The sequence below is a fragment of the Neoaquamicrobium sediminum genome, from assembly GCF_013240295.1.
Taxonomy (GTDB): Bacteria; Pseudomonadota; Alphaproteobacteria; order Rhizobiales; family Rhizobiaceae; genus Aerobium; species Aerobium sediminum.
In genome coordinates this window covers 56004-113500 of record NZ_JABETK010000005.1, presented here as the reverse complement: position 1 = coordinate 113500, position 57497 = coordinate 56004, and the positions used below count along the sequence as shown (strand labels likewise).

Annotated in this window: 50 protein-coding genes and 10 pseudogenes (2 of these 60 cut by a window edge); 40 read left to right on the top strand and 20 right to left on the bottom strand. The window is 63.5% G+C overall.

The window, feature by feature from the left end:
* Positions 1-663, bottom strand: partial view of a CaiB/BaiF CoA transferase family protein gene (locus HK436_RS28215; RefSeq protein WP_173194935.1) — the 5' portion only. The gene continues 501 nt to the left of window position 1, outside the view; 663 of the gene's 1164 nt are visible here — the first part of the coding sequence; it begins with the start codon at positions 661-663; its stop codon lies beyond the left edge, outside the window.
* A 107-nt stretch (positions 664-770) separates the two neighbouring features.
* Between HK436_RS28215 and HK436_RS28210 the strand changes: the two genes are divergently transcribed.
* From HK436_RS28210 to HK436_RS28150, 15 genes and pseudogenes are all read left to right on the top strand, one after another.
* Positions 771-1142, top strand: coding sequence for a Zn-ribbon domain-containing OB-fold protein (locus HK436_RS28210; RefSeq protein WP_173194934.1), 372 nt, complete (start codon positions 771-773; stop codon positions 1140-1142).
* Positions 1087-2297: pseudogene (locus tag HK436_RS28205) on the top strand (thiolase family protein). Before HK436_RS28210 ends, HK436_RS28205 begins: the two are co-directional and overlap by 56 nt.
* A 21-nt stretch (positions 2298-2318) precedes the next feature.
* The gene (locus HK436_RS28200; protein ID WP_173194933.1) at positions 2319-3176 is read left to right on the top strand and encodes a MaoC/PaaZ C-terminal domain-containing protein; all 858 of its coding nucleotides are present in this window, start codon (positions 2319-2321) and stop codon (positions 3174-3176) included.
* An 11-nt stretch (positions 3177-3187) separates the two neighbouring features.
* Positions 3188-4342, top strand: a complete 1155-nt coding sequence (locus tag HK436_RS28195; protein ID WP_206680619.1) for a CaiB/BaiF CoA transferase family protein — start codon at positions 3188-3190, stop codon at positions 4340-4342.
* 61 nt (positions 4343-4403) lie between these two features.
* Complete coding sequence (locus HK436_RS28190; RefSeq protein WP_244649502.1) at positions 4404-5129, top strand: transglutaminase-like domain-containing protein; 726 nt, start codon at positions 4404-4406, stop codon at positions 5127-5129.
* Entirely contained in the window at positions 5126-5380 is a 255-nt protein-coding gene (locus tag HK436_RS30760; RefSeq protein WP_206680618.1) for a hotdog family protein, read from the top strand. The genes HK436_RS28190 and HK436_RS30760 overlap by 4 nt, the downstream gene beginning before the upstream one ends.
* 190 nt (positions 5381-5570) lie before the next feature.
* Positions 5571-6689: an acyl-CoA dehydrogenase family protein gene (locus HK436_RS28180; protein WP_173194932.1), complete on the top strand. Its 1119-nt coding sequence runs from the start codon at positions 5571-5573 to the stop codon at positions 6687-6689.
* Entirely contained in the window at positions 6686-7030 is a 345-nt protein-coding gene (locus tag HK436_RS30755) for an acyl-CoA dehydrogenase family protein (RefSeq protein WP_206680617.1), read from the top strand. Before HK436_RS28180 ends, HK436_RS30755 begins: the two co-directional genes overlap by 4 nt.
* A complete protein-coding gene (locus tag HK436_RS28175; RefSeq protein ID WP_312860797.1) occupies positions 6934-7836 on the top strand; it encodes an acyl-CoA dehydrogenase family protein in 903 nt (300 codons plus the stop codon). Before HK436_RS30755 ends, HK436_RS28175 begins: the two co-directional genes overlap by 97 nt.
* 16 nt (positions 7837-7852) lie before the next feature.
* The gene (locus HK436_RS28170; RefSeq protein ID WP_244649501.1) at positions 7853-8665 is read left to right on the top strand and encodes an enoyl-CoA hydratase/isomerase family protein; all 813 of its coding nucleotides are present in this window, start codon (positions 7853-7855) and stop codon (positions 8663-8665) included.
* A gap of 30 nt (positions 8666-8695) precedes the next feature.
* Positions 8696-8911, top strand: a complete 216-nt coding sequence (locus HK436_RS30750; protein ID WP_206680615.1) for a hypothetical protein — start codon at positions 8696-8698, stop codon at positions 8909-8911.
* Positions 8912-9250: 339 nt separating this feature from the next.
* The gene (locus tag HK436_RS30745; RefSeq protein ID WP_206680614.1) at positions 9251-9889 is read left to right on the top strand and encodes a phenylacetate--CoA ligase family protein; all 639 of its coding nucleotides are present in this window, start codon (positions 9251-9253) and stop codon (positions 9887-9889) included.
* 202 nt (positions 9890-10091) lie between these two features.
* Positions 10092-11111, top strand: a complete 1020-nt coding sequence (locus HK436_RS28160; RefSeq protein WP_173194931.1) for an MBL fold metallo-hydrolase — start codon at positions 10092-10094, stop codon at positions 11109-11111.
* 75 nt (positions 11112-11186) lie between these two features.
* Positions 11187-11288 (top strand): annotated as a pseudogene (locus HK436_RS28155) (IS66 family transposase); the annotation flags it as partial.
* A 22-nt stretch (positions 11289-11310) separates the two neighbouring features.
* On the top strand, positions 11311-11604 hold the full coding sequence (locus HK436_RS28150) for a nitronate monooxygenase family protein (RefSeq protein WP_173194855.1): 294 nt from the start codon (positions 11311-11313) through the stop codon (positions 11602-11604).
* A 289-nt stretch (positions 11605-11893) separates the two neighbouring features.
* Here HK436_RS28150 and HK436_RS28145 read toward each other — a convergent pair.
* The 3 genes and pseudogenes from HK436_RS28145 to HK436_RS28135 all read right to left on the bottom strand — a co-directional run bounded on the left by HK436_RS28145 (position 11894) and on the right by HK436_RS28135 (position 15065).
* Positions 11894-13410: pseudogene (locus tag HK436_RS28145) on the bottom strand (DHA2 family efflux MFS transporter permease subunit).
* A 52-nt stretch (positions 13411-13462) separates the two neighbouring features.
* On the bottom strand, positions 13463-14662 hold the full coding sequence (locus HK436_RS28140) for an HlyD family secretion protein (protein WP_206680611.1): 1200 nt from the start codon (positions 14660-14662) through the stop codon (positions 13463-13465).
* 1 nt (position 14663) lies between these two features.
* The gene (locus tag HK436_RS28135) at positions 14664-15065 is read right to left on the bottom strand and encodes a MarR family transcriptional regulator (RefSeq protein ID WP_206680610.1); all 402 of its coding nucleotides are present in this window, start codon (positions 15063-15065) and stop codon (positions 14664-14666) included.
* Positions 15066-15159: 94 nt separating this feature from the next.
* Between HK436_RS28135 and HK436_RS33880 the strand changes: the two are divergent.
* The 4 genes and pseudogenes from HK436_RS33880 to HK436_RS28120 form a co-directional block, all read left to right on the top strand.
* A pseudogene (locus HK436_RS33880) lies at positions 15160-15273 on the top strand (universal stress protein); the annotation flags it as partial.
* A complete protein-coding gene (locus tag HK436_RS28130) occupies positions 15243-15635 on the top strand; it encodes a universal stress protein (protein WP_376769227.1) in 393 nt (130 codons plus the stop codon). The pseudogene HK436_RS33880 and the gene HK436_RS28130, both read left to right, overlap by 31 nt.
* A gap of 6 nt (positions 15636-15641) precedes the next feature.
* On the top strand, positions 15642-16451 hold the full coding sequence (locus tag HK436_RS28125; RefSeq protein WP_206680608.1) for a MarR family transcriptional regulator: 810 nt from the start codon (positions 15642-15644) through the stop codon (positions 16449-16451).
* Positions 16452-16886: 435 nt separating this feature from the next.
* A complete protein-coding gene (locus tag HK436_RS28120; protein ID WP_173194928.1) occupies positions 16887-17066 on the top strand; it encodes a hypothetical protein in 180 nt (59 codons plus the stop codon).
* Positions 17067-17112: 46 nt separating this feature from the next.
* Here HK436_RS28120 and HK436_RS32010 read toward each other — a convergent pair.
* Positions 17113-17321, bottom strand: a pseudogene (locus HK436_RS32010) (IS110 family transposase); the annotation flags it as partial.
* Positions 17322-17464: 143 nt separating this feature from the next.
* Between HK436_RS32010 and HK436_RS28115 the strand changes: the two are divergent.
* The 11 genes and pseudogenes from HK436_RS28115 to HK436_RS28060 all read left to right on the top strand — a co-directional run bounded on the left by HK436_RS28115 (position 17465) and on the right by HK436_RS28060 (position 31151).
* Complete coding sequence (locus tag HK436_RS28115; protein WP_173194927.1) at positions 17465-17617, top strand: hypothetical protein; 153 nt, start codon at positions 17465-17467, stop codon at positions 17615-17617.
* 204 nt (positions 17618-17821) lie between these two features.
* Positions 17822-18796 carry a DUF3991 and toprim domain-containing protein gene (locus tag HK436_RS28110; RefSeq protein WP_173194926.1) on the top strand — a complete coding sequence of 325 codons (975 nt, stop codon included), beginning with the start codon at positions 17822-17824 and terminating at the stop codon, positions 18794-18796.
* 125 nt (positions 18797-18921) lie between these two features.
* On the top strand, positions 18922-19521 hold the full coding sequence (locus HK436_RS28105) for a DUF1419 domain-containing protein (RefSeq protein WP_173194925.1): 600 nt from the start codon (positions 18922-18924) through the stop codon (positions 19519-19521).
* A gap of 7 nt (positions 19522-19528) precedes the next feature.
* On the top strand, positions 19529-19927 hold the full coding sequence (locus HK436_RS28100) for a DUF3085 domain-containing protein (protein WP_173194924.1): 399 nt from the start codon (positions 19529-19531) through the stop codon (positions 19925-19927).
* A gap of 113 nt (positions 19928-20040) precedes the next feature.
* A complete protein-coding gene (locus HK436_RS28095; RefSeq protein WP_173194923.1) occupies positions 20041-25086 on the top strand; it encodes a helicase-like domain-containing protein in 5046 nt (1681 codons plus the stop codon).
* A 266-nt stretch (positions 25087-25352) separates the two neighbouring features.
* Positions 25353-26168 carry a competence protein CoiA gene (locus tag HK436_RS28090; protein WP_173194922.1) on the top strand — a complete coding sequence of 272 codons (816 nt, stop codon included), beginning with the start codon at positions 25353-25355 and terminating at the stop codon, positions 26166-26168.
* Between the two features lie 281 nt (positions 26169-26449).
* Complete coding sequence (locus HK436_RS28085; RefSeq protein WP_173194921.1) at positions 26450-28117, top strand: ParB N-terminal domain-containing protein; 1668 nt, start codon at positions 26450-26452, stop codon at positions 28115-28117.
* A gap of 84 nt (positions 28118-28201) precedes the next feature.
* Positions 28202-28673 (top strand): annotated as a pseudogene (locus tag HK436_RS28080) (UCP036055 family protein).
* A pseudogene (locus HK436_RS28075) lies at positions 28670-29544 on the top strand (DUF7007 domain-containing protein); the annotation flags it as partial. The pseudogenes HK436_RS28080 and HK436_RS28075, both read left to right, overlap by 4 nt.
* A 198-nt stretch (positions 29545-29742) precedes the next feature.
* Entirely contained in the window at positions 29743-30060 is a 318-nt protein-coding gene (locus tag HK436_RS28065) for a hypothetical protein (RefSeq protein ID WP_173194854.1), read from the top strand.
* Positions 30061-30563: 503 nt separating this feature from the next.
* Positions 30564-31151, top strand: coding sequence for a hypothetical protein (locus HK436_RS28060; RefSeq protein ID WP_173194920.1), 588 nt, complete (start codon positions 30564-30566; stop codon positions 31149-31151).
* A 250-nt stretch (positions 31152-31401) separates the two neighbouring features.
* Here the strand turns inward: HK436_RS28060 and HK436_RS28055 are convergent, their stop codons facing one another.
* Both HK436_RS28055 and HK436_RS28050 read right to left on the bottom strand, forming a co-directional pair.
* Positions 31402-33888, bottom strand: a complete 2487-nt coding sequence (locus tag HK436_RS28055) for a S8 family peptidase (protein WP_173194919.1) — start codon at positions 33886-33888, stop codon at positions 31402-31404.
* 8 nt (positions 33889-33896) lie between these two features.
* Positions 33897-34874 (bottom strand): AAA family ATPase, encoded by a 978-nt coding sequence (locus HK436_RS28050; RefSeq protein ID WP_173194918.1) that lies wholly within the window; start codon positions 34872-34874, stop codon positions 33897-33899.
* A gap of 835 nt (positions 34875-35709) precedes the next feature.
* Between HK436_RS28050 and HK436_RS28045 the strand changes: the two genes are divergently transcribed.
* The 4 genes from HK436_RS28045 to HK436_RS28030 all read left to right on the top strand — a co-directional run bounded on the left by HK436_RS28045 (position 35710) and on the right by HK436_RS28030 (position 38916).
* Positions 35710-35895 (top strand): hypothetical protein, encoded by a 186-nt coding sequence (locus HK436_RS28045; protein ID WP_173194917.1) that lies wholly within the window; start codon positions 35710-35712, stop codon positions 35893-35895.
* Between the two features lie 238 nt (positions 35896-36133).
* Positions 36134-37066, top strand: a complete 933-nt coding sequence (locus HK436_RS28040) for an ArdC family protein (RefSeq protein ID WP_173194916.1) — start codon at positions 36134-36136, stop codon at positions 37064-37066.
* A complete protein-coding gene (locus HK436_RS28035; protein WP_173194915.1) occupies positions 37066-38007 on the top strand; it encodes an adenine nucleotide alpha hydrolase family protein in 942 nt (313 codons plus the stop codon). The genes HK436_RS28040 and HK436_RS28035 overlap by 1 nt, the downstream gene beginning before the upstream one ends.
* A 591-nt stretch (positions 38008-38598) precedes the next feature.
* Positions 38599-38916 (top strand): DUF736 domain-containing protein, encoded by a 318-nt coding sequence (locus tag HK436_RS28030; RefSeq protein ID WP_173194914.1) that lies wholly within the window; start codon positions 38599-38601, stop codon positions 38914-38916.
* 88 nt (positions 38917-39004) lie between these two features.
* Here HK436_RS28030 and HK436_RS28025 read toward each other — a convergent pair whose 3' ends face one another.
* From HK436_RS28025 to traC, 4 genes and pseudogenes are all read right to left on the bottom strand, one after another.
* Positions 39005-39271 carry a WGR domain-containing protein gene (locus tag HK436_RS28025; RefSeq protein ID WP_173194913.1) on the bottom strand — a complete coding sequence of 89 codons (267 nt, stop codon included), beginning with the start codon at positions 39269-39271 and terminating at the stop codon, positions 39005-39007.
* Between the two features lie 111 nt (positions 39272-39382).
* Positions 39383-41293, bottom strand: a pseudogene (traG, locus tag HK436_RS28020) (Ti-type conjugative transfer system protein TraG).
* A complete protein-coding gene (traD, locus tag HK436_RS28015) occupies positions 41280-41495 on the bottom strand; it encodes a type IV conjugative transfer system coupling protein TraD (RefSeq protein ID WP_173194912.1) in 216 nt (71 codons plus the stop codon). Before traD ends, traG begins: the two are co-directional and overlap by 14 nt.
* Positions 41496-41499: 4 nt before the next feature.
* Positions 41500-41763 (bottom strand): conjugal transfer protein TraC, encoded by a 264-nt coding sequence (gene traC / locus HK436_RS28010; protein ID WP_173194911.1) that lies wholly within the window; start codon positions 41761-41763, stop codon positions 41500-41502.
* 252 nt (positions 41764-42015) lie between these two features.
* Here traC and traA point away from each other — a divergent pair, with 252 nt between their 5' ends.
* From traA to HK436_RS27980, 6 genes are all read left to right on the top strand, one after another.
* Positions 42016-45321, top strand: a complete 3306-nt coding sequence (gene traA, locus HK436_RS28005; protein WP_173194910.1) for a Ti-type conjugative transfer relaxase TraA — start codon at positions 42016-42018, stop codon at positions 45319-45321.
* Entirely contained in the window at positions 45318-45851 is a 534-nt protein-coding gene (gene traF / locus HK436_RS28000) for a conjugative transfer signal peptidase TraF (protein ID WP_173194909.1), read from the top strand. The genes traA and traF overlap by 4 nt, the downstream gene beginning before the upstream one ends.
* Entirely contained in the window at positions 45772-47007 is a 1236-nt protein-coding gene (locus tag HK436_RS27995; RefSeq protein ID WP_173194908.1) for a conjugal transfer protein TraB, read from the top strand. The genes traF and HK436_RS27995 overlap by 80 nt, the downstream gene beginning before the upstream one ends.
* A gap of 530 nt (positions 47008-47537) precedes the next feature.
* Positions 47538-48287 carry a LuxR family transcriptional regulator gene (locus HK436_RS27990; RefSeq protein ID WP_173194907.1) on the top strand — a complete coding sequence of 250 codons (750 nt, stop codon included), beginning with the start codon at positions 47538-47540 and terminating at the stop codon, positions 48285-48287.
* Between the two features lie 83 nt (positions 48288-48370).
* Positions 48371-49033, top strand: coding sequence for an acyl-homoserine-lactone synthase (locus HK436_RS27985; RefSeq protein WP_173194906.1), 663 nt, complete (start codon positions 48371-48373; stop codon positions 49031-49033).
* 285 nt (positions 49034-49318) lie between these two features.
* Positions 49319-49657, top strand: coding sequence for a transcriptional repressor TraM (locus tag HK436_RS27980; protein WP_173194905.1), 339 nt, complete (start codon positions 49319-49321; stop codon positions 49655-49657).
* A gap of 15 nt (positions 49658-49672) precedes the next feature.
* On the opposite strand, the gene HK436_RS27975 is transcribed toward HK436_RS27980, so the two are convergent.
* From HK436_RS27975 to HK436_RS27935, 9 genes and pseudogenes are all read right to left on the bottom strand, one after another.
* Positions 49673-50377, bottom strand: a complete 705-nt coding sequence (locus HK436_RS27975) for an autoinducer binding domain-containing protein (RefSeq protein ID WP_173194904.1) — start codon at positions 50375-50377, stop codon at positions 49673-49675.
* Between the two features lie 80 nt (positions 50378-50457).
* Positions 50458-51759 (bottom strand): IncP-type conjugal transfer protein TrbI, encoded by a 1302-nt coding sequence (trbI, locus tag HK436_RS27970; RefSeq protein WP_173194903.1) that lies wholly within the window; start codon positions 51757-51759, stop codon positions 50458-50460.
* Entirely contained in the window at positions 51756-52223 is a 468-nt protein-coding gene (trbH, locus tag HK436_RS27965; RefSeq protein ID WP_173194902.1) for a conjugal transfer protein TrbH, read from the bottom strand. The genes trbI and trbH overlap by 4 nt, the downstream gene beginning before the upstream one ends.
* A gap of 3 nt (positions 52224-52226) precedes the next feature.
* A pseudogene (gene trbG / locus HK436_RS27960) lies at positions 52227-53050 on the bottom strand (P-type conjugative transfer protein TrbG).
* A 20-nt stretch (positions 53051-53070) separates the two neighbouring features.
* Positions 53071-53733 carry a conjugal transfer protein TrbF gene (locus HK436_RS27955; RefSeq protein WP_173194901.1) on the bottom strand — a complete coding sequence of 221 codons (663 nt, stop codon included), beginning with the start codon at positions 53731-53733 and terminating at the stop codon, positions 53071-53073.
* An 8-nt stretch (positions 53734-53741) separates the two neighbouring features.
* A pseudogene (gene trbL / locus HK436_RS27950) lies at positions 53742-54844 on the bottom strand (P-type conjugative transfer protein TrbL); the annotation flags it as partial.
* Between the two features lie 42 nt (positions 54845-54886).
* Positions 54887-55096: a DUF2749 domain-containing protein gene (locus HK436_RS27945; RefSeq protein ID WP_173194900.1), complete on the bottom strand. Its 210-nt coding sequence runs from the start codon at positions 55094-55096 to the stop codon at positions 54887-54889.
* Positions 55093-55893 (bottom strand): P-type conjugative transfer protein TrbJ, encoded by an 801-nt coding sequence (gene trbJ, locus HK436_RS27940; protein ID WP_173194899.1) that lies wholly within the window; start codon positions 55891-55893, stop codon positions 55093-55095. The genes HK436_RS27945 and trbJ overlap by 4 nt, the downstream gene beginning before the upstream one ends.
* Positions 55865-57497, bottom strand: the 3' portion of a protein-coding gene (locus HK436_RS27935; RefSeq protein ID WP_173194898.1) for a conjugal transfer protein TrbE. 815 nt of this gene lie beyond the right edge of the window; the window shows 1633 of its 2448 coding nt (coding positions 816-2448); its start codon lies off the right edge, out of view; the stop codon is at positions 55865-55867. The genes trbJ and HK436_RS27935 overlap by 29 nt, the downstream gene beginning before the upstream one ends.

The following is a 57497-nucleotide window of genomic DNA, read 5'->3' as shown; positions in this document are numbered from 1 at the left end:
TCCGGCACAATCGTGAAAGATAAGCGGCACCGCCATCCAATCGGCCATGGTGTCGAACATCGCCACGCTGACGCCGCGGGCGCGCCCGGTGCGCTGGCATTCGATCAGCGCTTCGCAAATCCCCGCATGGGCGGTCATGCCCGTGGCGATGTCGCACACCGAAATGCCGACCCGTCCGGGTCCGTCCGGCGTGCCGGTGATCGATGCCAGTCCGCTCTCGCATTGCACAAGCAGGTCATAGGCCTTGGCATTACGCATCGGCCCATCATCGCCGTAGCCCGTGATATCGCAGGTGACGAGCTGCGGGAAACGCGCGCGCAGCGATGCCGAATCCAGTTCCAGCTTTTCGAGCGAACCGGGGGCGAGGTTCTGCAGGAACACATCGGCGCGGGCGAGAATCCGTTCCAGCAGCGCACGATCGTCTGGGTCCTTGATATCAAGCTCCAGAGATTCCTTGCCCCGGTTAAGCCAGACGAAATAGGCGCTTTCCCCGTTCGCCGCTCTATCGTATCCGCGAGCAAAATCGCCCGATCCCTTGCGCTCCACCTTGATGACCCGGGCACCCGCATCTGCAAGGCGCGACGAGCAGAATGGCGCGGCAACCGCCTGTTCTAGCGCAACCACAAGCAGCCCATGCAGCGGGCCCTTTTCGTCGATGTTCATATTCTTCTCGAACGCGTGAATTTTGAGCTTGCCAGAAATCTAACATCTGTTAGAAATATCGTCAACTCAGATGACCTGGAAGCGCAGTTAGGGAAGGGTGGTTGAGAATGCACGAAGGCCCGGATGTAGCCTTTCGAAGGGGGCTGGCAGAAGGCAAGGTGGTTCTTCCCAAGTGCAACGCGTGCGGACGTTTCCACTTTTTCCCGCGCGTGGTCTGTCCGCATTGTTACGCAACATCGTTCACGTCACACGAGATTTCGGGCAGGGGCGAGATCCATACCACAACGGTCGTCAGGCGCGCGCCCGATAGGGGCGGCGATTACAATGTCTGCATCGTCGAACTGGAGGAACGGGTTCGGATGATGAGCCGCGTTGAGGGCGTTGCGCCTCCTGACGTGGAGATCGGCATGGCGGTGATCGCCTATGCGGGAGAGATCGACGGCACCCCCGCCGTGCTGTGCAGGCCGGAAGGGGGCTGAAGAGGTGGAGAACAAGCTGCGCGGCAAATCTGCGATCGTGGGCACCGGACACGCCGGCTTCGGCGAGGCGCCCGGACTGACGGCCTACGACATCATGGCGCAGGCGGGCTTGGCGGCACTGGCGGATGCGCAGCTGAAACTGTCCGATGTGGACGGACTCTTTTGCACGATGATGGAAGACAGCATGCCAGCGTTGATGGCGGCGGAATATCTTGGCATCCGCCCGCGTTTCGTCGAGGGGACGATGACCGGCGGCTCTTCGTTCGTCAACTACATCACCGCGGCCACCATGGCGCTCACAGCGGGGTTGTGCGATGTGGCGCTGATCGTCTACGGCTCGAACCAGCGCAGTGGGTCGGGCAAGCTCGTTACGGCCTCGCGGCCGCCGCCTTACGAACAGATCTATCGCCCGCGCTATCCGATCTCCGCCTATGCTCTTGCGGCGGCGCGGCACATGCACGAATTTGGCACCACGCGCGAACAGCTGGCCGATGTGGCGGTTGCCGCGCGGGCCTGGGCGCAGCACAATCCCGAGGCCTTCGCGCGCGGCGACCTGACACGCGAGGATGTGCTCGCCGCCCGCATGGTGAGCGATCCGCTGACGGTGCGCGACTGCTGCCTCGTCACTGATGGCGGCGGGGCGATCGTGATGGTTCGATCCGAGCGGGCGAGGGATTTCCCCAAGCCGCCGGTTTACGTTCTTGGCTCCGCCGCCGAGAGCACGCATCGACAGATTTCTCAGATGCCGGATTTCACCGTCACGGCGGCCAGGGAGTCGGGTGCGCGCGCCTTTGCCGCAGCAGGGGTGACTCCGTCCGACATCGACGTGGTCGAACTTTACGACGCCTTCACCATCAACACGATCCTCTTTCTGGAGGATTTGGGCTTTTGCGAGAAGGGCGAGGGCGGGGCCTTCGTCGAGGGCGGGCGGATCGCGCCGGGGGTGAGTTGCCGGTCAACACCAACGGCGGCGGGCTCTCCTGCGTGCATCCGGGCATGTACGGCATCTTCACGGTGATCGAGGCGACCCGCCAGATCCGGGGCGATGCGCCGGGACTTCAGATCGCAAATATTGATCTGGCGCTCGCCCACGGCAACGGCGGCACGTTGTCGAGCCAGGTCACTGCAATTCTGGGCTCGGAGAACACGTTGTGAGACGACTGGGGAGGCGAAGCGATGCCGCTCAATTATGAGGCTCTCTCCAACTGGGAGTTTGAAGATGTAGCGCAAACCCTCACCGAGCGCGACACCATGCTCTATGCGCTTGGCTTGGGCTTTGGCGAGAATCCGACCGACGAAAAAGAACTAGCCTATGTCTATGAGGACGGGCTGATGGTCGTGCCGTCAATGGCCGTCACGCTTGGCTACCCCGGTTTCTGGCTGCGCGATCCGCGCACCGGGATCGATTGGAAGAAGGTCTTGCACGGCGAGCAGTGGCTGGATGTCTACAAGCCATTGCCGGTCAAAGGTGAACTGATCGGCCGTACCAGGATCGATCAGATCTCCGATAAGGGCGAAGAGCGCGGCGCGGTCATCTATCTGAGCCGTGACATCATCAATGCGGCCAGTGGCGAGACGCTGGCCAAGGTCTCGATGTCGACCTTCTGCCGCGGCGACGGCGGGTTTGGCGGCGAAAACAAACCGGGACCGACGCCTGCGTCCATCCCCGAGCGTGAGCCCGACCATGTTTGCGATCTTGCGACGCTGCCACGCCAGGCGCTGATCTATCGCCTGTCGGGCGATTACAACCCGCTGCACGCTGATCCCAAGGTCGCCCGTGCGGCAGGGTTCGAGCGCCCGATCCTGCATGGCCTGGCCACCTACGGGCTGGCGGCCCGCGCCATTCTCAAGACGCTCTGCGACTATAACGCGAGCCGGCTGACCGGACTGGATGTGCGCTTTTCCGCCCCGGTCTATCCGGGCGAGACGGTGCGGTTTCATATCTGGCGGGAAGGCAACGAAGCCCGATTCAAAGCCTCGATCCCCGAGCGTCAGGTCGTGGTGCTGAACAACGGCGCAGCCCGCTTCGCCTGAGGACAGCGAACATGGCTCAGCCGCTCAGCGATATTCTCGTGCTGGATTTCAGCACGCTTCTGCCTGGCCCCTTGGCGACCCTGATGCTAGCCGAGGCCGGGGCGGAAGTTGTCAAGCTGGAGCGCCCCGGCACGGGCGAGGACGCGCGTCATTCGGCGCCGAAAATCGACGGCGTCAGCATCGGTTACGCGATCCTGAACCGCGGCAAGAAATCGATTGCGCTGGATTTGAAGGCTGAAGGTGCGGTGGAGAGCCTCCGTCCGCTGATCGAGAAGGCCGATGTCCTGGTCGAGCAGTTCCGCCCCGGCGTGATGGATCGGCTGGGCTTGGGATATGAGGCGGTGCGTGCCATCAATCCGGGCATCGTCTATTGCTCGATCACCGGCTACGGACAGACCGGGCCGAAACGGGATTTTGCCGGCCACGACCTGAACTATGTCGGCGACGCCGGAATCCTGTCGCTCAGTCGAGGTCCGGACGAGCAGCCGACAATGCCGTTCGCGCTGGTGGCCGACATTGGGGGCGGCAGCTACCCGGCGGTGCTCAATATCCTGCTCGCCCTGCGCGAGCGCGATCGTACGGGGCAGGGCGCCCATCTCGATATCGCCATGGCCGAAGGTGCCTTCGTTTTCGCCTATTGGGCTCATGCCAAGGGCGTTGTCGCCGGAGAGCCGATTGGCAATGGCGCCGACCGGTTGACGGGCGGACTGGCGCGTTACCGGCTCTATTCCGCAGCCGACGGGCGGCAGATCGCCGTGGCGGCACTGGAAGAGAAGTTCTGGCAGGCCTTCTGCCAGGTGATCGGACTCAGGACGGAGCTGCGCGACGACCTCGCCGATCCGCAAGCAAGCTCTGCCGAAGTTGCCCGCCTCTTGGCGGCACATCCGGCCTCGCACTGGGAACCGCTTCTGGCCGAGGCCGATTGCTGCTGCACGGTGGTCAAGACCCCGGCCGAGGCGGCATCCGACGACCATTTTGCCAAGCGTGGCATATACGGCCGGCAAGTGCGATCGGGGAACGGCGCGTACCCGCTCTGCCGCTTCCGATCGCGCCGGCTTTTCGCGCGCCGCCCTCCCGCGACGAGGCCGCGCCCGATCTCGCACGTGACAACCGCTATTTCGGGCTGCCCGACCCATGAGACACCGCCAAGAACGCCGAACCATTGACGGTGGCAGCGTGGTCCATTAATCTAACAGGTGTTAGAATTGCTTCTCCCAGAAGGTGGATATGATGACGACCTCCCAAGAAGAGCTCCCGGAAGAGGCCGCGAGATACGTCGTGCCCACGTATTTCGTGAACAGCGACAGCCCCGAGGTCCAGCAGTTCGTCGCCCGGGCTCTGCGCGATCTACCCAACGATGCATCGAAGAGCGATAAGGCGATCCGCCTATTCGAGGCGGTGCGGGACGGTATCCGTTATGATCCCTACACCTTCGCCTTGACGGCCGATGCTTACCGGGCGAGCGCCATCGCCGGAGCGGAGGCCGCCTTCTGTGTGCCCAAAGCGATCCTCTTGGCGGCCTGCCTGCGCGCGGTCGACATTCCTGCAGCGCTGGGATTCGCCGATGTGCGCAACCATCTGAACACGCCCAAGCTGCGGGAGCTGATGGGCACCGATCTCTTCGTCTATCACGGCTACGTGCAGCTCTGGCTCGACGGCAATACCTATAAGATCACGCCTGCGTTCAACATGGAGCTGTGCGAGCGGTTCGGGGTCAGGCCGCTAATCTTCGATGGCAACAGCGACGCCCTGTTTCACGAATTCGACGTCAAGGACCAGCGGCACATGGAATATGTGAACGATCGGGGGCTCTACGTCGACGCACCGATGGAGGAATTCCTGCGCCTTTTCAAAAGGACCTATCCCAAGCTCGAGCAGTTCAATCGCGAGCGCATCTCGCACAGCGCCGAAGGGGTGGACGCCGGGTTTGCGGCAGCGGGCAAGGTCTCATGAAATATCTGGAAGATTTCCAGCCAGGTCAGATCTACAGGTTCCGCGCAGAGCCGCTGAGCAAGGAGGAGATCATTGCGTTCGCGCATGAATGGGATCCGCAGCGGCTGCACACCGATGAGAACTATGCCGTGTCCGTCCACGGCAGCCTGATCGCCTCGGGCTTTCAGACGATGCTGCAGGTGTTCAAGCCAGTCATGCATGGAATGATGCCGGAGATCGCCAATATCGGGGGTTGGGTTTCGATTCGCTGAGATGGCCTCGGCCAATTCGGCCCGGCGAGGCGCTGGACATCGAACTGGAAGTCTCTTCGGTCACACCTTCGAAGAGCAAACCGGATAGGGGCGTGCTGGCCTACACGCTCAGAGCCATGAATCCCGCAGGACAGGTCGTGTTCACTGCCGATACTCCGGTGATGATCAAGCGCCGGCCCTCGGAGGAAAAATGAGCAACGCTGCACATCACGACCAGGACGATTTCCGCCTATTGCGTCAAAGCGTCCGCACGCTGTTGGAGCGCGCGGGCGGCGTGGCGCGAGCGCGCAAGATCAGGGACGAAGGCGGCGGCTGGGATGCGCCCGTGATGACGGAACTGGCCGAGGCTGGCGTGTTCGGCGCAGTGGTTCCCGAAGAGGCCGGCGGCCTCGGCATGGGGCTGGCCGCCGCCGGTATCATCGCCGAAGAAGTAGGCCGGGCGATCGCGCCCGAGCCTGTGGTCGCCTCGGTTGGGCTCGCAATTGGCCTTTTACGCCGACTCTGCCCCGAGCATGCGCTTCTGACCGAGGCGCTGGCCGGCACGACGGTCCTGGCAACAGCATGGCAGGAGCGTGACGCCAAAGGTCTCTCCAACACCCTGTCATCTCGGTTCGAGAACGGCGCTCTGACCGGGATGAAATCATGGGTCGCGGGGGTGGCTGCTGCAAGTGGCATCCTCGTCGTGGCGGAGACCGGCGGCGGACCGGCTCTCGTTTTGCTTGAACCCGGCGGCAAGGGCATAGCCTTCGACAAACGGCGTCAGTCCGATGGCAGTATACTGGCCGAGCTACACCTGTCGGGCGCGCCAGCCGAATTGCTCGCAAAGGGCCCGGCCGTCGCAAAGGCTCTGGAAGCTGCGGTCAGCGACACGACGGCGCTGACGGCGGCCGAGCTTGTCGGGGTCAGCGCAAAGGCGCTGGAGATCACGCTCGACTACATCAAGACGCGCGAGCAGTTCGACAAGCCGATCGGTTCGTTCCAGGTCATTCAGCATCGCGCGGTGGACATGCATGTCATGCAGGAAGTGGCCGAAGCGGGCGTGCGCGACGCGCTAGGCCTGATGGACGCGACAGAAGCCCCGCGCCTGCGTGCCCGCCAGGCCAGCCGCGCCAAGGCCCGGGCTTGCACCACGGCCAGGAAGATCACGCGCGAGGCCATCCAGCTGCATGGCGCGGTCGGCTACACCGACGAGTTCGACATCGGGCTTTACCTGAACAGGGCGCTGGTGCTCTCGGCCTGGCTGGGCGACGACGTCCATCACCGGCGGCTCTGGCTGAACGCCCGCAACGCAGAGGAGGCCGCCGAGTGATCGACTACAACGCCATGAGCGACGCGGACTTCCGCAGTGAGATACGGCAGTTCTTCGAAACCGAGTATCCCGAAGAGCTGCGCAATCTTTCGCATCGCCCGAAGTTCGCCGAAATCGAGCACTGGCACCGCAAGCTTCATGCCAAGGGCTGGGTCGCACCGGCCTGGCCTGCGGAGTACGGCGGCATGGGGCTGAACGCGGCCAAGCTTCTCATCTTCTATGAGGAACAGCAGCGTTGGGGGTCGTGCGCGGCCGCGACATGGGCGTGCAGATGGTCGGTCCGCTCATCATCAAGTTCGGCACCGATGCTCAGAAGGCATACTGGCTGCCCCGCATTCTGAGCTGTGAGGACATTTGGTGCCAGGGCTATTCCGAGCCGGGCGCAGGGTCCGATCTGGCGAACCTGCGCACGAACGCCGTGATCGACGGGGACGAGTTCGTGATCAACGGACAGAAGATCTGGACGACGATGGCGCATGACTCGACGCACATTTTCATGCTGGTGCGCACCGATCCGAAGGCCCCAAAGAAGCAGCAGGGCATCAGCTTCATTCTTGTGCCGATGGATCAGCCGGGGGTCGAGGTCCGAACGATCACCACGCTGGCGGGCGAAACCGAGTTCTGCGAGGTCTTCTTCGACGATGCCCGCACCCCGTGCGAAAATCTGGTCGGCGAACTGAACAAGGGCTGGACCATGGCCAAGTCCCTGCTCAGCTTCGAGCGGGTGTTTATCGGCGCACCGAGTCTGGCCCAGAACGCGCTTGGTCAGCTTGAAACCTACGCCCGCGGTGCCGGCCGCTTCGACGACCCGGTCTTTTGCGATCGGTTCGCCGAGGTCGCGCTCGATGTCGAGGATCACGCGGCGCTTTACGCGCGCTTCGCCGATCAACTCAAGCGGGGCGAACCGCTGGGTGCGGATGTCTCGATGCTCAAGATCTGGGTGACCGAGACGTTTCAGAAGATCACCGAACTCATGATCGAGGTGGCAGGACCCGACGGCGGCACCCTCGGCCCATTGCAGGTCGGCAATGTTGGCGTCGATGTTCTGGCGGCCTTCTACAAGGCCCGGCCGACCACGATCTACGGCGGGTCGAACGAAATCCAACGCAACATTCTATCGAAAGCTGTCCTGGGCCTGCCGGGCTGATCACGAGGGAGGATTTATGATGTCCGATCGTTACGCGAAATACGACAAGCTGAAATTCGATTATCCGGCCGAGCGCGTGCTGCGCATCACTTTCGACCGGCCCGAGACCTTCAACTCGGTGGACGCCGAGACCCACACGCAGATGACCGATATGTGGATCGACATCGATCGCGATCCCGACATCAATGCGGTGATCGTCACCGGTGCAGGCAAAGCGTTTTCGGCGGGCGGCGATTTCAGTCTGATCGAGAGCATGATCGGCAATTCGCACGAGATCATGAAGACGTGGAAAGAGGCCAGGAACCTCGTCTACAACATCATCAACTGCAACAAGCCGATCATCTCGGCGATTAACGGTCCTGCGGCCGGCGCCGGCCTGGTCGTCGGAATCCTGGCCGACGTGTCGATCGCGGGCAAGAAGGCCAAGATCGTTGACGGCCATCCCCGTCTCGGCGTCGCCGCCGGTGATGTCGCCGCGATCATCTGGCCGCTGCTGTGCGGCATGGCCAAGGCGAAATACTATCTGATGACCTGCAAGCCGGTCTCGGGCGAGGAAGCAGACCGGATCGGCCTGGTGTCGATGTGCGTCGAGGATGACGTTCTGCAGCAGACCGCGCTCGACATCGCGACCGAGCTTGCGAATGGCTCGCAGAGCGCGATCCGCTGGACCAAATACTCGCTCAACAACTGGCTGCGTCAAGCCGGACCGATCTTCGACGCCTCCACCGCCCTCGAGATGCTGGGTTTCATGAGCGAGGACGTGAAAGAAGGCGTCCTGTCGCATCGCGAGAAGCGCGCGCCAAACTTCCGCAAGGACTGTCCGATCTGACCCGTGAGTAGCAGGGGAGACCATAAAGCAATGTCCATTGACATCTATCAGGACATCGCGACCGCCTACAGCGCAGCTGCAACGAAGGCACCGGGACTGAAGGCACGGTTCGCCGCGGCAGGGTTCGACCCTGCGAAGGTTTCATCTCTTGCGGATCTTTCCCGGTTACCGGTGATGAAAAAGAGGAACTTCTTAAACTCCAAAGAGAGAGACCGCCATTCGGCGGGTTTCTCGCCGCCGACCTGACGGATGTCTCGCGCATTTATGTCTCGCCCGGCCCGATCTTTGAACCGGCGCTGCCCGGTGGCGGCGGGCACGGGCTGGACCTGCTGTTCAAGACCGCCGGGGTCGGCAAGGGGGATGTCATTCTGAACACCTGGATGTATCACCTCGTGCCGGCCGGGCTTCTCTTTGACGAGGCGGCGCAGGCGCGGGCGCCACCGTCATTCCCGGCGGCGTCGGCAACACCGAATTGCAAGCCCAGATCGTCGTCGAGACCGGCGTCACTGCCATCTGCGCGTCGACGGCTTTCTTCCTAATCCTGGCCGACAGAGTGATCGAGACCTATGGCGCGGCGCCTGGAAAGTGAAGACCGCCTTTCTGGGCGGGGAGATGGGCGACTGGATGGCCAAGCGCCGGCGGATCGAGGCTGATTACGGCGTTTCCACCTGGGCGGCCTATGCCACCGCTGATCTTGGCCTTGTCGCGTATGAGGATGGCGGCGACGGCTATGTGGTGCATCCGGACCGCGTGGTGCAGATCTGCGATCCTGTCCGCGGCGACCAGCTCCCCCACGGCGAGACGGGCGAGGTCGTGGTGACCGCACGCGATGCTACCTGGCCGATGATCCGCTTTGGCACTGGTGACAGCGCCCTCGCGCTGGAGAGGAACCAGGACGGCAGTGTGCGCCGGCTTTCGGCGCTGCAGGGCCGGGTGGGCGCGGCGGTGAAGGTGCGCGAGATCTTCGTCTACCCACGCGTGATCGAGGAGGTGGTGATTGCCACACCCGGCGCAATAGCGGCTCAGGCCGTGGCGACGCGCGAAAACGACCGAGATCTTATCCGCATCTCGATCGTTCTGCAGGAGGGCGCCGACCGCATTGCGGCCGAAGCGGCGGCCAAAGAAGCGTTCCAGCGCCATGCCCGCATCCGTGCAGACGAGATCATCTTCATTGATGCGCTTCCCGAGGACGCGCCCCTCATCGTCAATGGCAAGGACATCTGAAGCCACAGCTCAAGCTCCAGCGACGGTCAAGCGAGCGCCACCAAAGCAGGTGTGAGCCTCACCGTCGACGAACCCATACTCGATTCAGGAGAAGGCCTCTTGAAAGTTCTCGTCCCGGTGAGGCGGTGGTCGAGGCGAGCGTGAAGCCGCGCGTAGGCTTTCGGTAGACAAAGCTCTCCAATCGCTGCATCTATTGGAAATTATGCCTCAGTTTCCCTTCCATTCGCCACCGGTGGCAGGACAAGTTATCTCGGTTGCGCCAGGGGTTCTCTGGGCCCGCATTCCGCTGCCGTACCGTCTTGATCACGTGAACGTCTATCTTGTCCAGGATGGCGACAGCTGGACGCTGATCGACACCGGCATCAATACGGACGAGGCGAAGGCAGCTTGGCAGGCTCTCTTGGGAGGACCGCTATCGCATGTCTCCATTTCGCGCGTCGTCGTGACCCATCATCATCCGGACCACATCGGGCTTGCAGGATGGCTTTGCGGCAAGTTTGGCGCCGAAATGCTGACAAGCCAGACTGCCTATATGACTAGCAGGGTCATCTCCCTTGCCCCGCACGAGACGGGGCTTCGCCACTATTTCGATTTCTATGTTAACCACGGCATGAGCGAGGAAGGCGCCGGACTCGTCGCCATTCACGGTAGCGAATATCTGATGCTCGTTGCGGAACTGCCTCCCACCTTTCTCAGGCTCGTTCTGGCCGACAAAATCACGATCGGACGCCGGGAATTCAGGGTGATCACTGCGGACGGGCATGCCCCCGAGCAGATCCTTCTTTACTGCGAGCAGGATAGGCTGTTGTTCGCTGCCGATCAGATCATCGAGAAGATCTCGCCCAATGTCAGCGTGTTCGCCGGCGAGCCTAATGGCGACCCGCTCGGACATTTTCTCAGGACACTGCGCTTTATGCGTCAGGAACTGCCGGACGATGTCCTGGTGCTGTCGGGGCACGGCCGCCCGTTCTACGGGCTGCATGAACGATGTCTCGAACTTGAGGCACACCACGAAGGACGCTGCCAACGGATCCGGGAAGCATGCGCAAAAGCGCCGCACTCAGTGGCGGATCTCGTTCCTATCCTCTTCACCCGCAAGCTCGACGCCCACCAAATGAGTTTCGCGTTCACGGAAACGCTGGCTCATATCAACCGGCTGGTACGAAGATCGGAACTGGCCGCGGTCAGAACTGCGGAGAAGGTCCGCTATGTCACCACCTGATATCCCAGGCGCGTGAGAACGATAATGTTGCCGTGCCTGTGGGGCGTCATTCTTGTCATGGTTCCGAGTGGATGCTCCAACAACGCCGCGGAAAGGGCCCTGCGGAGTTTGGCCCTCGGACGAAAATCATGGCTCTTCGCCGGGTCCGAACGCGGGGCCGACCGCGCGGCCGTCATGTCGCTCGGGCTCAACCGCGACCTTGTCGCCGCCGTGCATTCCATATGGCGGGCTCGTCTTCCGCGACGTCACCACGGTCCGCTTCCCGGCCAAGGCGGCGGACGCCGCCGTCGACGGGTTGATCGCCGTCACCTACGGCGCGGGCGGCCATGCCGGCCTGATCAGCCCTTTCGCAGCGCTGCACGAGATCCGGCAGATATTCGACGGAACGCTGCTTGTCGGCGGCGCGCCTGATGGGTGCGGACTTGGTCTATATGAGCACCTGCTCCATGGCGACGGCCGAGGCGGTCGAGCGACAGAGACAGATGCTACCTAAAGTGAAGGCAGCCGATATCGTCTATACTCCGGCCGTCAGTGGCGCGCCAGGCAATTTCCTGCGCGCAAGCCTCGCGACGGCGGGCAGGAACCTCCGACGACCTCACTCAGCTCAAGAGCGGCGCGGATCAACGCCTGTCGGGTCTGCTCGGAAGAGCCGGCGTGAGGGGGTCGGGTTTGCATGGTTTCATGTCCAAGTCACTGAGGCCCGAGTTCGCGCGAGGCACGACTCGATGCGGCGGCGTTGATGCGGCTGACCGCCCGACCGAAGAGGGCCGTGCCCAACATAGTTAGTCGGTCGCGCCGACAGAGGCGCTGTGCGCGTCGAGCCTGCGACGGGTTTCGGCGCGATACAGCAGCCATGTCGGCAACAGCGCAATCGCAAAGACGATCGCCACAACAATGAAGCCATCGCGGAACGCGGCCGTATTCGCCTGAATTGCGATGCTTTGCGCGAGAAAGGACATCGCCGCCGGCAGTTGTTGGAAATCCGGTATGCCGGCCGCCTTGACCATTCCCGCCACCTGGTTCAGCAGTGAAATTGTCGCGGTGTTGTCGCTGGTCTGGGTCGCGGCGAATGCGTCGGCGTGCATCACGGTCCGTCGCTCGAGGAAGACGGCAAGCAGGTTGACCCCGAAGGCACCGCCGAGCTGTCGTATGAAATTGATCGCTCCGGAGCCCTGGGCGACCAGCATTGCGGGCAACACCTTCAGCGAACTTGCGGTCAACGACGGGAAAATGAGGCCCAGACCGACCCGCGACAGGACGGTGAGCCAGGCGAGCGTCCAGAAGCTCGTGTTGATGTCGATGTCCGCCGTGAGATAGGAGGAATAGGCGAAGATCGCGAGACCGGAGCCGATCAGCCAGCCTGACGGGAGGCGATCGGACATGCGCCCGGCGATGGGGAATACGAGCACCAGAACAAAGCCCGAGGGCATCAGCAGCAGGCCCGCCTGTGTCGGCGTCAACCCCTGGATCGTCTGGACGAACAGCGGGACGAGATAGGTCGAGCCGAAGAGGCCCGCGCCCATGATGAAGCCGACCAGACAGGCGGAGGCGAAGGGCAACTGCGCGAAAAGCCGCATGTCGAGCATCGGCTTTTCGGTGCTGATCTCCCAAAGAACGAACCCTGACGCTGCAAGCGCGGCAATCGCGAACTGCGCGAGGATCGGATCCGAGGTCCAGCCCTCGCGCTGGGCGTTGGTCAGTGCGTTCAACAGAAAACCGAGAAAGACGCAAAGAAGGATCATGCCGGTCCAGTCGAATCCCGGGCGCGGCCCGCTTTCGGCCCGCGATGGCAGAAAAAGGTTCGATAGGACAATGGCTAGCGCGGCAAAGGGAAGACCGAGATAAAAGACATACCGCCAGTTGAATGCATCGATCAGGACGCCGCCGATCCATGGTCCGAGCGCCGGTGCGAGCACGACGCCAATGCCGAATATCCCCATGGCGGCACCGCGCTGGTTCGCCGGAAAGACCTGGAAGAGCAGAACCATTGCAAGTGGCTGTACGATTCCGGCGGCCGCCCCTGGATCACCCGCGCAATGGTCAGCACGGTTTCGTTGGGAGCAAGCCCGCCTAGGACCGATCCCGCCGCGAACAGCATGAGCGCCGTGATCATGCTTAGCCGTTGGCCGAAGGCCCTGTTGGCCCAGTCGGCCAGCAGCATCGTCGCGGTCATCGCAGCGAGGAATCCGGTCGAAATCCATTGCGCCTCGACCTGGCTGATGCCGAACGTCCCCATGACCCCGGGAATTGCGACATTGACGATCGTGGTCGAGAGCACGACCGCAATCGCGGCGATCATCACGGTTCCCGTCGCCAGCCAACGGTAGGCCGGACCATAACGGTCGAAGAGATTATCGATCGACGACATCGATGCTGACTTCCACCATCATTCCGGGACGCAGCAGACCGTCCTGTTTTCCGATGGAAATCCGCACCGGCAGGCGTTGGGTCACCTTGGTGAAGTTGCCGCTCGGATTGGGGCTGGGCAGCAGGGCGAACTGGCTTGTAGCCGCTGCGCCGAGCCGCACGACCTCGCCGTGGAATTCCCGTCCGGGATAGGCGTTGACGGTGATCCGAGCGGGTGCGCCAATTTGAACATTCCGGAAATCCGTCTCCTTTACGTTCGCATCGACCCATACGTTCTCGGGATCGTGATAGATAAGCAGCCTGGTGCCGGGCGATACGTATTCACCGGCGTCAACGAAGGTGCTGTCGATCACGCCGTCGAACTCCGCTCGGATTTCGCGCTTCGTCAGGTCGATGCGCTTCTGTTCGATCTGCGCGGTCAATGCTTCGATCTGTGCATCAAGCGTGGCGATCTGCCGTTCAAGCACGCCGATCTGGGCCTCCTCCGCCTCGACCACCTGCAGATTTGCCTTGGCGGTCTCAATGCCTGCCGCGGTCGAACGCTCCTGTTGCGTAGCGGCCGCGAGCCGGGCTTCTGCATCCTCGAGCTGCTGGATTGACAGAACATTTCGCCCCGCAAGAGCCGTGACGCGGTCGAACTGGGATTGCGCGTTCTCGAGCGTCGCCTCGGCAGATGCGTGCGCGGCTTCCGCAGCGGTAATTTGGGCGCGGGCGGCGTCAAGCTTGGCGGCGACCTGGGTTCGTATCAAGTCCTGCTGCGCGCGCAACTGGTTCTGCTGTGACTTGACGCCGGATACCTGAGCCTTCAAGCCTTTCAGCTCTTGCGCGACGGAGGCCGAATCCAGCGTCGCAAGAACCTGGCCCTTCGCGACCCTGTCTCCCGCAATGACGGAAAGCGTCACGATCCTGCCAGAGACCTCGCTGCTGACGGCGACCAGATTGCCGGCGATGCGGGCATCGTCCAGGAAGACATGGGTCCACCGCGCCGCCAGCCACGGATAAGTGAAATAGGCTGCAACACCAAGCGCCGCCAGAATCACCACCGTTCGGACGAGGCGGCGGACTCTTCCGTCGCGCCGCCCTGGTGAGGCGGTTGTTTCGACGGTGTCCCCCGAAGGCTCAGCTTCGGCGACGTCCAGCTCCCTCACCTTCGCGTACTGCGAGGGCTTTGCTTCCATGTTCATTCTAAAACCCTTCAAGTCGGCTGCCGATGAGACGCAGCACGCGATGCGCGGTCGCCAGATCATCCGGGTGAATCCCGTCCATCACTTCTTTCCTGAAAGCATCCGCAATGCGATCTATCTCGTCGATGACCGCCCTAGCGCTCTCGGTGAGGTGGATTTTCTTGACGCGCCGGTCATCGCCGGCCTCGAGGCGCTCGATCAGCCCCCGCTCCTGGAGCGCATCCAGCAGACGCACCAAGGTGGGCCCTTCCACGCCGATCTTGTCGGCAAGGTCCCTTTGCGCAAGACAGCCTGAGTGCCGCAGATGCAGAAGTGCAATCCACCGCGCCTGCGTCAGCCCCAGATGCTTCACGCGCGCGTCGAGGAGCGTTCGCCAACGGCGCCCGACCCGGCCAAGTTCCACGGCAAACTCTTTGCTCGGATCCAAAGTCTTAGCTTTCTTATTGATAGTGTGCTACTGATTAGCTTAGCCTCGATCATGAAGCAAGGGCTACGATATGTACCGCAAGGTGCTGCTGGCGTATGATGGGTCTGCCGACGGGCGTCTTGCCCTTGGCGAGGGAGCGCGGCTTGCGCAGCTATGCGGAGCGCAGGTTTGCCTGCTGGCAGTGGTGCAGATTTCCACGGGCATGGTGTTTGCGGAGGGCATGCATCCGGGAATCGTCGGCGACCAGAGCGAGGTCTACCGAAACATTCTCGCCGAAGGCGAGCGGCGGTTGCGAGACATGGGCTCCGACCCGAAGTCCGCCTCAATATGGGTGACCCCGGACCGGAGATTTGCGCCGTCGCAAGGGAGATCGATGCCGATCTTGTTGTCATCGGACACCGCCAGCATGGAACCCTGGCAAGGTGGTGGTCAGGGTCGGTGGCCACATATCTCGCCGACCATCTGACCTGCAGCCTGCTGATCGGGCGGATGGAGATGTCCAACCCGCACTCCGACAGGCCGAAGGTCCGGTCAAAGGCTCTTTGACAAACCATGCCAGACAGAGTCCCGAGCAACCAAGTCGTCCAAATCGATCAAGCCCGTGTTTGCTTGCCGGGAGACGTCGCCCTTGCCCTTGAAGGGCTCGCCTTTGCCAAGTCGTTCCACCGACAGCTTTCGTTCGAATTCGAGGCCGCCGGGCTTGCAGTGACGCCTGCCGAGGCCCGCGTGCTCCTGACCGTGGCGCAAAATGAAGGCCTCCGCCAGACGCAGTTGGCCCAATTGCTTTCCTGCGAGGCGATGACCCTCGTCGGCGTGCTCGATCGCTTGCAGGCTGCGGGCCTGGTCAAGCGGGAGCCTGACGAAAACGACCGCCGAGCGAAGCGGGTTCTATTGCGGCCCGCGGCGATTCCCCTCGTCAGAAGGATCAAGAAAGTCTTCACCGAACTCTGCGTTGCCACTTGCAACGGACTGGACGATGAAGCAGCCAAACAGTCCCGGGACACCCTTTCGCGAATGCGTGGGAATCTGGCGGAGCTGGCGGCAGGCGCGTATCCGGCGAGCAGAATTGATCAGCCGGCGGAGGAGAGTTCCGGCCACGACCGGGAAGGCACGGTGGAGCACAACCAAAATGGCCGTCTTTCTCCGTCTCAGTGCCGGATGGCCAGAGCGGGGCTGGGACTTTCCGTCCGTGAGCTTGCGAAACAGGCAAAAGTCTCTGGACTTACTGTTACCCGCTTCGAGAACGGCAACGTCTCGTGCCCGGACGAAGTGCTGGACGCTCTGAAACAGGTCTTGGAATCAAACGGCGCGGAGTTCATCAGCGAGAACGGGCGCGGCCCGGCTGTGCGGCTCCGAAAGTAAAGATTTCCGGCAGGGACGGCGTGTCTCTTCGCAGAACAACCATCAGCATCAGTGTGACGAGGCAGCGAGCGTGCCCTGATCGAGGTGAAATGCCGCCGTCCCCAATATTGGAATGCGCAGCACCCAGGCGAGCCGGATTTCCCACAGGGGCGCAGAATCGAACTGGAACTGCGGATTTCCTCCAGACCGGATGATGCTTCCGACTTGTTTTTCATCCGAAAGTTCATGCTCCGTAACCTGCCTGTTCGTCCGCAACCGGCATTGTGGCAAACTCAATCGTATCGAGCCGGAAACCGAGAACTCCTGTCCGTCGCAATCTCGCCTCATCGGGCTTCCCGGGTAGTGTCGATAGTTCTGCAAATTCGCTGATTGGGGCGGTCACGGCCGCGCGCCTGAGGCCGAGCCGTTCTTCAGCTCCACGCCCAAGTTCGCAGGATGCTGGAATCCGTCGACCTGTTCAGCATGACCGCAGCCGCCTCTTATGGCAGTCGGCGCAACCGTTTGTCGCCACAGCGCAATATGGCTGTCGAAACCTATGAGAACCGGCTCGAGGCAGACCGCTGCATCAGCAGCGGCGACCTCAAGGAACACAAGAAACTCAATGCTGCCGCGTGACCAATTTTATGGCCGACCCAAGTTGCTGAACTTGACGCACACGACCGTGCGCGGCCACGTCGAGCGCAGCCTTGGCATGCCGCCCGTCAATGCAGATCGCCGGCAGCCCTGTGCTGTCGGCGCATCGTAGAACCACTCCGACAGCGGCCCCGTCTCGAAGATGATCCGGCGGGCATACGGTGCGCGCTTGCCGATCACCGCCGCGAGCAGTTGAGGTCCGGAGGCGCACTTGCCCTGCCAAGTCCTCTTGCCGTCATTTCATGGATAGTAAATTTGGCGCCAAGTACCGCGCCGCCTTTCAGCGACCGGATTCTTGCCGCCCCTGACCTGCCGCTCGAATAAACAGAACACTTCCTCTGATCACGGCTCGACAATCTCATCGGCGATGAATGGCATGGATGGCTACGTGCGCCCGCGTCCGAGGCAATCGAACTGAGTACCATCACTCGGCCAAGGTCGCCGCGGAAATCGCCCGCATCTCTCCGCAGGCGGAAATGGATATCGACATGGTGACCGCGATTGTCGCCAAGGAAGAGCGATGCAGCGGTTGACGTGCGGGTGTGCGTGCCGCTTGCGCGCTGCGCCCGGCAAGGAGGCTTCGCCGCGGCGGGCGAGATCGGTCCGGCCCCGCAAATCTGCCGGGTTGCCCGCCGCGCCCTTGCCCGGCTTGCTCTTCGCGGCCTGCCGATCCTCGTCCCGGCACAGACCGGGAGCGGGAATCGGATAAGAGGAGCGCGCGAAGGCGCAGGCGAGACATGGAAAAAGCAGACCTGGAAGAGTTGAGAGGGAAGGTGCCCTGCAGCGCCGTGCTGGAGGACGCGGGGTTCGCGCTCGATCTCAGGGAGAGCAGCGGCAAGGCGATGAAGTATCGCCGCGCCAGCGAGATCGTCATCGTCATCCATGACGGCAACGGCTGGTTCGATCCCTTGTCGGATGCAAAGGGCGACGTCTTCTCCCTGGTGGAACATCTCGACGGCATACCTTTTGCCGCCGCGCTCTATGTCGTTGCCGAACTGGTCGGCTTTGTACCGTCCGAACCGGTCTGGACACACGAGGCCAGGGACCGTGCGCCCGACCTGACGATCGTGGAACGCTGGCGGGTCCGGCGAAAACCCTGGCCCGGCTCGGCGACATGGCGTTATCTCCGCGACACGCGCCACATTCCCGAGGCAGTGATCCGCATAGCCGTTGCCGCGAACCTCTTGCGCGAAGGCCCGAAGGGCAGCATGTGGGCCGGCCATACCGATTCCGCCGGCGAGGTGACCGGCTGGGAGGAGCGTGGTCCCGATTGGCGCAGCTTCGCGACCGGAGGCGCCAAGGTGCTGTTCCGCCTCGGCCGGCCCGATGCGCTCCGGCTCTGTGTCACCGAGGCGGCAATCGACGCCATGAGCCTGGCCGCGATCGAGGACATCCGAGCGGATACCCTCTATATGAGCACCGGCGGCGGCTGGGCCCCGGCCTCGGCCGAGGCCCTTCGCGCACATGCCCACCGGACGGGCGCCCATCTTGTGGCTGCCACCGACAACAACGCACAGGGCGAGACATACGCCGGCCGTCTGCGAGAGCTTTCTGCCGAGGCAGGATGCGGCTTCGAGCGGATGTGTCCGCTGGCGGAAGACTGGAACGCGGAATTGGGAAGGAACCAGGAATCGAGAGGGAGGGAGAACTCGAAGGAGAATGGCTGCCGCATGCCCGCCGGCCGCCTCAAGGGTGACGCTTCGCCCGGCTGAGGCCCGGCCCTTGACACGGCCGGACGGAGAGGCGGCCGCTTGAGAGGGGTCCGGAAGGGCTGAAGACGATGGCGACGTCGAGAGGATGAGCTGCGCTCCAGCCCCGGAGGCCAAGGAGCCCACCCATGACCCTCTCTCCCATCCGCAAGATCTATTTCGGGGTTGCCGAACGCCGGCAGATGTTCCGTCTGTTCGATCGCCACGCCCAGCGCCCGAACCGTTGGCAGAACGACGACGGTGCCCTGTTCGCGGGCGAATGGTTCGAGATTGCCCGGCCCGAACACGATTACATGCTCGATATCCTGCCGCCGCTCTGGATGCGCGGTGAGATGTTCGCCCTGGGCGAATTCCTGACTGGCAGCATCACCAGCGTGTTCTATGCGCTGCGCATCAATGGGGCGGAGCGCTACTTCCATGCCTATTGCGATCTCGCCCGGCCTGGTTCGCCGGTCGAGATGCGCGACGCGATCGTCGAGCGGGAGCGCCGCCCGGTCAGGGCGATGACCCGCGAGGAGCGCATCGAGCATATCTGGAGCGCCACCGAGGACCGGTATCGCGGCTATGCCGGGGCGGGTTATCCGCCCGAGCATCGGGGCCAGCGCACCGTCATCGTCTATGGCAGGCATGAAAGCAGCTTCGCGCTACTGGATTATCTGACCGACGCGCAAATCGCGGAAAAGCTCCCGGTTCATCTGCGCCACCTGCCGCTCGCCGAGGCCGCGTGAGGCCGCCATGTTCACGTTCCCGATCATGGCCGTGCGCAAGGTCATCGCGCGCGGGGAAGCGGACGCGGCCGCCAACGGCGGCTTCCGCAATCCCTACTACGGCTTGAAACCCGGCCAGGGCGAAAAGCCCGGCCTGTGGCTCGTTGGCGACGAGGGCGTCTACATCATCTCGAACGGCAGGCTAGGCGATGGCGAGACACCGCTCGTCGTCTATTCCGCCGAATGCCACCCAAAGGGCAATCCGGATTGGTGGGACTACAAGCGCCGGTATTTCGGGGGCGATGACGGCATCGAATTCATCGATGCCGACCTGCTGATCCCGAGCTTCAACCGGAACTTCGGCGCCACCCATCTGGGGGTACAGCTCACCGAGCACGACATCTCACTCTCGCTGATCACCCGCTGACCCCATCCCGAATCTGTCACGTGCGTCGCGCCACCGGCCAATCCCGGCGGCGTGCGGCCGCGCACCCCAACACATGGAGAACAACCCATGCCCAATGACGACCCTTCACGCTCGTGTCTTCCGGCAACACCCTTTCAGCCGGCCTCGGTCTTGGCGTCACCGCGTTCGGCACGACAATCGAACCGCCGGAGGATCACGAGGATACGCCGGAAGAGCCGGCGCCCGCGGCTACACAGCGCCCCGGCAAGACACCGGACAAAGGACGCGGCGAGAACTTCCATCTCGCCGGCGGTCGCGGTCTGGCCCGTGGCTGGAGACAACGCGCCCAGGACAATATCGCCGCCATCGCGCTCGCCCAGTCGATTGAATCCGAAGCCCGCCCGGCGACGGTCGAGGAACAGGCGGCGCTCATCAAGTTCACCGGGTTCGGCGCCTCGGAACTCGCCAATGCGGTGTTCCGGCGGCCGGGCGAGGCGGACTTTCGCAAAGGCTGGCAGGAGATCGGTTCCGATCTGCAGGATGTTACCTCAGTGCAGGAATACGCTTCGCTTGCCCGCTGTACGCAGTATGCGCATTTCACGCCGGAGTTCATCGTCCGGGCCATCTGGTCGGGCTTGCTGCGGCTTGGCTGGCGCGGCGGTCGGGTGCTCGAACCCGGCATCGGCACAGGGCTGTTTCCCGCCCTGATGCCCGAGGACCTGCGCCCGGTCGCCCATGTCACTGGTGTCGAGCTCGACCCGGTCACAGCGCGGATCGCCCGCCTGCTCCAGCCCCGCGCCCGGATCGTCAACGGCGATTTCGCCCGTATGGATCTGCCCGCGCATTTCGACCTGGCGATCGGCAATCCACCCTTTTCCGACCGCACGGTGCGCTCGGACCAAGCCTATCGCGGCCTCGGTTTGCGGCTGCATGACTATTTCATCGTCAAGGCGATCGACCGGCTGAAGCCCGGCGGGCTTGCGGCTTTCGTCACCTCCAGCGGCACCATGGACAAGGCCGATCCATCCGCGCGGGAAACGATCGCCCGACAGGCCGACCTTGTCGCCGCCCTCCGCCTGCCTGAGGGCAGTTTCCGGGCCGAGGCCGGCACGAATGTGGTGGCCGACATCCTCTATTTCCGGAAGCGCAGGCCAGACGACGCCGAGGGCGACATGTCCTGGCTGGAAACAGAAGAGGTCCGGCCTGCAACCGAGGACGAGGGCCCCATCCGGGTCAATCGCTGGTTCGCGCAGCATCCGGATCACGTGTTGGGAATCCATGCCACGACGTCCGGACCGTTCGGCGAGACCTATACCTGCCTGCCGCAGCGAGGTGTCGATCTGGAGCAGGCGCTTGGCGCCGCCACCCGTCTTCTTCCGGAAGCGATCTATGACGGTGAGCCCGAAGCCGTCGATCCGGAAACCGATGCAGGCGATGCCCACGAATTCGATGAGCCCGATGGGCAGGGCATCCGCGAGGGCAGCTTCTTTGTCGGCAAGAACCAGGCGCTGATGCAGGTGCGCGACGGTGAACCCGTCACCATCACGGTGCGCAAGGGCCGTGCCGCAGAAGGCGTCTCCGACAAACAGGCCAGGATCATCCGAAAGCTGATCCCGATCCGCGACGCCGTGCGCGAGGTCCTCAAGGCTCAGGAGCTCGATCAGCCCTTCAAGCAGCACCAGGTTAGGCTGCGCATCGCCTGGTCGAACTTCGTGCGCGCCTTCGGTCCGGTCAATTCCACGACCGTATCGGTGAAGGAGGATCTTGAGACCGGCGAAGTCCGCGAGACGCACCGCCGCCCCAATCTCCAACCCTTCCTCGACGACCCCGATTGCTGGCTCGTCGCCTCGATCGAGGATTACGACCTCGAGACGAACACGGCGCGCCCCGGTCCGATCTTCACCGAGCGGGTGATCGCTCCGCCCTCGGCGCCGGTCATCACCTGTGCCGCCGATGCGCTGGCCGTGGTGCTCAACGAGCGCGGTCATGTCGATGTCGATCACATTGCCGAGCTCATGCATGCCGATGTGGACACCGTCATCGCCGAGCTGGGTGACGCCGTTTTCCGCGAACCCGAGACCGGGTCCTGGCAGACCGCCGACGCCTATCTCTCGGGCAAGGTGCGCGACAAGCTCAAGGCCGCGGAAGCCGCCGCTGCACTCGATCCGGTGTTTGAATGCAATGTCCGGGCGCTGCGTGACGTCCAGCCTGCCGACCTCAGCCCGTCCGATATCACGGCGCGACTGGGTGCCCCCTGGATTCCCGCCACCGACATTGTCGATTTCGTCAGGGAGATGATGGGCGCCGACATCAGGATCCGCCACATGCCCGAACTCGCCTCCTGGACGGTCGAGGCACGACAGCTCGGGTATACCGCCGCGGGGACCTCGGAATGGGGCACGGATCGGCGGCACGCCGGCGAGCTGCTTGCCGACGCGCTCAACAGCCGGGTGCCGCAGATCTTCGATACCATCAAGGACGGCGACAGCGAAAAGCGCGTCCTCAATGTGGTCGACACCGAGGCGGCCAAGGAGAAGCTCACAAAGATCAAGACGGCCTTCCAGACCTGGATCTGGTCCGATCCCGACCGCACCGACCGGCTTGCCCGGGATTATAACGACCGGTTCAACAACATCGCTCCGCGAACGTTCAACGGCGATCACCTTCAGCTTCCGGGCGCCTCAGGCGCCTTTTGTCTTTATGGGCACCAGAAACGCGGCATCTGGCGCATCATTTCGGCGGGTTCGACCTATCTCGCCCACGCCGTCGGCGCCGGCAAGACCATGACCATGGCCGCCGCAATCATGGAGCAGAAGCGGCTCGGGCTGATCGCCAAGGCGATGCTGGTCGTTCCCGGTCATTGCCTGGCGCAGGCGGCGCGCGAGTTTCTGGCGCTCTACCCGGCCGCCCGCATCCTTGTCGCCGACGAGACCAACTTCACCAAAGACAAGCGGCATCGCTTCCTCGCCCGTGCCGCCACGGCCAAATGGGATGCGATCATCATCACCCATTCGGCATTCAGGTTCATTTCCATTCAGTCCGCCTTCGAGCAGCAGATGATCTCCGACGAGCTCGAGCTCTACGAGGAACTGCTGACCAAGGTGGACGGCGACGACCGCGTGTCGCGCAAACGGCTCGAGCGGCTGAAGGAGGGGCTTCAGGAACGGCTCGAAGCGCTCGCGACGCGCAAGGACGATCTTCTGACCATCTCCGAGCTCGGCATCGACCAGATCATCGTCGACGAGGCCCAGGAATTCCGCAAGCTCTCCTTTGCCACCAACATGTCAAGCTTGAAGGGGGTCGATCCGAACGGGTCGCAACGGGCGTGGGACCTCTACGTCAAGTCCCGCTTCGTTGAAACCAAGAACCCCGGCCGCGCGCTGGTGCTGGCCTCGGGCACCCCGATCACCAACACGCTCGGCGAGATGTTCTCGGTGCAGCGCTTCCTCGGCATAGAGGCGCTGAAAGAGCGTGGTCTGCACGAGTTCGACGCCTGGGCATCGACCTTCGGCGATGTGACGACCGAACTCGAGCTTCAGCCATCGGGCAAGTACAAGCCGGTCACGCGCTTTGCCACCTTCGTCAACGTCCCCGAGCTCATCGCCATGTTCCGCTCCTTTGCGGACGTCGTGTTGCCCGAGGACTTGCGGCAGTATGTGAAGGTGCCGGCGGTCTCGACCGGCAAGCGGCAGATCAGGACCTCCAGGCCGTCCGCCGCTTTCAAACGCTACCAGACCGTGCTCGATGCGCGCATCAAGGCGATCGAGGAACGAGAGGGACCGGCAAGGCCCGGAGACGACATCCTCTTGTCGGTGATCACCGACGGCCGCCACGCTGCGATCGATCTGCGCCTGGTCGACCCCGATAATGGAGACGAGCCCGACAACAAGCTCAACGACCTGATCGGCAACGCCTTCCGCATCTGGTCGGAAACCTCACAGAACATTTATCGCAAGCCTGATGGCGATTGCTTTGAGCTGCCCGGTGCCGCGCAGATGATCTTCTCCGATCTCGGCACGATCAGCGTGGAAAAGAGCAGGGGGTTCTCTGCCTACCGCTGGATCCGGGACGAGCTCGTGCGCAGGGGCGTGCCGGCGTCGGAAATCGCCTTCATGCAGGATTACAGACGCGCGCAGGCCAAGCAGCGGTTGTTCGGCGACGTCAATGCCGGCAAGGTCCGGTTCCTGATAGGCTCGTCGGAAACCATGGGCACCGGCGTCAACGCCCAGCTCCGCCTCAAGGCCCTGCATCACCTCGACGTGCCGTGGCTGCCCTCGCAGATCGAGCAGCGGGAGGGGCGCATCGGCCGGCAGGGCAATCAGCATGACGAAATCGATATCTTCGCCTACGCAACGGAAGGCTCGCTCGACGCCACCATGTGGCAGAACAACGAGCGCAAGGCCCGGTTCATCGCCGCCGCACTTTCCGGCGACACCTCAATCCGCAGGCTCGATGATATGGGCGAGGGCCAGGCCAACCAGTTCGCCATGGCCAAGGCGATTGCGTCGGGCGATCCGCGCCTGATACAGAAAGCCGGGCTCGAAGCCGACATCGCCCGGCTGGAGCGCCTGCGGGCCGCCCATATGGACGATCAGCATGCGGTCCGCCGTCAGATCCGTGAGGCCGAACGCGGCATTGAGGTCGCGAACCGCCGAATCGCTGACATCGGCATGGACATCGGCCTGCGTCTCCCGACCGCGGGCGAGGCTTTCGCCATGACGGTCGCCGGCAAATCCTTTTCCGAGCGCAAACCCGCCGGCAGGGCGCTGATGAAGGAGATCCTCACGCTCGTCCAGCTCCAGCAGGAAGGTGACACCGCAATCGCCTCGATCGGCGGCTTCGATGTCGAATTCTCCGGCGAACGGTTCGGTGGCGATGGCTACCGCTACACCACCATGCTCATGCGCACCGGCGCCGAATACGAAATCGAACTGCCGGTCACGACGACACCGCTCGGCGCGGTCGCAAGGCTCGAGCACGCGCTCTCGGGATTCGAAGACGAGCGGCTCCGCTATCGCCAGCGTCTGGCGGATGCCGAGCGCAGGCTCTCTTCCTACCGCGCTCGCCAGGGCGAAGCTTTCGCCTTTGCGGGAGAGCTTGAAAACAAGCGCCGGCTATTGGCCGAAATCGAAGCCGAGCTCGCGGACGCAGCGACAGGGTCCGAACGGGCCGCCGCCTGACGAACTCTCTCTGAGGATAGTCGATCAACCGGAGTTGACCGGGACCGGTCGGCGGCTAATCTTGCAACATGCCTGAGCACAAGAACGGAGCCTGGCATGTTCGACATTCCGTCATCATAACCGGCGACCGGCATTGCCCCGTCACGCCGAAGATAATCAAGACAGCACCAGCTCCGTCTGGCCATGCTGCGGTTTGCTTCCATCCAAAACAAACAATCTGCGCCCGCCACACTGGCGGATGCGTCTCAATATATATGGAGTCGGACATGCGCTATGCATTGGTCAACAACGAATGCGTCGAAGCCAGCCACGGTCTTTCTGCCCTGTGCCCGGGCTGCGGACAGCCCATGGTCGCCAAATGCGGCGACCGCCGCGTCCATCACTGGGCGCATCGCGGCAGGCGAACCTGCGATCACTGGTGGGAGCCCGAAACCCGATGGCATCGCCAATGGAAGAGCCGATTTCCGGCCGGTTGGCAGGAGTTCGTCCATGTTGCCGCCGACGGCGAGCGGCACATCGCCGACGTCAGGACCGGTCACGGTCTGGTGCTCGAATTCCAGCACTCCCACTTGCGGCCCGACGAACGGGCCGCGCGCGCGGCCTTCTATCCGAACCGGATCTGGGTGGTTGACGGCACCCGCCTCAAGCGCGATGCGCCGCGCTTTGCTGCAGGTGGGCAAATGCTGCGGCCCACGCCCTGGAGGGGAATTTACACGCTCGCCTTCCCGGGAGAGTGCTTTCCGCCGAACTGGATCGATTGCCGGGCTCCCGCCTTTTTCGATTTCGCGGGTGCGGAACCCGTTGCGCCGGATGCCACGCCCATCGAGCGTTATCTTTGGGGGATTCTGCCAGGCCGGGCGGACGGCCACGGCGTCGTTGTGGCGCTCGGCCGGCGAGGTCTCGTGCGGGCCGCGCACGAGGGTCCGCAGATACTGGACGCGGCACAGATCGTCGGCGTCCTTCAGGCACGATTCCGGGCGGCACGCGTGGCGGCGATGCAGGAGGCCCGCCGGCTCCCATCCGGAAAACGATGGAAGCGCAGGCGCGTGTGGAGAAGGCCGCGGCCACGGCGGCGGTTCTGACGACCTGCGGTCAAGAGCCCGAAACATGACAGGGGAGGGGGAGGAAGAAATACCCCTCGCAGAGCAGCCAGGCCGCTGACGGTTTCACCTCAACCGCACCGCTCGCAATCCCGGCCGCGTCGTCCTGCGCAGGGCTGCCAGCCCTGCTCGCCCTGCCGGGCAGGGATGCTCCGGCGCAGTTGCACCGGCCCGTCCGCTCCGCGGGCCGGGGGTGTCTTCGGCAAGAAGACGAAAAGGGACCGGCGTGGTGCCGGCTCCCGAACCCCGAAAGGAGCATCCCGATGGAAATCAAGCTCGTCGATCCGCGCGCGCTCGTCGAAAACCCCGACAAGGCCCGCCGCTCGAAATCCAATCCCCAGGCCGATGCGCTGCTGCTCGCAACGATCAAGGCGGTCGGCATCGTGCAGCCGCCAGTCGTGGCGCCTCAGCCGGATGGCGGCAACGGCTTTGTCATCCAGGCCGGGCATCGCCGCGTCAAACAGGCGATCGCCGCCGGTCTCGAAGAGATCACGGTCATTGTCGGAGAGGCCGCCGAGGATGGCGGCGCGATGCGTTCGCTCGTTGAAACGCTTGCCCATGAAGGGCTCAATCCGGTCGACCAGTGGCGCGCGATCGAGCGCCTCGTTGCCATCGGCTGGACCGAAGAGGCGATCGCCGTCGCGCTCGCACTTTCGGTGCGCCAGATCAAGAAGCTCCGGCTTCTCGCCAATGTGCTGCCGGCCATGCTCGATCATATGGCCAGGGGCGACATGCCCAATGAAACCCAGCTCCGCACAATCGCGGCCGCCTCGGTCGACGAGCAGAAGGAGGTCTGGAAGGCCCACAAGCCCGGCAAGGGCGATCCGCAGGTCTCCTGGTGGAGCGTCGCCAACGGTCTCTCCAAGACCCGCATGTATGCGCGCGATGCGAGTTTCGACGACGAACTCACGCAGGCCTATGGCATTTCCTGGGTCGAGGATCTGTTCGCGCCCGCCGACGAGGACAGCCGCTACACCACCAATGTCGAGGCCTATCTCGGTGCCCAGCAGGAGTGGATGACGCGGAACCTGCCCAAGAAGGGGGTCATCACTGAGGCCAACACCTGGGGCCAGCCGGAGCTGCCCAAGAAGGCCGAGCGCGTCTACGGCAAGCCCAAGAAATCCGATCACACCGCCATGTATCTCGATCGCGACGGTAAGGTGCAGACCGTTCACTTCCGGATGCCCGAGCCTAAAGCCGTGAAGGGCAACGGGACCCCGGACGAGGATGCCGTCGTGATGCCCAAGACGCGGCCCGACGTTACCCGCAAGGGCATCGAGATGATCGGGGACTTCCGCACCGACGCCCTTCACGAGGCACTCGGCCGTGCCCCGATCGAGGACGACACGCTGATGGCGTTGCTGGTTCTCGCCTTCGCCGGCCAGAATGTCAGGGTGGACTCCGCCAATGGAGGCGGAGACGATTATCACTATGGCAACCGACGGATCGCGCGTCACGCGGCGGCGCTCTTCGACGCCAAGGGCAAGCTCTCCTTCGACATGGAGACCCTGCGCGTCGCGGTCCGGTCCATGCTGATCGAGGTGCTCTCCTGCCAGGAGAACCGGACCAATAGCGGCATCGTTGCTCGCGCCGCGGGCGATGTGATCGGCGCCGACGGCTTTCTGCCGAACATGGGCACGGAAGAATTTCTGTCCTGCCTGTCGCGCTCCGCCCTCGAAGCATCGTGCGAAGGCACGTCCGTCCTGCCCCGGGCCCGGGTCAAGGATACGCGGACGGCGCTGGTCGAGGCGTTCAACGAGCAGACTTTCGTTCATCCCTCGGCGTTCTTCGCACCCGACCGCGACGCGCTCGCCGCGTGGCTCGCGTCCAACACGGTCACCGAGGAGGACGAGGAGCCGGACGGCACGGACGCCGAACCGGTCGACCCGGACCACGACGACAGCGAGGGGTTCCGCGAGGCCGCCGAATAGCCCGTCCTTCTCTTTCGAATGTCTTTCCGCCGCCGGTCTTCCCCGGCGGCGGCTTCGTTTCAGAATCCACAACCGGAGGACATCATGTCCGCACAACTGATCTTTGACCACGTGCCGCTGGGCGCGATCATCCGCTATTCCGACGGCACCCGCGGCCCCCGAGCGCCATCGGCGCAAGCTGCGGGCCTGGGAGAGTCGCAACAACACCGGCCGGCTCGTCAGGAAACAGACTGGCACGCGCGTCGGCGAAACCACGATACCGGCCGCGATTACGCTTCATGAGGGGGATTTCGGCAGCAAGGCGGTGATCGTCCTGCGGGTCTTCAAGACCCTTTCGGTCGATAGCGACCTCGCCTTCACTGTGGTCGAACGGCCCGCCATCGGCTCCGTCCTCGTGCTCGACCGCCCCGGCGATGAGGCCGAGCTCGTCCATGTCGCGGCCAACCGTCAGGCCGCCGATGAATGGTTGTCGCGGAATGGCTATCCAAATGCCATGCTCCGTGAGGTGACCGCCGACGAGGCCGCGGCCGATCAGGTCGAGGGGAGGGCGGCATGATCCGTTCTCATTCATCGCACCCTCGGCCGGGCGGAGCGTCGGACCAGTCGGGGGTTCGCTTCGGCATCAGCGCCGAAGGGTTTCCCGTGGCGCGCGTCGATGACACCGCCTTCGCCATGCTGCCCGGACGCGTCGGCCAGTATTTTCTCGCCACATGCTGGTGCGCGCGCCGGCCGCTGGCGGAACTCACGCGCAATGACTTCTACGGGCATGGTGGCCAACTCGCGGACGAGCCGGAATTCAGGGCAAAGGTGCTCGAACAGGCCGAGCACCAGCGCGAGAAGCGCGCGCTCGGCCGCCGGGAAATGCGCTCCCGCGCCTATACGCCGTGGGGACCCTCGCAGGGCGCGACGGTCTTCGCCGAGGGCATCATCTGCCATTCGACAGCCGGACATGGCGGTTTCCATCTCTCGGGCGCCCGCAATGCCAGCGTCGACTCCAGGCTCCGGAAAAAGGACGGCTGGTACGAGGAAGACGCCGAATGGGCGATCGTTGCGATCACCTTCCCGCACCTGTTCACCGGGTTCGAACGGCGATATGCCGAGCAGACCCGGAAGGACTCCTGGCCGGACGCCTGGGAGGCGATCTTCGGAACCGTTCTGCAGCCCGGCGAATCCCGCGAGAAGGATCGCCGGGCCTTCGAGGCGCTACATAGGGGGACTGGGTTGTCGTCTCGGCAATCAGCTCAGAGCACCACGATGGTTTCGTTGAGGTGGTCGCCACATTGGGTGGAGGCCGTGGCGAGGGTATCGAGCGCCGGCGCTTTCTGGTCCCGGCCGGCGAGTACGAGGTCGGCCGTTTTGGCTTCGTCGTCGATCCGGCGCGCCACGCATCCTATGGCGGGCCCTCGAGCTTTGTCGCCGGGGGAGGTGATGTCCATCCCATGGAAAGCGATCGCGGTCCGCTTCGGCTGGCGGGCTGCGTTCGGGATGGAGGGCGCACATCCCCGTCTTGTCGTCCAACACACGCGCCATCGCCATCGCTTCACAGGCGCCGATGCCTGGAAGCGCGCGGTGCTCGTCTCGATCCGCGCGCCACGCTTCAATCATCCAGCACGGAGACCCAACCGATGACCACCTTTCTCGTCGCGGTACACATCCTCGTCGACACGCAGGCCGCCAGTCCCCGTTCGGCTGTCGCAGTGGCTTTGGAGAACCAGTTCGACCGTTGTGCAGCAGCTGTTCCGGCGGCCGGCACGATAGTCGATTGGGCCGTCGCCGGCGAAGACCTCGCCGCATCGATGGCACCTGTCGTGATTCCGGCCGACTACACGCCGGGAGCAACACCGTTTCCCGAATGGAGCACCGCGCGAGAGCCAAGCGCGGAAAAACGACCCGGATCTGCCCGTCCAGGCCTCGATCCCGCATGCAAGGCGCCGGTCAGGTGATACCTTCCATACGTCGAAGGAACTGACTCGATCGATACCGTTTCACGGGAGCTCGCTCGTCGGGCGTGTGCGACCGCCATCCTCAGGAGGAATTGTGAGGACAGCAGTGTTCGGCCGCAGGATGCCGGGGTGTCCAGCCTCTCGGGATGACGGGCGGGCGGTCCGGGTCATCGTCATTTCCTTCATGGGTCAGCTTCGGTGGAACGCCACCCCCTGCCGGTCTCCCTTCGGTTTTGGCTTCGGTCCTAAACCGGCGGCCGGAGCCTTCAAGGCCGCTGGCGCGCCGCGGAGCGGCCATGCGCACCAGCCTCGACAAACCAGCCCAGCGGGACGGCGCGAGGGCAATATGCCCTGCTTGCCCGCAAGGCTAGTCCGCTCGGCTTTGGTCCGCACGGACCCTGACGCCTCCTCCTTCCGCCGGTTTTTCCGGACCGCGCCCGAAGGGAGGGCCGGCAAGGGCCGGCTCGAGCCTTCGGCCAAACCATGAAGGAAAGGACTCTCACATGACCAGAACCGCTCGTTCCAGCCGTCAATCCAGCAAGGTCGTCCAGCTCCGAAAGGGCGTCTCCCTCGAAATGGTACGCCTCTCCTGTCCCGACAGCGCCCAGGCATCCCTTATTGCCGAAAGCTTCGGCCTCCCCGTTATCGACAGCGACGGCATCCGCCATCTCCATCGCAAGGTCATCATCGACACGGCCGACTCCTTGAACGAAGGCCTCGGCGAACGGGCCATGCAGATCCATCTCCAGCGGATCGTCGGCTCCTATGTCGGTTCAGCCCACGGCGCCGGGCAGTTCTATTCCCGGTCGGTCTCGGAAGCCCGCGACGCCACGGCCAGAAACGCCAACGACGACCGCGACGCGGACCTCGACGGTCCTGTCGGTTTCGACAGCGCGGCCCAGCGCAAGCGCGAATTCGCGGCCGACATGGGCATTCAGGCCCATGCGCTCCGTTGCGCAGCCGAAGGTGTGGTGGCTGGCTACGAAGAGGTCGTCGGCGAAGCCTGGAAGCCCTTCGAACGCCATGTCGAAAACCCCGGGCAGACCGTCGATCGCAAGGCAGCCGAAATGCAGATGGCGGCCCTTGGCTGAGCGGCTCGGGCGGAGCTCCGGCTCCGCCCATCAAAACAGGTCCGCGTGTATTACCGTTCTATGGCCCCGACCCCGATCAGGATTTTGATGGCGTGTAGCACATCAGATTCCTTACGTTGTGAACGACGATGCAGGCTATGATGAACGCACTCTTGGTGCGGCAAGCTCGCCCACAACTTCCGGTCCGCTGTGGCCCTCGCAAGCCTCATCGCGTTCTGGGTTAGAAGAGATTCGACCCTGGCTCGCCATCTCAGGCCGTTTCCACTTCGACGTCTACGCCGATCGCATTGGAGATTTCGGTGTAGAGATCGATGGTCGTCTGCGCTCGCAGGGTAAGAATGAGGGCATAGCGCACTTCCCTGTCATAGCGTTCGAGACGCTTTTTCTCACGCCACCAGCCGCCGGTCGGATAGACCGCTATGCCGTGGCGATTGGCAAGGTCGGCAGCCGTACCCTCCCAAACGTCCGAGTGAAGGGAGCCCCGATCCCGAAGGCGCGGCCCCAGGACCCATCCATCGTCCTGTCCACCGCCGTAAGCGCCATCCTCCTCTTCACGCGCGGCCGCATTGATGCGTCCACGGAAGGTATCCACGTCCTCTTCGGGCCGCTTCACAGCAAAACGAAGACCGTGCGAGGCGTAGCGGTGGCGTTTCGTCCAGCCCCGCTCTCCCGGATTTGGCTCAATGAAATAGCTCAGCGTCACGCGCAGCTCGACCTGTTCCTCACCGAGGCCCTCCAACGTTTCCACCGGCCACGGCAGATCGTGGAAAATCATGTCGCGTGTCTTGATCGTTGAGCCGTCCAGGAAGAAGGGCTGCATCGTATTCTCGATCACAAGCGTGACATCATTGTTCTGGCTACGGATCGCCCTGGCCAAATCAGGCACGCCGTATCCGTAACGGCGCAGCAGCACGCGTTTATGATTCTGTTTCGGATTAACCGGAAGATGTCCGCGCATGGCTGGAGTCCAGTCAGCGGAATGAACAATCAACCCCCTTACCGTTTCGGGCCAAAGCTCCTTCCGGTCGGCCAAAACCTGCGCTGCCATGCGAGAAGCTAGGGCAGTTGCAGCGCTCGTGTCCGCGATGACGTTGAAGTAACCGGCCTGCAAACGATTGTTCGTCGTCAGCAAGGTAAGATCATCCAGATGATCGCTGTCGCCGTTTGCAGGGTTGACGCCGTAATTGCCACCCTCGAAGACAACATCCGGCTTGATCGGCCACTCATGTTGCCATGGCACCGATGTCCGGCTGAGTGGCGAAAGATCGCCTACAGCGGCCAGCGGGCTCCAGCCGGCAAAGGTCGCATCGGTGATGGTGCATTTTTCAGTCACCGCCCCCACCGTCAGCACGTTCCACGCCTGTGCCGGGCTTTCGATCGGCGCCGCATCATTCTGATCGAGATACTCGGCTGCCGGATAAAGGGCGTTCACGTTGCCTGCCGAAACAGCAACGATGCGCTGAACTTCTCCTTCGCCATAGGCCAACTCATCAAGCGCCGCAGACCATGAAGACGGACGCCCGCGCCAATGATCGCCCGCACTGGTGACGGCAAGACAGAACACCCGCGAACGTTCCGGTGCTTGTATTTCGGCGCGGCTGATCGCTTCCGCCGTGATGTATCCGTACAGATCGGGATCATTGCCGCCTTGGTCCGGCAAGATCTTAACTGACTCCAGCGCGTGGCTGAGGCTGATCGGATCGGCACTGACAAGCGGATTGGTAAGGTCCCCATACAGGGCAAGACCGCTCATTTTCGTTCCGTGTCCCCGCCATGTCGGGCTCGTGTCCTCCACCGGCCAAACCCCGTTCCATGACTGTTGGTCTCCTGCATCGAGGACCGGTTCAATCAAGGGGTGAATCCGCGTCGAACCGGAGTCGAGAATGCACACTGATGGCGCGTCCGCATCAGGCACTTCCAACCGGTCGGTTAGTTCGTCACTCCAGTCTCGCTGCTCAGCAGGATCCATCGCCAGAAATACGGATGGCGTATCTCTTGCGAGCCGGAGTTCGGCAATAGCGTCGGTATTGGCTACGATCATGCCGATCTGATTGGGCGTCGCGAGCACGAGCACGACCTCGCGCTCGGGGAAGCGAACGACATGCTCTCTCAGCACGATGTCGAGAATGTTCGCCGCATGTTCAAGGATGGGCCGGCCTCCCGTGCGCAACCAGACTTCCCACCAGGCCTGCTGTCCTGCCGCCGGAAACAGCTGAATGTCATCGGTGAAGAGCGAGCGGGCATGAGCAAGCCGCACGTCTTCCAAGGAAGCGACAAGCGGCTGGTTCTTGGGCTTGCCTGTTGGCGTCTCCTGCGTCCTATAATCTTCGACCTTCTTGAGGTAGAGTTCCCGCTTGGCCTCCGGAACGAACACCGTGGCCGACAGGCGCGTTTCCGGATCGGCCTCTGCGGGCCGCACAGCCACCAGCTCGATATGATCCTTGCCACGCTTGTCTTCGAGCTTGTCGAGCAGCGCACGCTGCTCTTTGCCTATATCGAATTCGAGATAGAAGCCGGCCTGCCCGCCGGCAATATCCGGATTGCGCGCTGCGGCCTGCTCGGCTGCGGCGGCAATCGCGGATGTCAACGCCTGTTCCAGCCGAGCCGCATGCTGCGCGCGATTGCGCTCCGGAAGCACAACTTCACCGCCTCCGCCTCTTGGCCACGTGAACTGCTCCCGCCGCCCGTTACCGGTAATATAAATGTGCTTGAGATTCCGCTGTTCCCCGTTCGGCATCAGTACCGTTACCTATGCGCTGCCGAACCCCGCTCCTGTATGGAGACTGACAAGTCCTCGTCGGTGACATTGCTGCGATCGGCCAGTATCGCCCGCTTTGCGGCCTCGTCAGCCGCGCGGGAGATTTCGGCCTGGCTTAGACCCGCGGTAAGCTCGACAGCCTTGCCCCAGTCAAGCTTATCGGCTTCAAAACCAACCAACCGCGATTGAAGAATCTTCAGTGTCACACCTTCGTCGGGGAGGCCGTACTGGATCACGTCGTCAAAGCGCCGGAACAGGGCTGGATCGAGCAGTTCCACATGGTTCGTGGCGGCGATGATGAGGCTGTCGCTGTCGTCTTTCTCCAGAAACTGGAGAAACGAATTCAGGACGCGGCGGATTTCCCCGACATCATTGCGCTCGGATCGCCGTGAACCGATCGCGTCGAACTCATCAAAAAAGTAAACACCACGCGTTTCGGCCATCGCGTCGAATATGATCCGCAGCTTGGAGGCGGTCTCGCCCATGAACCTTGTAATCAGGGTGTCGAAGACGACAGTGAAGAGCGGCAAATGCAACTCGCCGGCCAGGGCGCCGGCGGTCATGGTCTTTCCGGACCCGGGCGGGCCGACAAGGAGAAGCTTCCGCCGCGGCTGTAATCCGCGCTCGACCAGCTTGTGCTGCTGGCGCTGCTCGGTAAGCACTCTCTTGAGGCGCAGCTCCAGTTCGTCGGTCAAAGCCATGCTTGCAAGCCGCGTCTCTGAAAAACTGACCGATACCAGCGCGGCGAGATCGCCTTTAGGCTGTGCGATAGGAACCGGCCTGCGCGCCCGCTCGACCTTGCCGCTGCGTGCCTGATCGACGAGCGCCCGCAATTGCTGAGCAACCTGGCCGTGACCTTTGCGCGCCTCATGGGCAGCCGCCTGCATCGCGATGGACAGGAACTGATCGTCATCGCGAGCGATGTGGCTCTTCAGGAGCGCTATGAGATGCTTTGAGGCCGTCATATCCGGTCCATTGCGTTAATTCGGCCATACGTCTGACAGGAACGGGCCGCGAACACGATCAGCCGACTGATGTCGCAAAACCGCTTGCCGCGCAAGCGCGGATCGCGGTCTGGTATGTCTATTCGGCTCCGGTTGTGCATCATATGTAAAATCTGATTCCGCGCGACTAGTATTGTATCAACGCCTTACAAATAGATATTAAAACATCGTTGCCTCAAAATCCGAATATAAGAAGTTCACAAGACGCTGAGCATGCGGCTGGGGCTACTGTTATCCGCAGCATCCCGGTCATGAAGTCCCCGACACCGCTCACTGAGAAATGGAGCGATCCCGCGCGCAGTGCCAAGTCTTGTTCGTAAATGGCGCCGGACGAGATCTGAATTCGCTCTGTATTTCGAAGGCAGGCAAATGTCTTCGGTCCGAGCCTCGCTCCCGAACGGCCGCCGGTCCGTTCACGGCGCCACAGACGAGGATCGATGTGTTGTTCCGGGCATCGAAATGTCGGGCCAAAGCGCTCCTCTCATTTGAGCGCCACACGTCAGCTCTGAGACTGACGCAGTGGTCGGGCAAGCAGGGTACCGCCTGAAGCGCCGGTGCCTGCCCCCTGCACGAAAACGCGCAGCATCGGGCTGACCCCCTGAGGACGATCCAATCCCGCTCTTCAGGGATGGCATTCCTGGTGCGGCCGCGGAACTTCCACGATCAACCCATAAAGGGTCCGCTAGCGAAGCTGCGGCCGTTTGGCTGACGCCTGCACGGTGACCGCGTCCGCTTGCCGCACACTGACGGAGCCATCAGAGCGGGAATTGGCCCGCTCCAACGATGGAGCCCTCGGATGTCGCACGATCTTTCCCTCGCCCAGAACCACGCCTGGACACTCGCCCGCACCCTGATGACCCCGGTCGTCCTTTTCCAGTCCGACGACGCGTACCGGGTACTCCCCGCAGATGAAGTCGAGGACTGCGAGGTCGACATTCTTTTCGAGTACGATCCCTACACCGGTGGACACGCGGTCCACTGAACCGACTCTCGGTTTACCTTCCGCAGCGGCGGCGCCCGGCGCCGCCGTCCCTTCTTTCTTGAACCGCCCACGGCCCGTCCCTGCCGGTGGCCTGGGCGGAGCCGGCCGCGCCGGCAACGGCTTGCGCCGTCCTCCCCTTCGGTCCGGCCCTGCGGGTGCAGGCGCGCCCTGAAGCTCCGCCTGAACCGGCCCCGTGACGGGGCCGCGATCGGCGCGGCCTCCAGATACGGAGGCTGAAATGAGCAGGAAAGAAAAGGGCGCGAAGTCCGATATCTACACGCGCATCACGGAAAAGATCGTTGCCGATCTGGAGAAGGGCGTGCGGCCATGGGTGAAACCCTGGAGCGCCGGCCATGCCGACGGACGGATCACCCGGCCGCTGCGCCACACCGGTGAACCATACACCGGCATCAACGTGCTGTTGCTGTGGTCGGAGAGCCTGGCGCGCGGGTTCACGGCACCGCTCTGGATGACCTATCGGCAGGCGGCACAGATCGGCGCACAAGTCCGCAAGGGCGAAACCGGCGCGACGGTCGTCTATGCGAGCCGGTTCACGAAAACCGAGACGGACGCGCAGGGCGAGGAATTGGAGCGCGATATTCCGTTCCTCAAGACGTATACCGTCTTCAATTGCGATCAGATCGACGGACTTCCCGATCACTATTACCACCGACCCGAGAAGGTCATCGATCCTGTCGAGCGGATCGAACATGCCGACCGGTTCTTCGCCAATACTGGGGCCGTGATCCGGCATGGCGGCGCCCGGGCATTCTACGCGCCGGCAAGCGATCATATTCAGATGCCGCCCTTCGAGGCCTTCCGGGATGCTGAGTCCTATGTCGCCGTGCTCAGTCACGAGACGGTCCATTGGACCTCTAGGCCCGAGCGGGTTGGCCGCGATCTGAGCCGCTACGCCAGGGACAAGACCGAGCGCGCGCGCGAAGAGCTCGTCGCCGAGATTGGCTCGGCACTGGTTTGTGCCGACCTCGGCATCGTTCCCGAACTCGAACCACGGCCGGACCATGCGTCCTATGTGGCGAGCTGGTTGCGCGTCCTTTCCGACGACCGACGGGCGATCTTTCAGGCCGCCGCCCATGCGCAACGGGCCGTGACTTATCTGCACGGTCTGCAGCCCTCCGCCACCGGCACGGGACAGTTGGAGGCGGCCTGATGCTTTCCTTTTCGAATGCTGCTGCGGAGGGTATCAAGCCCTCCGCCATCCGGCTGCGCGTGCTATCGCTCGGCGCCGGCGTCCAATCGACCACCCTGGCGCTGATGGCCGCCCATGGCGAGATCGGCCCGATGCCAGATTGCGCCATATTCGCCGATACTGGCTGGGAACCGAAGGCGGTCTATGACCATCTAGACTGGCTGCGCTCGCCCAACGTGCTGCCGTTCCCCGTCCACGTGGTTTCGGCGGGCAACATACGTGATCAGCTCATAGGAGCGGCAAAGGGTAAACGCTGGGCATCGATTCCGGCGTTCGCCAAAAACGTCACCCCGGTGGGATCCGCCGTGCCGGTATTCGACATGGATGCGGCCGGTGCGCTCGTCGAGGTCTCCACACGGCGCACAACGCGCGACACTGTTTCCATCGGCATGATCCGGCGTCAATGCACCACGGATTTCAAGGTCGTGCCGATCCGCCGCAAGGTCAGGGCGCTTGCGGGGCTGACCCGCAAGCGCTCGCCTGGCCATCCCGTTGTCGAGCAATGGATCGGGATCTCGCGAGACGAGATCATGCGCGTGAAGCCGAGCCGCGAAACCTGGCAGGTCAACCGCTGGCCGTTGATCGAAATGCGGATGAGCCGGCGGGACTGCCTCGCCTGGCTGCGCCGCAACGATTACCCTGAACCGCCGAAATCGGCCTGCATCGGCTGTCCGTTTCACGACAACGCGCGCTGGCGCGCCATGCGCGATCATGATCCCGATGCCTGGTCGGATGCGATCGAGGTCGATCGGGCAATAAGGACGGGATTGCGTGGAATTCGGGGAGAGGTCTTTCTCCATCGGTCCGCCGTTCCGCTCGACGAAGCCGATCTGTCGACGCTGTCCGACCACGGGCAACTCGACCTGTGGCCGAACGAGTGCGAGGGCATGTGTGGTGTCTAGGCAGCCTCGATCTTTTCGAATGCCGTCAGGTCGCGGGGTATCGTGGGCCTCCGGCTGCGGGCTTCCAGCGGATGCCAGAAGCGTAACTCTGCCGAGGCTGATTCACCAGCGGAGGACGGTCAGGGCGATGGTTATGTGCTTCGGCCGACTGCTCACGGCACCGCTCGTCGTGCGCGCGAGAACGAGCGAATGGAGCCCGTTTGCAGGGGTGGCGGCCTGCCGTGCACGTCGCCGACGCAGAGCGCGCGATTGATCCCACCGACGATGTCGCGGAAGCGCAATGGCTTGGGGCCGGGCGCCATGGTCGTGTTCCCTTCACGTCGATGTCCTGGAGCTCGCCCGGCGCGGTCTCGATGGGGCATGTCTGACCGGGAAATCGGCTCCGCCTCGCCCGGCATTTCGCAACGCCCGTCCGGAACTTTCTTCCCCTGCGAACCTGCGTTCGCATTCCTCGCGCAAAACAAGAAAGTTCCTACCGGCCGTCCTCCATTTCATTGCGGCCTTCCAGGTGCGCGCCGGTCGTTCCCGATCTTTTCGACAGCCATCGAGACCGCGATGGGCGCGGCTCGGAATTTCGAAAGGAACACGACAATGGCCAACATCGGCACCTTCACCACGACCCGGAACGGCTTCACGGGTGCGATCAAAACTCTAACGCTCAACGTCAAGGCCCGCTTCGAGCGCGTCGAAAACCCTTCCGAGAACGGACCGCATTTCCGCATCTTCTCGGGTGCAGTTGAGCTAGGTGCGGCGTGGCAGAAACAGGCCAAGCAGACCGAACGCGACTACCTTTCGGTCAAGCTGGACGACCCGAGCTTCCCGGCTCCGATCTACGCCACCCTGATCGAGGTGGAAGGCCAGCAAGGCGTGCAGCTCATCTGGTCCCGCCCCAACGGCAACCGGGACTGACCAGGTCCCCAACGGCCCCGCCGAGACGGCGGGGCCATTTCTGCGTCGACGAACCGACGGCCGCCAGATTCGAGGCCAGTCGTCCACTTCACTCCCGCCTTCCTCTCCGCGAGGCATACGGGTCGAGATAGCCCCGGCGCCGCTTCCGGCGTTCGAGCCTCGTCATCGCATCGCCGGCCTCGGCGGGCGTGTCGAATGTTTCGATCATCGACTGGCCGCGCGTTCCGATCCGGCCCCAATCGCGCACGAGGGACGCTCCTCCAAACAATGTGGGCTGAACGGAAAGGCTGTAGAACCGGCGCATGTTCTGCGACGGGTCGATGCGGCGAAGATGAACCGGATGGAGTTCGTTCATGTCCGGAAGTCTCGCTCGACGCGAAGGCGTCGTCCAACGCATTTTCTGAATCGATCAAGGCTGATCGATTCATGCCGTTGATGCCGACAGCTCTTCGCGAACCGTTCTTGGCTAGGTCCGCTGAAATCGGTTCTGTCCGACGACCGAGATCATATCTTCTCGCCGGAACCAGATGGCGCGGCCGCATCTGAGTGGCGGATTGCCGGCCGTGAAGACGATCTGTTCATCGGCACGCATCTGCAGGACCTCCTCGGGCAGGATCAGCGGCCGCGCGGAGAGCTGCCGCGAGCGCGTTCGAGACGATCCCGACATGCGCGACGTCCGGCTGAGCTGCTCCACCTCGACCGTCGTGTTGCCGCAGCGCCGCGAGATGTAATCGGCGGTCTCCGGGTCATTGATTGCCGCAAACGAGATCCACGAGGCGGACTCGAACCATTTGCTCGATGCGTCCCGCCCACCATAGGTCTCACGCATCTGGCCAATGGACTGGAACAGGAGCAACAGGCTAATGCCGTATTTGCGGCCGGCGTCCCGAGCGGTTTCCAGGATGCGGAGATATCCCAGCCGTGCGACCTCATCGAGCAGGAACAGCGTACGGCCCTTCATCTCGCCACTCCGGTTATAGATTGCGTTGGCCAGGGCGCCGATGATGGTGCGCGCCAGGCCGGGATGCGCTTCGAGCGTCTTGAGATCGAGATTGAGGAACACGTCGGTGTCGCCGTCCGCCAGACCGTCGGTCGAGAAGCTGTTGCCCGATACCAGCGCGGCATAGTTCGGATAGGAAAGCCAATGCGTCTCCTTGACCGCATTGGCATAGACGCCGGAGAACGTCTCGGGCGTCATGGCGATGAAGGGGGCAACGTTCTCCTTGACGAACGCGGATTCGGAATTGTCGTAGATCAGCTGTAATCGCTCACGCAGCTTGGGCTCCGGCTCTGATAGGTTCGCTCGCATCTGCCGCAGATGCTGGTATTCCTTTTCCGTATGTCCCGACAGGCACACATCGGCGATCAGAACGGTAATGAGCTGGAGCGCGGACGCCCGAAAGAAGTCGTCGCGGATCGAAGCCTGGCGGGCCGTGTCGGTCACGACCCAGGTGGCGACGGCCACCACGTCCTCCTCCTTTGTTCCGCCGAACCGCCCAATCCAGTCAAGCACGTTGAACCCGGTGCCCGGCTCCTTCGGGTCGAGGACGAAGACCGATCGGCCGGCCTTGCGCCGGTGCCCGATCACCATCGGCGACCTCGTTTGATGGATCGAGCGCGACGAGCCCTCCACCCCATTTGAGCGCCGTCGGAACGGTGACCGAGGTGGTCTTGAAGCCGCCCGACCCGGCGAAGACCAGCCCGTGCGAGGAGCCGAACGAACCGTCGAAGCACAGCAGCGGCGACTTTCCCCCAGCACCCCATGTCTCGCGGCCGTCAGCGCGGAAACCGCGCTCGCCGCCCGCTCGTCTGTCGACGCGGCAGGCCTCGCCGACCACGATGCCGCCGGCCTCGGGAAAGAGGCGCCGGGCAGCAGAAATGGTCATCCACTCGCTCTCCCCATGAATGGCACGTTTGCCTCGGACCCGGCGGGGCGCAGCTGCCGCGAAGGCGGCATCGCCGCGCATGGCGACGCGCAAACCAAAGACGCCGGCGACCGCCGCGACGACCGCCCCCGTCAACGTGGCGGGATCGGTGTATTCGATAATAGATGTGCCTGGCGGCACCGTTGCGGCGAATGCGGCGAGCCGGCCGATCTCGCGGACCGCGGCGATTGTGATCACCACCAGCGTGCCGGCGACGACCCCCAGCCCGCAAGGGGGATCGAGATCGCGCCCCTGGCCGCAAAGAGAAAGACGACGCCGGCCCCGCCTGCGACCGCGTAGGGCAGCGCGATGCCGATCCGGTCAAGCATCAGGCGCGCGTCCGGCGTGCGGGCGAAGCTTGCGAGCCAGTGCTCCATCCCTGTCAGGGCGAGGCAAGCCCCCGCCATGACGATGACCGGGGCAGCGACCATGGCGAGCTTAGTCGGGCTCATCGGCGAACGCCTTCATCCCGATCGCCATCAGGCGCGATCGCTCGGTTTGGTCGCTCTTTATCCGGCTCGCGCCGTCGATGAGGAGGCCGAGCAGGAGAGCGCGCTTCTCGTAACGAAGCCCGGCCTTGGCGATCAGCCCGCCGAGTTGGATCTTCTCGCGCGCATCCTTCTTGCGCGCCTCTGACTGGCTTGCCTGTCGCATCCGCTCAAGCCTCGCCAGACGGCCCCTGAGCCGCGCCAGGCGCGGCCGGCGCCGACGCTGGCCTGGCCGCCCGTCCGCTCCCCTTGCGAAACCGGACCGCGACTTCCTCGAGAGCGGACACGAGCGCGCGCTCCTCAACCTCGATATCGCCGAGACCGGCCTTGAGCGCGAGCCGTCCGATGCGCTCGGCTTCGCGCGTTTCAGCCTGCTTGAGCTGCTCCTGCAGCTTGGCGATTTCTTCCCTGATCTTCGATGACGGCTTCTTCATTCCGGTAGCTTTCCTTCTCGACCATTCGCTTTGTGGCGATGGCGAGGATCGGCCGGGATCGCGCGCAGCGCGACCCGGCAGAAGTGACGGGTCGGCGAAGCCGACGCTTTGAGAGATCATCCCGGCGTTCCGAAGGAATGCCTCCAAGGGCGCAGTAATACGTCGCTGACGCGACGTTGAGCGCCCGGACCCGTCCGGGAAGAGGCGTGGCCTGCGGAACAATGTCGTTCAACTGCCGGGATCGCTGTCACCGTGGCCATCACACACTTCACGCCCCAGATCATCGGCCGCGCTGACGGGCGTAGCGCCGTCCTGTCGGCCGCCTACCGCCACTGCGCGAAGATGGAACATGCGGCCGAGGCCAGGACCGTCGACTATTCGGGCAAGCGCAATCTCGCACACGAGGAGTTCCTGCTTCCCGTCGATGCGCCGAAATGGGCGCGTGAGATGATCGCCGACCGCTCGGTCGCGGGCGCCGCCGAAGCATTTTGGAACAAGGTCGAGGCCTTCGAAAAGCGCGCCGACGCGCAATTCGCCAAGGAATTCATCGTCGCCCTGCCGATGGAACTGTCGAAGGCGCAGAACATCGCGTTGGTGCGCCAGTTCGTCCACGAGCAGGTGCTCGGCCGCGGGCAGGTTGCCGACTGGGTCTATCACGACGATCCGGGCAATCCGCATGTCCATCTGATGACGACGCTGCGCCCGCTCACGGAGAGCGGCTTCGGGGCCAAGAAGGTCGCCGTGATCGGTGCTGACGGCCAGACGGTCCGCACGAAGACCGGCAAGATCCAGTATCGTCTCTGGGCCGGCGAGAAGGCCGAGTTCCTCGAGCAGCGGCAACGTTGGCTCGATCTTCAGAACCAGCACCTCGCGTTCGGCGGCTTTGAGATCCGCGTCGACGGGCGATCCTATGCGGAGCGCGGCATCGACCTCGTGCCCACGACCCATATCGGCCCGGGCGCAAAGGCGATCGAGCGCAGGGCGATGCGCGAGGGCAGGGACACCAGGCTCGAACGCCTCGCATCGCATGCGGCTGCGCGTGCGGTGAACGCCGAGCGCATTCAGGCCCGGCCGGAAATCGTGCTCGATCTCGTCAGCCGCGAAAAGAGCGTGTTCGACGAGCGCGACATCGCCAAGGTTCTGCACCGCTATGTCGACGATCCCGGCGCCTTCCAGCAGCTTCTGGCGCGGATCGTTCAAAGCCCGGATTGCCTTCGTCTCGAATCCGGGACGGTCGACTTTGCGACGGGCGCGCGCTTGCCGGACAAGCTCACCACGCGCGAGCTGATCCGCCTTGAAGCGGAGATGGTATCCCGCGCGTCCGCGCTCGTGAAGGCGAAGGGGTTCGGCGTCCGGAAGAAGATTGTTGCCGACGTGTTCGCGCGTCACGACCGTCTTTCAGACGAGCAGCGCACGGCCATCGAGCACGCGACCTCCGGCGCGCGGATTGCCACCGTTGTCGGCCGCGCCGGCGCCGGCAAGACGACGATGATGCGCGCGGCGCGCGAGGCATGGGAGGCGGCAGGCTACACGGTGGTCGGCGGCGCGCTTGCCGGCAAGGCGGCCGAGGGCCTTGAGACGGAAGCCGGAATCCCGTCCCGCACCCTGGCATCCTGGGAGCTGCGCTGGAACGAGGCGCGCAACCGCCTCGACAGAAAGACGATCTTCGTCATGGACGAGGCCGGCATGGTCGCCTCGAAGCAGATGGCGACATTCGTCGAGGCGGTCTCGAAGGCTGGCGCCAAGCTGGTGCTTGTCGGCGACGCCGAGCAGCTCCAACCGATCGAGGCGGGAGCGGCCTTCCGCGCCATCGTCGAGCGCACCGGCTATGCCGAGCTCGAGACGATCTACCGCCAGAAAGATGCCTGGATGCGCACCGCCTCGGTCGATCTGGCGCGCGGCAATGTGACGGCTGCGCTCTCGGCCTATGGGGGCCGCGGCATGGTGATCGGGGAAAAGCTGAAGGCCCAGGCGGTCGACAGCCTGATTGCATCCTGGAACGGTGAATATGATCCCGAAAAGTCCACACTCATCCTGGCCCATCTGCGTCGCGATGTGCGCGAACTCAACCGGCTCGCCCGCGAAAAGCTGGTCGAGCGCGGCATTGTCGGCGAGGGCCACGCGTTTCAGACGGAAGAGGGGACACGGCATTTCGATGCTGGCGACCAGATCGTGTTTCTCAGGAATGAGGGCGCGCTCGGCGTCAAGAATGGCATGATCGGCAGGGTGGTCGAAGCCGGACCCGGCAGGATCGTCGCCGAGACCGGCGAAGGGGAGGGGAAGCACCGCATTGAGGTCGAGGAGCGCTTTTATCGCAATCTCGATCTTGGCTATGCCACCACGATCCACAAAAGCCAGGGCGCGACCGTCGATCGCGTCAAGGTGCTCGCCTCGCTCTCGCTGGACCGGCATCTGACATATGTCGCGATGACCCGGCACAGGGAGGATCTCCAGCTTTTTTATGGCGAGCGGTCGTTCCAGATCGCGGGCGGCCTCGACACGCTCCTGTCGCGGCGCAACGCCAAGGAAACCACTCTCGATTATGCCGCCGGACGCTTCTACCGGCACGCGCTCAGCTTCGCCAACAGCCGCGGACTTCATCTCATGCGCGTCGCCCGCACACTCGCCCGCGACCGGCTGGACTGGACGCTGCGCCAGAAGCGGCGCCTTGCCGATCTTGGCCGAAAGTTTCGCGCCGTCGGCACCCGCATCGGCCTCTTCGACACCACCCTGTCCGCCGTCCAATCGAAAAAGGAGGCCGAGCCGATGGTCAAGGGCGTCACCACATTCGCCAAATCCATTACCGACGTCGCGGCCGAGAGGGTCCACGCAGAAAAGGAGGTTGCCAGACAGTGGGAGGAGGTCTCCGACCGGTTCCGTCTGGTCTTTTCCGATCCGGAGGCGGCGTTTCGCGCCATTCGCTTCGATGCCGTCCTCGCCGACCCTGCAGTTGCTTCGGAGCGTCTAGGACAGCTTGCGCGTGAGCCCGCCTCTATCGGCGCGTTGCGCGGCCGTGAAGGGATTCTGGCAAGCCGCGCGGAACGGCAGGCGCGGCAGGAGGCCGAGGCGAACGTGCCGGCACTCGGGCGCGAGATCGAACGTTACCTGCGTTTGCGCGAGGCGGCCACGCGCAGGCTCGAGGTCGATGAAACGGCGCTGCGCCGTCGCGCCTCGATCGACATTCCCGCGCTTTCACCTGCTGCGCACGCCGTGCTCGAAAAGGTGCGCGACGCGATCGACCGCAATGATCTTTCGGCAACACTCGGGTTCGCGCTGGCCGACCGCATGGCCAGGGCCGAAATCGATGGCTTCAACAAGGCCGTGTCCGAGCGGTTCGGGGAACGCACCTTGCTCTCGAACGGCGCGCGCGACACCAACGGCGCCGTGTTCAGGAAGGAAGCCCTCGGCGTGCCCGCGGCCGATCGCGAAAAGCTCGCTGCGGCCTGGCCGATCATGCGCACAGGCCAGCAGCTCGCCGCCCACGAGCGCACCATGAAGGCGCTCAAGGAGACCGAGGCGCTGCGACAGAGCCAGCGTCAGTCCCAGGTTCTCAAATGACCCGCAGGCGTCGCGCGCTCACCATTCTCGGGATCGGTGCCGCTGCCGTGACCGGCCTGCTCGCCCTCGGCTACGTAGGCGGCCTGCGCATCAATCTTACCCCAAGCTACCCGCTCGGGATCTGGCGGATCGTGCCGCTCGACCGCAAGGTTGCCGTCGGCGATCTCGTCATGATCTGCCCGCCGCCAACGTCCGCGTTCACGCTCGCGCGGCAGCGAGGATATCTGCGGTTGGGGCTCTGTCCAGGATGGCTGAGTCCGCTGATCAAGACGGTTGCTGCGACGCAGGGACAGCGCGTGGAGATCGCCGGCGCGGTGAGCGTTGATGACTTACCGCTCGCCAACTCCAAGATGCGCGCGGCGGACGCTGAGGGCAGGGGGCTCATTCCCTTCGCCGGCGGCATCGTGCCGTCTGGTCACATCTTTCTTCACTCTGATTTCGCAGGTTCCTATGACTCGAGATATTTCGGGCCGATCCCGGCCGCCGGTGTCCTCGGCGTGGCCCGTCCCATCCTCACCATTCACCGCTGACGCCGTGAAGACTGTCGGTCTCACGATGCTTGCCGTTGCCGCCGGAGCAATCGGTTGGAGCGGCAATCCCCTCACCCTCCCGCTCGCCTTCGTGTTCCCCGCCCTGTGGGCAAATGCTCCCTCCCGGATCGCGGCCGGCATTGTATCCGCGGGATATTTCCTTGCGGCCTCGCGCGGTCTGCCACAGGGCGTTGTCAATTACTTTGGCAGCGGGATCGCCGAAGGCCTCGCACTCTGGCTCGGCGCATCGCTCGCCTTCGTCGTCGTGCATGCGGTGCTATGGACATCGCGGCCGGGGAGGGGACGGACCCTGCGATATGCCACCGCGGCGCTCCTCTTGAGCGTGCCGCCTTTCGGCATCGTGGGTTGGGCGCATCCGATCACGGCCGCCGGCATCGTCTTCCCGGGCTGGGGGTGGTGGGGACTTGGAGCGGCAGCGATCGGCCTCCTCGCCATGACCACGAAGGTCTGGTCGATCGCAACGCTCGTCTTGGGAGGAGCGTTTGCATGGTCCGCCGCAGTGTGGACAGATCCCAGCGTGCCCGACGGCTGGATCGGTGTCGACACGGAATTCGGGGGCGAGCGTGGCAAATATACGGGGTTGTTTCAGCATCGTGAGACCATCGCCGCGGTGAAGGCAGCGGCGGCGCAAGGTTACAAGGTCGTGGTGTTGCCCGAAGGCGCCGCAGGCATCTGGACGCCGACCGTTGAACGCCTATGGGTCAATGAGATCAAAGTACTCGACGTCGTCGTAATTGCTGGAGCGATCCTGGTCGACCGGCAGGGCTACGATAACGTGATGGTAGAGATCTCGGGTGAGGGAGCGCCCATCCTCTACCGTCAGAGAATGCCGGTACCGGTCTCAATGTGGCAGCCCTGGCTGGCGTTGGTCGGTGAAACCGGTGGTGCGCGAGCGAATTTCTTCGCAAATCCGATCGTTGAATTCGGTGGCGCACGGGTCGCCCCATTGATCTGCTACGAGCAGCTCATTGTATGGCCCCTTCTGCAATCGGCACTCTACGTGCCCGACATCGTTGTGGCGACGGGAAACGGCTGGTGGACACACGGTACCAGCATCGTCGCTATTCAGAAGTCCGCGACCATTGCCTGGGCACGACTCTTTGATCTTCCACTTATCATGGCGTTAAACATCTGAGATGAGCAGATGACGGGCCGGGCTGTGCAGTTAGCGTCAAGGGACCGGAAGCCGTATGGCGCGAACCAAGCTCAAATGCGGAAGTACAGCCCGATCACGAGAGCATTTGCGAAGGCCTCGGATCTGATTACGCATATTCCTTGATTTTCTGCAGTCATTGTGCCTCTAAAAGATGATGGGAAAAGTCATCTTTATTCGGCCCAATTACCAACCTATTCAACCCAAAGTACGTCTCCTCGACGCGCCGATCTAGAGCCGCCACCATAACAACCCGAGCGTCATGATGTTGGCGACCTGCACGGCAAAGCTCGGCGCCATGTCGTCGGGGCGTGCGCCAGGTCTTGAATGTGACCGACGATGGAAGGCGGCCGGCGGCCACCGGAACGCGAGCGGATCGGCCGCCCGAACGGCGGCTGGCCGTGGGCCCCGCATAGAATTCATCACCGGGCAGGAATGTCGCCTGGTCCGGTCTTCCCTGATCGACGATCAGCGGTCGTACGCACTACAGCACAGCAGAAAAGGCGTTGAGCATGAACCGACGAGATCGAAATTCCGATGATCTGGAACTGTTCGAACTGCTCGAAAAGCTTGGAGAGCTAACCGACGCGACTGGGATTCCCGAACTCTTGGGTAGGCTGCTCGACATCTATGGGCTGAAGACGGTGGCCTATCTGGGCTCTGGAGTGACTGCACAGCCTGGACAATCCCCCTATCTCGCAGTGACCTATTCGAACGAATGGGTTGATCACTACAAGGCCCAGCGCTTCGTCGATATCGATCCGACCGTGCAGATCGGTATGCGCCGTATGCTGCCCATCGACTGGGACGAGCTCGATCGGGCAGACGAGGACGTTCGCCGCCTGTTTGGGGAGGCAAAGGAGTTCGGCCTCGGCCGTCGTGGCATCTCCCTGCCCGTCCACGGCCAGCACGGTGATAGAGCGCTGGTCTCGATCACGAGCGACGCCAGCGATCGCGACTGGCGGTACCTCCGACTCCACTACATGCGAGACTTCCAAATGCTGGCGCTTCATATGCACCAGGCGATTCTGCGGTTGGAGGGGAAGACCGTGGAGCAGGCCAGGCTGTCCCCGCGCGAGCGAGAGTGCCTGTTGTGGGTAGCCGAGGGAAAGACGGCGTGGGAGACCGCCGTTATCCTCGGCCTGTCGGAGCACACCGTGCGCTGCTATCTTGAGAGCGCCCGCCACAAGCTTGGTGCCGCCAACAACACCCATGCGGTGAACAAAGCCGGCAAGGTTGGTCTACTCACTCAGCTTCCGTAAATCCGGCAGATACACCGGATTCCGGGGCCTTCTAATGGGGTCTAGTTGCTTCAGCGTTTTCAACAAACGCAAGGAGCAACACCATGATCACAATCGTCGAAGGTGCGGAGCGCGACCGTCACCCCGCCTTAATCGATGAGATGTTTCGGATGCGGGCGGCAGTGTTCGCCGACCGGCTCGAATGGGACGTCTCCGTCACCAATGGGAGGGAGGTCGACCGTTTCGACGCAGAAGATCCCCTCTACCTGCTTTCGCTCGACGACCGGACCGGAGCGCTCCAAGGAGCGGTGCGGTTGCTACCGACCACCGGGCCAAACATGTTGCGTGACGTCTTCCCGGTTCTTGTGCCAGGCGGTGCCCCGGCGAGCCCCCTCATCTGGGAGAGTTCCCGGTTCGCGGTGAACCCTGCCGCGTTCAACGCGTACGAGCGCGCTGAAGCGAACCACGTGGTCAATCGCACGACAATCGAGCTTCTGTGCGGCATCGTTGAAGTCTGCCAGCGCGCCGGCATCGAGCACGTCGTGTCGGTCTTCGACGCGCGAATGGCGCGAATCTTTCGCACCATCGATTGCGCCTTCGAGGTGATCGGAGCCCCGACCCGCATCGGCAGGACGATGACCTATGCCGGCATATTCGACATGTCAGACGCCATGCGAGAGCGTCTGGGGGAAGCCGGCAGGCTTCTTGCGCCGGTTCTGGCCCCTGTGGATCCGCGGCAGACCCCGGCCCCCGCATCGTCTGATTGACCATCGCTTTTGTCACATGGTTATCTGGTCTGGACGATAACCATGTCCTATAAGGGCCCTGAGGCGGTACGCGCTGCCTTGGGGCTTAGAAACCCCACCACAGAGCAGGTGTCGGCTGATGCGACACCAAGGATCCTCTGGCCACGGCCGGGGCCTGCGACGCATGTCCAGGCACTCGTGCTAAAGGTCGCAGGGACCGTCTGTGGCGGTTTTCTAACCCCCGGCTTGGGGTCATGGTCTTTATAGTTTGCGGGGGCGCACCGCGAACCAAGCCGCAGGGATTGAATGCGAACAAAACCAGACGTCGACATCGGACCCGGCCAGGCTGCGACATCCAGTGTCATCAACGCCCTCCTGGCCGAGCTGAGTGAGAAAGAGCTGGCACAGGTGGCCGTCGCGGTCATTCGGGAGAACAGGAGCCGGTTGCAGAAGGCCCAGGAGCTGTTCGAGGAGGTCAGCCAGCTTGACGCCGCTGGTTCGAGAGACGAGCATCTGGGGCAACTGAGGCACGACTACCGGATCGCCATGCTCAACCTTCATGCGCAGCATCAGGTCGTGAGCCTGGTCGTCGAGCGCCTCGGGTTCGTGCCCGAGGTCGATGGACAACGCCCCGTGCTCAATTAGCTGGGACTATCGGAATTAGATCAGTCCGATGCGTGTGGCGATCGTGCCTGCCTGCCGATTATTCGCTGCCCCGAGCTTGTTTGTCGCCTCGTCGATATAGGACCGCACCGAGCGATACGAGATGTCCAGCATGAGTGCGATGTCGGCCATCGACATCCCCTCTGCGAACCAGCGCAGGCACTCTGCCTCGCGCGGCGACAAGCGAATGCCGGAGGCAAGCGATGCGTCGCCGCTTGCGCCTCCCAGCCGGGAGTGCACAAAGGCGACCGAAACCGCCGCGGTGACCGGATCGATGTCCTCGCTCAGCTTCGATACAGGCCTCCCGCTCGCGAGCGTGAACACCATGCGGTCCCTGAATCCTACGGGAATCGAGATCGAGATCCCGGACCTGATGCCGAACCGGTCGGCCTCGACGAAGAACTTGATTACATCCCGCCGACCATTGCGCCTCGCCTCACCGGCCGACCACGAAAACAGCGGCGGTCCGTGCTTTGCTTTGGTCACGACCGGATCGACCCGGATGAACTCCCGTTGCACATAGAGCTCCTGCCAGGCGCGCGGATAGTTGGAGACGGCGAAGCTCTCCGGTCCGCGAAGGTAGAGGTAGGCGTAGAAGTCGAACCCGGTATCGTCCGCGAAGTCTCGCAACGAACGGCGGGCTGCACGCTCGTCAAGCGGCAGCGAAAGCCTGTCGATGAGTTTGAGCAGATTGGCGTTCAATGGTGGGCGGGTCCAATGGCAAGCCCCGCGACAGAAGGCGACCCTTCTGCACGGAGCGTTAAAAACGAAATGGGTCATCGCTACCGATAGGACCCGGGGAAGACGATGTCCTGGTCGACCAGGACGTTGAACCGGTAACCCGGGCGGATCTCCAGTGTCGGCTGGACGTTGAGGTTGCGCGAGACCGTCTGCTCGGAGATCTGCCCGAAGGTTTCGGCGAAGGAGCGCCTGGCGGCGTCCTCGGCACTGTTGGCCGTGCCGAAGCTGTTGCGATCCTGCGGCAGCATCATTTCGGTCCCGGCGCCGATAAGAGCGACGAGGATCGCCGAGCCGAACGTGCGCAAATAGTGGTTGTCCACCTGGTCCCGGAATCCGCCATAGCCAGCTGAATCGGTCCCCGCCATCCCGCCGATCTGCAGTGTCGATCCGTTCGGAAAGATGAGGTCGGTCCAGATGACGAGCACGCCGTCCTGCCCGAATGTGACCTCGGAATCGTAGCGGCCGAAGAGTTTCGATCCCTGCGGGATGAGAAGGTGCCGGCCCGTCGCGCTGTCATAGACATTCTGCGAGACCTGAGCCGTGATCCGCCCGGGAAGGTCCGAGTTGATACCCGTGATGAGCGTTGCCGGGATCACCGACCCGCGCTTGAGCTCATAGGGCGAGATCTGCCCGATGACCGGATTGGGAAGGTATCCCAGATCCCGGATGTCCTGATTGAAGAAGCGCTCCTTGGCCGCCTGCCCGTTCGCGTCCGCGGCGCCACCAACGCCCGCCTCCATGGCGGCGGCGTAGAGATCGAGCGCGGTCTGCGGCCGCGTTGTCGACGATTGCGGTTGGCCAGGCGCCGCGGTCGTGCCGTCGTTCGTCACAGCCGAAAGGTCGCCTAGCGAAACGGCTATCGGGGAATCGAACGCCGCGTCATTGGCTTGATAGCGCGCCATGCGCTGACGGTGCAGCTCGCGCATGAGCTGTTCTTCTTGCTCTCGTTCGAGGCGGGCGCGCCATGCCTCTTCCGGCTCCAGAGCCGTCCGTTGCTGTTCGGCCGTGGGGGCATCCGGTGGCTCCGGCATGAACGGGTTTTCCTCCGGCTCCGCCGGCTCGACGGGAATCGGTAGCGGCTGCGGTTGCACCGGTTCGCCGATGATGCCGTCCGGCACGCCCTCCTTGAGCTGGTCGGCATGGGTCGAGGCCGGACGGGAGCCAGGTGTGAACGCTGCATTGTCATCGCCCAGGCGAAGACCGCGCGAGGACAGCCCATAGAAGATCACGGCAAGGAAAAGCACCACCAGCACAATCGCGACGACGATCGGCAGGCGATTGAGGCGCCGGATTCTCGGCCCGCCAGCGAGATCGGAGCCGCCGAGCCTGAGACTCTCGGTCATGACGGCTCCCTTCCATCGCGCTGCATCATCGACAGCGGCGAGATCGGCGTCGCCCCCTCCCCGCCCATCTGGTACATGCGTGTGAGGTCGAGCGCGTGAGTCGACAACCGGACCAGGATGCTGCCCTCGAACGTGTCCACGACATAGGCGAGGGCAACGGTAGTCGCCTCCTCCGTCGCCTGGTCCGTGGCGACGGCATAGCCCCATTCCCTGAGCGAAGACTCCAGCGCCTCGCCGAATATGGAGCCGTCCGGCTCAAGCTGGATCGTCGTCGTGCCTGGACCGACCTGCTCGGCAAACCGCCCGATCATATCCCCAGCGATCGCGGACGCCGCCTCCGGGGTGAGCTGCGCGGTTGCCGAACTCGTGACCAGACCCGCACCGCCCAGTGTCTGGCACCCGGCCAGCAGTGCGGCGCACAGCACGAAAACCACCAGGCGAGGTTGGAAAATCGAGCGGTGCATTCCCTACCCTCCCCGCCTGATCGTGATTTTCTCCTGAGAGCGTCCGACGCCCGAGACGAGGATCGCTCTGTCGATGTAATAGTCGACCACCATCATGGTGCCGTTCATGCGGTAGTTGACGATCCGGTTCTCGCCGCCGGAAACCACGAACAGCACCGGCGCATCCTGGCCCGACAGCGACGAGGGGAACTGGATGTAGGTTTTCTGGCCGTCGCTGTAGATGCGGGTCGGCCGCCATCTCGCCGTTCCGCTCACACGAAACGAGAAATTGAGCTGCTCCGCCGGCACGCCGGCGCCGGGCACGATGCTCGCCTCCATGCGCGAGGCAATCTCGGCGAAGCGCGCATTGACGTCTTCGGGATAGTCGAACCCGACCCGCGCCATATAGTTCGAGTGATGGGACTTGAGCTGGATGTGGTAGGTGCGCCGCGAGGTTGTCACCACCATTGAGGTGACGAGGCCGGTTTCCGAAGGCTTGACGATCAGATGCACCGCCTGGCCGCCCGGCGCACCCGACGTCGCCGGCTCGACCTTCCAGCGCACGGTGTCGCCAAGCAGCACGTCGCGCACGATCTCGCCCGGCTGGAGTTCGATGTCGCACACCTGAAGCGGCGAGCAGACCACCGATGGCTGAACCTGGCCGAAGAGGAAGATGACCTTACCGTCGGGGCCGCGCGTCACGCCCCCTGCCCTTGCTGCCACTGGCCGGAAATGCTCGTGCCGCGCTGCTCGTTGACACTCAGGGGCTGCGCCAGGGCCGGCGCTGCAATCGTCGAGAGAACAAGTCCGGTGCAAAATGCTGCGCTCCGGAATTTGGAAAAATTCATGAAAGGGATCCTCCGGGCACTCACAGCTGCGCCGTCCAGTCGAAATCTTTGAGGTAAAGGCCGATCGGGTTGAGGCGGATGACCGCCTCGTCCTGGGGCGGTGTCAATGTGACCGTGGCGACGCCCCGAAACCGCTTTACGTCCTGCTCCCTGCCCTGCCGGTCGCGCTCATATTCCGTCCAGTCGACCTGGTAGCTCTGGTTGGAGAGCGGCACGATGTTCGTGACCTCGACAGCAACCGTCATCGTGCGGGCGCGCTCGAACGGAGAGTTGCCTCGGAACCAGGCGTTGACCTTCTCGGTCGCCGGATCGGACGTGCGCAAATGGGCATAGGTGCGGTCGACATATTGCTTCTGCACCACGGCATCGGGCGTGACCGAACGGAAATTGCTGACGAAGCTGCCGAGCGTGGCACGCACCACGCGCGGGTCGGCATATTCGATCTGTTGCGGGAAGCCGGCGCTCGCGGCCGTGCCGAGCCGATCGACTTCCACGATATAGGGGACCAGCTGCACCTGCGTGCTCTGATAGAGCGCATAGGAGAAGCCGATCACCGCCATCAGCATCCCGGTCACGCCGACGATGCGCCACGAAGCGGCGGCTTTCACATATGACCCGTAACGCTCGTTCCATTCCTGGCGTGCGGCAAGGTAGGGATTTTCCGGTGGGCTCTTTGCGGCCATGGTCTACGTCACGCCTTGTCGTCTGCTGATTTTCTGGTGGTGGGGCGGCCCTGGCTCTGGTCGAGCTTGGAATTGGCAAGGCCGAGTGTGGATGCGCCCCAGGTGCCCGGAACGCCGATTGCCTTGTCCCGGCCGGCCGAAGCGAGCGCGGAGCCGGCAGCGCTCGCGCCGCTGGTCATGCCCTTGAGTGCGGCCGCCCCGAACGAACTGCCGGCCGCCCGTGCATCGGAATAGGCCGAGGCCCCTGCCCTCGCCCCGCCCCAGGCCAGCGCGGCGCTGCCGGCGGCCATGGTTGCGGCCTGGCCGCCGTGACGGATCGTCTCCATGCCGCCGGTCACCGATACCCCCTGCACGACGCCCTGGACGATGTTGGGCACATACATGGCGATGACGAACACCACGACGGAAATGCCGCCGATGGCCAGGGTGGACAGAAACTCGTCGGCGCCAGAGGGGAGTTGGCGAGATCGATGAGGACTTCAGAACCGATGCGCGCGATCATCACCAGCGCCATCAGCTTCATGCCGACCGAGAACGCATAGACGAGATACCGGACGGCGAAGTCCTTGGTGAAGCTCGAGCCGCCGAGACCCAGCATGATCATGCCGGCAAGCAGGCCGACATACATCTCGGCCATGACGGCCACGAAAATCGCGGCCACCAGGCTGAAGGCGATGACGACGATCACCATGGCGAACACCGCCGCGATCGCGAGCGCATTGTCCTCGAACAGCCCGAACTGCGCCTTCTCCGACATCTGGCTCGCGACCTGCAGGCCGGCGTTGAAGACGTTCGCTGGCGATGCCGAGCCGCCCCCTGCGCCGATCTGGAAGAGGCTGTCGACCATTGCGCGTGCGAAGTCCGGCCCCTGCTCGAGGATGAAGACGAACAGGCCTATGAACATGATGCGCCGCACCAACTCGGCGAACCACGTGTCGAGCGACGCGGCGCCGAGCGCCAGCCAGACAGCCGCAATGCCAACTTCGATGCCGGCAAGGATCCAGAACAGCGAGCGCGCCGCCTGCATGACGGTCGTCTCCCAGCCCTGCGCGGCGTCCGCGACCTCGTTTTCCAGCGTCGTGAGAAGCGAGCCATCCTGTGCGAGGGCGGGCTGGAGAAAAACAGGACGCCGAGGCTGGCGGCAATGGCGAGCTTAGTTGTCGGGGGCCTCATCGCCCTGCCCCTCTCCGTTGCCCCAGCGCGGCCGCATCTCCTGCCCGGCGGTGGTGTCATACTCAGTCGGTGTGTCGAGGACTCTGCGCGCGCCATCCGGTTCCCCGCCAAGGTTCGGGACGACCCAGACCGCAACAGCGATCCCGACAATGACAGTGGCTGCCGCCATGATAATAAGTGTTCTCGTCACCAGCGCGGCTCCATGACCTGGCCGCCCGATGTCGACGGTGCGTTCGAGTTGAAAAAGTCCTCGCGGCGCGTCTGCGCGAGATCCTTTGCGGCCTGTTCGGACTGGTGCCAGGTCGCCATCATCGTGATCTGCTGCGAGACGAGACCGCGCAGCTTCTGTGTCTGTGCCACCTGTTGCGCGGCGATCTGATGGCCGACCTGCAGCGCCTGCATCTGACCGACGGAGCTCTGCGACATCGAGCGAAGCTGGCTCATCGTCGCCTCTTCACTGGCGAACTGATCGGCCGTCAGTCCGGCCGCCCGCAACGTCGCCGAAATCGTCTCGCGGTTGGTGTCCGACCACGACTGATAGCTCGAGGAGAAATCCTCGCCATTGGCGAGCCCCGTCTCGAACTCGGCGAAACTCTCGAAGCGTTGCTTGAGAACGTCGTCGATATTGCCCATCGCAAAGGCGATGCCCTCGCCCTGGTTGACGAGGTTCTGGAGCGCCATGAGGTCGCTTTCGACCTGACCCCAGACGTGATCGGGCAGCTGCAACGTGTTCTGCAGCATGTTCTCGTAGATCCGGATTTGATTCTGGATTTGCTCGGAGAGTTGCGTGATCTGAGTGATCTGGTTCTGGATCTGCTCGGCCGACTGGCCCGTGAGCCCCACCAGCTCCGCGTTGTTGAGGAGCTGCGTCCACTCGGTTGCGTTCCCGGTGACCGCACCGGCATGAGCCGAGCCTGGGAGAACCAGGCACGCGCTCATCACCGAGGCGGCCGTGATCCTAATCGCGTGTAAGAATGGCTTCGGCATTGCTGATCCCCCTTTCCATAAGCCACGCAGCCGGCCAGTCCGGACCATAATCCTTGTGCAACTGATCGATGCGTTTGAGGTCTTCCTTGCCCGAGGCGCCTGCGAAGGCGAGCGCGACCGGGCCAAGCGCCATGTCGAATAGCCGTCTGCCCTCGGGGCTTGCGACGTAGTATTCGCGCTTCGGCGTCGCGGTCGCGACGATCTCGATCTGGCGCTCGTTAAAGCCGATGCGCTCATAGAAGTCGCGCGTGCCCGGTTCGCGCGCGGCGCCGTTCGGCAGACAGATCTTGGTCGGGCAGCTTTCCTTGAGCGCGTCGATGATGCCCGAGCGTTCCGCGTCCGAGATCGACTGTGTGGCAAGCAGAACGGCGCAGTTCGCTTTCCGCAGGACCTTCAGCCACTCCCTGATCTTATCCCTGAAGGTGGGATGGCCGAGCATCAGCCAGGCTTCGTCGAGAACGATGAGACTGGGCGCGCCCGTCAGGCGTTTTTCGATCCTGCGGAAAAGATAAAGCAGCACGGGCACGAGATTGCGCTCGCCCATGTTCATCAGCTCCTCGATTTCGAAGGTCTGGAACGCGCCGAGCGCGAGCCCGTCCTCCTCGGCGTCGAGGAGTTGTCCCATCGGCCCGTCGACGGTGTAGTGGTGGAGCGCGTCCTTGATTTCGCGCATCTGCACCCCGCTCACGAAATCCGAGAGCGAGCGGCCTCGCGCCGACGCCATGAGACCGACCTGGCGGGAGATCGCATTGCGATGATCGGGTGTGATCGCAACACCTTGCATGGCGATCAGCGTCTCGATCCATTCGCTTGCCCAGGCCCGATCTCCCTCGGTCGACAACTCGGCCAGCGGGCAGAACGACAGAGAAGTCCCCTCCCCTGCGCCGACCTCGTAATGATCGCCGTCGGCAGCGATCGTGAGCGGGAGCAGCGACCGGCCCTTGTCGAAGGCAAAGATCTGCGCGTTCTCATAGCGGCGAAACTGAGCCGCGATCAGGGCGAGCAGCGTCGACTTGCCCGAGCCGGTCGGACCGAACACGAGCGTATGTCCGACATCGTCGACATGGAGGTTCAGCCGGAAGGGCGTCGAACCTGACGCAACCTGCATCAGGGGCGGCGAGCCGGGCGGATAGTAGGGGCAAGGCGCGGCAGCGCTTCCCGACCACACGGAATTGAGCGGAATGAGGTCGGCGAGGTTGCGCGTATTGACGAGCGGTTCGCGGACATTAGCGTAGCTGTTGCCCGGCAGGCTGCCGAGATAGGCTTCGGTCGCGTTGAGCGTCTCGATGCGCGCGCCGAACCCTTCGGCCTGGACGAGCCGGCGCACCGCCTCGGCCTGGTCGCGCAGCCGCGTATCGTTACTATCGAAGAGCACGATCACCGGTGTGTAGTAACCAAAGGCGACGAGCTGGGATGAGGCCTCGGCAATGGCGTCCTCGGCCTCGGCGACCATCGTCATGGCGTCCTGGTCGACCGCACGGCTCTGGGTCTGAAAAAGCTGGTCGAAGAACGGCCGCACCTTCTGCTGCCATTTCTTGCGCGTGCGTTCGAGTTTTGCACGCGCTTCCTGGTCGTCGAGGAAGATGAAGCGGCTCGACCACCGG

Excerpts from the sequence above, each read along its gene's own strand:
- HK436_RS28060 (WP_173194920.1), top strand. The coding sequence starts at position 30,564 with ATGACCAGAACCGCTCGTTCCAGCCGTCAATCCAGCAAGGTCGTCCAG.
- traF (WP_173194909.1), top strand. The coding sequence starts at position 45,318 with ATGACCCGCAGGCGTCGCGCGCTCACCATTCTCGGGATCGGTGCCGCT.
- HK436_RS30750 (WP_206680615.1), top strand. The coding sequence starts at position 8,696 with ATGTCCATTGACATCTATCAGGACATCGCGACCGCCTACAGCGCAGCT.
- trbI (WP_173194903.1), bottom strand. The coding sequence starts at position 51,759 with ATGACCGAGAGTCTCAGGCTCGGCGGCTCCGATCTCGCTGGCGGGCCG.
- HK436_RS28120 (WP_173194928.1), top strand. The coding sequence starts at position 16,887 with ATGCTGGAATCCGTCGACCTGTTCAGCATGACCGCAGCCGCCTCTTAT.
- HK436_RS28030 (WP_173194914.1), top strand. The coding sequence starts at position 38,599 with ATGGCCAACATCGGCACCTTCACCACGACCCGGAACGGCTTCACGGGT.
- HK436_RS28025 (WP_173194913.1), bottom strand. The coding sequence starts at position 39,271 with ATGAACGAACTCCATCCGGTTCATCTTCGCCGCATCGACCCGTCGCAG.
- HK436_RS28100 (WP_173194924.1), top strand. The coding sequence starts at position 19,529 with ATGTTCACGTTCCCGATCATGGCCGTGCGCAAGGTCATCGCGCGCGGG.
- HK436_RS27990 (WP_173194907.1), top strand. The coding sequence starts at position 47,538 with ATGAACCGACGAGATCGAAATTCCGATGATCTGGAACTGTTCGAACTG.
- HK436_RS28210 (WP_173194934.1), top strand. The coding sequence starts at position 771 with ATGCACGAAGGCCCGGATGTAGCCTTTCGAAGGGGGCTGGCAGAAGGC.
- HK436_RS27955 (WP_173194901.1), bottom strand. The coding sequence starts at position 53,733 with ATGGCCGCAAAGAGCCCACCGGAAAATCCCTACCTTGCCGCACGCCAG.
- HK436_RS28035 (WP_173194915.1), top strand. The coding sequence starts at position 37,066 with ATGCTTTCCTTTTCGAATGCTGCTGCGGAGGGTATCAAGCCCTCCGCC.
- HK436_RS28195 (WP_206680619.1), top strand. The coding sequence starts at position 3,188 with ATGGCTCAGCCGCTCAGCGATATTCTCGTGCTGGATTTCAGCACGCTT.
- traC (WP_173194911.1), bottom strand. The coding sequence starts at position 41,763 with ATGAAGAAGCCGTCATCGAAGATCAGGGAAGAAATCGCCAAGCTGCAG.
- HK436_RS28160 (WP_173194931.1), top strand. The coding sequence starts at position 10,092 with ATGCCTCAGTTTCCCTTCCATTCGCCACCGGTGGCAGGACAAGTTATC.
- HK436_RS27980 (WP_173194905.1), top strand. The coding sequence starts at position 49,319 with ATGCGAACAAAACCAGACGTCGACATCGGACCCGGCCAGGCTGCGACA.
- HK436_RS28140 (WP_206680611.1), bottom strand. The coding sequence starts at position 14,662 with ATGAACATGGAAGCAAAGCCCTCGCAGTACGCGAAGGTGAGGGAGCTG.
- HK436_RS28085 (WP_173194921.1), top strand. The coding sequence starts at position 26,450 with ATGGAAATCAAGCTCGTCGATCCGCGCGCGCTCGTCGAAAACCCCGAC.
- HK436_RS28190 (WP_244649502.1), top strand. The coding sequence starts at position 4,404 with ATGATGACGACCTCCCAAGAAGAGCTCCCGGAAGAGGCCGCGAGATAC.
- HK436_RS30760 (WP_206680618.1), top strand. The coding sequence starts at position 5,126 with ATGAAATATCTGGAAGATTTCCAGCCAGGTCAGATCTACAGGTTCCGC.
- HK436_RS28065 (WP_173194854.1), top strand. The coding sequence starts at position 29,743 with ATGACCACCTTTCTCGTCGCGGTACACATCCTCGTCGACACGCAGGCC.
- HK436_RS28050 (WP_173194918.1), bottom strand. The coding sequence starts at position 34,874 with ATGACGGCCTCAAAGCATCTCATAGCGCTCCTGAAGAGCCACATCGCT.
- trbJ (WP_173194899.1), bottom strand. The coding sequence starts at position 55,893 with ATGCCGAAGCCATTCTTACACGCGATTAGGATCACGGCCGCCTCGGTG.
- HK436_RS28045 (WP_173194917.1), top strand. The coding sequence starts at position 35,710 with ATGTCGCACGATCTTTCCCTCGCCCAGAACCACGCCTGGACACTCGCC.
- HK436_RS28110 (WP_173194926.1), top strand. The coding sequence starts at position 17,822 with ATGGAAAAAGCAGACCTGGAAGAGTTGAGAGGGAAGGTGCCCTGCAGC.
- HK436_RS28180 (WP_173194932.1), top strand. The coding sequence starts at position 5,571 with ATGAGCAACGCTGCACATCACGACCAGGACGATTTCCGCCTATTGCGT.
- traD (WP_173194912.1), bottom strand. The coding sequence starts at position 41,495 with ATGCGACAGGCAAGCCAGTCAGAGGCGCGCAAGAAGGATGCGCGCGAG.
- HK436_RS28055 (WP_173194919.1), bottom strand. The coding sequence starts at position 33,888 with ATGCCGAACGGGGAACAGCGGAATCTCAAGCACATTTATATTACCGGT.
- HK436_RS28170 (WP_244649501.1), top strand. The coding sequence starts at position 7,853 with ATGATGTCCGATCGTTACGCGAAATACGACAAGCTGAAATTCGATTAT.
- HK436_RS28130 (WP_376769227.1), top strand. The coding sequence starts at position 15,243 with ATGCGGAGCGCAGGTTTGCCTGCTGGCAGTGGTGCAGATTTCCACGGG.
- HK436_RS27995 (WP_173194908.1), top strand. The coding sequence starts at position 45,772 with ATGACTCGAGATATTTCGGGCCGATCCCGGCCGCCGGTGTCCTCGGCG.
- HK436_RS28200 (WP_173194933.1), top strand. The coding sequence starts at position 2,319 with ATGCCGCTCAATTATGAGGCTCTCTCCAACTGGGAGTTTGAAGATGTA.
- HK436_RS28115 (WP_173194927.1), top strand. The coding sequence starts at position 17,465 with ATGGCTACGTGCGCCCGCGTCCGAGGCAATCGAACTGAGTACCATCAC.
- HK436_RS27985 (WP_173194906.1), top strand. The coding sequence starts at position 48,371 with ATGATCACAATCGTCGAAGGTGCGGAGCGCGACCGTCACCCCGCCTTA.
- HK436_RS28040 (WP_173194916.1), top strand. The coding sequence starts at position 36,134 with ATGAGCAGGAAAGAAAAGGGCGCGAAGTCCGATATCTACACGCGCATC.
- HK436_RS28090 (WP_173194922.1), top strand. The coding sequence starts at position 25,353 with ATGCGCTATGCATTGGTCAACAACGAATGCGTCGAAGCCAGCCACGGT.
- HK436_RS28125 (WP_206680608.1), top strand. The coding sequence starts at position 15,642 with ATGCCAGACAGAGTCCCGAGCAACCAAGTCGTCCAAATCGATCAAGCC.
- trbH (WP_173194902.1), bottom strand. The coding sequence starts at position 52,223 with ATGCACCGCTCGATTTTCCAACCTCGCCTGGTGGTTTTCGTGCTGTGC.
- HK436_RS28105 (WP_173194925.1), top strand. The coding sequence starts at position 18,922 with ATGACCCTCTCTCCCATCCGCAAGATCTATTTCGGGGTTGCCGAACGC.